A 57671-nucleotide genomic window follows, 5' to 3' on the forward strand; every position below is an offset into this window, starting at 1 on the left:
CCGGTCTCTTTCTTTTTTAGATAGAACTCGCAAAGATGGCGTGAATGCCCCCGGCAATACATGTTGATGATCGCCTTCCAGACGTTGCTCTGCCGATCACCAAACCGATCGTAAAAGGTACATTCATCAATGAATTCGCAGATCGGTGTTTCTTTTGTCATAGTATTTTCGCTAGACTCAAAGTTCGCGTATCAGCAGAAAAGTCAACACGAACGCAGCCAAAAAAAGAATGCCGACCAATAAATAGGCAAAGAGCATGTTCCCCTCCTGTTGTACTCTTTAGTTGCCGACCATAATAACAGTCATTTCTTACATATTTCTTACATTCTGATTAAAAAACATCTCATAATAAAAAAAGTCCGGTCAATCAGACCGGACTTTCTCTCACAGTGTATTTAAGGTGACGTCGCGTCAAACAACAACCAGATCTTCATCAGCTGCGGTAATATACTTCAGCCCATCCTCTGCGACCCAGAAAGTGTTCTCGATACCGATGGCACCGACGCAAGGATAAACCACCTTCGGTTCAAAAGCAAAAACCATATTCCGGAGCAATTCATTATCGTCAAAACCGCGTGCAATAAACGGATATTCATCAAGTTCGATGCCTACGCCATGACCGATAAATGAAACCCGCTCGCCTTCGGCTCCCATGAAATGATTTCCATATCCGAGTTCCGCCGCCATTTCGTAGCACGAATCATAAACTTTTCCCCAGGTCGTACCCGGCACCGCAATTGAAATCGCATGAGCCTGGATCTGTTTCATATCTTCGAACGCACGGACCAGCTCATCCGAAAGGCCGCCGACACAAAACATTCGGGTCTGATCGACAATATAACCATCAAAAACGCCACCGATATCGATAACAATCGGTTCATTGGCCTTGATTGTTTTGTAGCTGGCGCCCTGGGGAAAAGACGGGTTGACGCCCATGCCGCCGAGAGGCGTATCCGAGTAGGTCGGGACGGCACTGTCCGGCCCTGAGAAAATGTGCCCATAAAACAGTTCACTGTTGAATCCGCGCATACGGATCATCCCCTGGTGACCGGCCTTGCGCATTTCGTATTCAAGTTCAGCGGCGACTTCAAAGTCGGTGACCCCTTCACGAATCACCTCCCGGGCACGTCTGTGGGCACGCCCGACGAGCAAGGAGGCATCCTTGAGAATTGAAAGTTCATACTCCGACTTGACGGCTCTGACGGTACGGATCAGGTGCGAAGCATCGACCATCTCGCAACCCGGAAAAACCCTGGCAAAACGGTTATAGGTTGCGACCGGCAAAACATCAAACTCCATACCGGCGCGGGACGGCACCGGATAGTTATGGTCGGCGAGTATACCGGTGATCTCTTTCGGGCTCTTTAACGGAACAACATGCTTCAGCCCAGACTCCATCCGGGCCCGGCCATGGTCTTTACGAACCATGTAAATCGGTTCATTTTCCACCGGGATATAGAGCAGGCCCTGCTGAATTGATCCGGTGAAATAAAAAAGATCAGCATTCTGTATAATCAGGATGGCTTCAACTCCGGTTGACTGCATTTCCTCTTGCAGTTTACTTATCCGTGACGTCAGTTCGGTTGCAGGTGTTATCCTCATCAGAATTTCTCCGTCGGCGAGCACGAATAACGGTCAACATCCGACCATCCATGCTAACTATTTGTTTATTTTATATATTTTTGACTATCACAGGGAAGTTACTGGAGTCAACTCTATTCCTTTTTTCGATTAAGTAAACATGAGAATCTACACATCTTTCATTATCGCCTGAACCATAATCATGAGTGATCAGGTTGTGCTTTTTTTTTAGGCAAGATGATAAAGAGCCCCTTATCAGCAGAAGTTTATCCGGCAAAGTCCAGGTTTTCCACATCTCTTTCCACAGAAAATGTGGACATCAGCGGGACAAAAAAGGCACATCTCCTGGATGTTTCGATGAGACGCACGATATTCAATTCCCGACCCCGCCTGAACAGCAACTCAAACCGTCATCGTCGGCAACAGACAATCCGTGTGACTGGTAAGTTGCCCCTTACAATCGATACTTTTCCTTGTTAGCAATTATCCCTTTTTCTGAAATACAATAGACAGGACCGACCGGGATACTCCCGGCCGGTCCTTTTCCTGCTGACGTATATTTCTACTTCACATCCTGCTGGTACCGATCCTTGTAATACTTCTTCATTTCCTGGACGCGTTTCGGATCAAACCCTTTAACAAACCACTCATGCTCCTTGCGCCCTTCAATGTAGGTCTTGATAATCCTGTCGTAAACTTCCGGCTTGCCAGCTTCCTTGCAGACCTTCTTCGCCTCCGGCAAGAGACCGGTATAGAAATGCTTGGCAACATCATAAATCCCGTGCCACCAGGCGTAGTCGGGTCCACTCATCGCCGCACCGTGACGGGCGCGTCGACCTTCGTGATGCCACAGTTCCCAATAGATCCAGTCGATCTTGTCGTCGAAATTGTCGGTGCTGATCACTCCCTCGTCCATCAGGATCTGACGAATCTCCCTGGCCGGGATAGCGAACTTGTCATTGTAGAGACCGACAAAGCTGTCGAGCTGCTTGTAGAAACCATCAACGAAAGGCTGACCATGGCAGGCCGAGCAGACGTCCTGCATGTCGGCCAGCTTCTTCTCCCAGTCAGCTGTCCGCTTCGAGACCGGGGCCCGCAGGTTCCAGGAGACGCGGGTTCCGACATCATGAGTGGTCGGCTGGTTTTCGGTAGCGCTCATATGGCAGGTCGCGCAGGTCGGAGCATCGTAATAATCGACACCGGCAATCCACTTCGGCTGATCCATATTAAGTTCATCCTTGAAGGCATGATAAAGAATGCCGTGTTTCGACTCTTCGTAGACCTCCTTCTGCGGATGATCGGGTCCGATATGACACTTGCCGCAGGTTTCCGGCTGACGCGCCTGCTCCTTGCTGAAACGATGCCGCGTATGGCAGGCCGAACAGGTTCCCTTGGAGCCATCCGGATTAACACGACCGATGCCGGTATTCGGCCAGGTGTTGGTATCAAGCGTTCCATCGTCGTTGACCTTGACGATCGAGCCATGACATTGACGGCAACCGACCGCAACGGCCGGCTCACCACCGATGGTCTGGCCGAGAATTCCGTCCTTGGTGTTGAGGATGTCACCCGCCTTGGCATGGTGGCTGGCCTCCTGTTCAGCTGACTCGCGCGGGTGGCAGGTCGCGCAGTCTTTCGGCGATACGATAATGGCGATCGTGTAACCATTATGCTTCATCGCATCCTTGTCTTTTTTGTTTGCCTTGTGGCACTCATAGCAGCCGACTCCGGCATTCCAGTGCGCACTGTCTTCCCACTGTTTGACCAGACCACGCATATCGGTATGACATTCGATACACTCCCGGGTCTCCTTGGAAAACCGCGGATCGGATGCCGACGCTGTCAGCGGCAGAACAATCAGGCCGATAACCAGCGCCAACAAAACAAATACCCTCTTCCTCATGATTTGCCTCCTCTTTCCTATATGACCGTCTCGGTCGTTGTCGTGTGGCAGGGTGCCGGGTAGAAACCACCCCTTATTTATTCAAGAACATGAATACAGAGATAAAAATATTGAATGAAGATTTTTCCAGATTTAACCAGAAAAAGGAGGAAAGACAATTGACGTAAGTCAAATTCGAAATAAAAAAACCTCCAGAGTTGGAGGTTTGGAATGGACGCCTCTTTTGCTAAGCTGCTAACCGTAAACCGGAAACGCAATAATGATATTGGTATACTCTCCTTCTTCACTCTCAACTTTTATCTGGCCATCATGAATCTTGACGATGCTTTCGATGATGCTCAAACCAAGTCCGGTCCCGACCCCGGCCTCCTTGGTGGTGTAAAATGCTCCGAAAATTTCTGGCAGAACATCGGCAGGGATTCCTTCGCCGTAATCTTTTACCGCCAACGAGATATATGGCTTGCCTTTTTCCATCAATGTATCGACATTGATTTCAATAATTTTCTCCGGCGAAGGAGATGGATACTTCTTGTTCAATGCATATTGGGCGTTATTGATCAAATTGAGCAGAACCTGTTCCATCTGCTGGGCATTACAATGCAGCACAGGGACATCGTTCGCGATAGAGACATTGACTGTTATTCCGTCCTGTTCAAGTTTTTTACTCAAAAGCGAAAGAGGGATATCGATAATTGACCGTATGTCATGCGGTTGATGCTCACCCTCTTCCTTTCGGGAGAAGGAAAGCAGCTTGCTGACGATGTTTGCGATCCTTTCCCCTTCATTGATAATCCGATTCGACAGATCTTCTTCCCGGGTTCCCTGATCTGCTTTATTGAGAATCATTTGTGCATAGTTGATAACGCCGCTGATCGGATTGTTGATTTCATGGGCGACACCGGCGGAGAGTTCCCCGAGCGTTGCCAGTTGTGATGCCCTGATCGTCTGTGCTTCCATCTGCTTGCGATCCGCTTCGGCCTGGATACGATCGGAGATATCGACAAAGACACAGTTGGTATTCTTGAACGTACCATCAGGATGACTGCTTATACACCCGCCAAGGGAGATATCAATATAGTGTCCGTCCTTGTGCCTGATCTTGAAATGGACATCATGAACCCTGCCCGACTCCTTGAAAACCGGGAACTTTTCTGCGAAAACCGGCTGCCAGTCGGGATGGAGAAAATCGCCATAATTTTTACCGATGACTTCATCTTCATCGTAACCGAGGAGCTTCAACCAGGCGGGATTGACTTCAATGAAACGGCCTTCAGCATCAAGGGAGTGATAAGGCAGGGGAGACTCATCATACAGGGTACGGAATTTCTCCTCGCTGGCGATGATCTGAGCTTCAATTTCCTTACGTTGCGTTATATCCTGGGTCAAGCCGACAGCGCCTTCAATATTGCCATCATTATCATAGATAAAATCGGCTTTTTCCCGAACCCATTTCACTTCGTCATCGATGAGCAGCCGATGTTCAATATCGTACGGAACGCCGTCAAGTGCCTTTTTCCATTCCCGGTCAACTAACGCCCGGTCATCAGGGTGGACTTTCTCGAGAAACTTTTGATAATCGACTACAGTTCCTGGCGCGACGCCAAAAATGCGGCAGTTTTCATCGGACCACTCGAGGACATTGTTTTTAAGATCAAGTTCCCAGCCACCTATTTGACCGAGTTCCTGGACCTTCTAGAATCCGAGCTTCTTCCTCGAGAGTTCGGATTCTGTATATAATTATTGTTGCAGTGCCCTTTCGGTCTGTTTGAATTGACGATTGATCGTTAAACGGGCCAGAAAAATTCCGAAGAGACCGAGGGCCCAGACTCCGGAATGATAAACAACCTGGTTTTCAACATCTTTATTATGGATTGCCAGGTAGGGTTCTATCGGCACGGAAACCGAAATTCCACCCCGCAGATCACCAACCTCGTACCCCTGGGATCGGTGACACTTCAGGCAGGTGGGCTCAACCCACATCGGATACATCGTGCGGAGATGCTTTTCTCCTTCGAGCAAAGCAACAGTTTCAATCGATTTTTTACCATTTTGCAGAGACTGGAGCGCCGTGGTTTCCCAGGGGTCGGCCTTGTTATACGGGGCGATCGGATTGAGGCTGGTGATATGCCCCCTTACACCATATTGCTCTTTACCAAGAGCATACACCTGGCGGGTCATATAGGCAGGATTGATCAAGGTGAGGAGCCGGCCCGAAGGGGTTTCAATATCGCGTTCGGGGATGTCTTTCAGAAATGGATTTGGCGGGGTTTTTTCGGTAGCCGGGGCATATACGCCGCCGTGGCCGGCAGCCCAACGTCTATAGACAAGATCCTTGTTATAACTGGATCGGGCTTCGATCCGGGCATGTTCAATAACCGCGCTGTAATTGCTGGCTATTTCATACCAGGCATATCCGCCAACGATCACGGTCCAGAACACTCCGGCGAAAAGCCATAAAAGATTATTCCGTTTAGCCATAAAGCTCACGATTCATGATGCGGGTATGTATGTTGCGGATGAACCTCCTGAACACAATTCCAAGGGAAAAAAGTAAAATATTCGGAAACTTACAGGTCAATCTACGTCAAGCTATTAATTTAGTCAAATACATTAATAAAACCGTACCTTGTAGACCTGCTTCAGGGACATGAAGTCCCTGACCAGTTTATTCCGCACATCAGGACCGGACTGGGCAATGACAAAATTGTAGACGATTTCGCCTTCCTTGCGATCTTTCTCGAAACCGAAGTTAACAATTCGCAGTCTCCGCTCTTCGAGAAACTGTTCAAGAACCGGCAGGCATTTTTCATCGTATGCGCAGTGGACCCGCAAGGACCGATAGCGTTCTTTTCTGATCTTTTTTTCTACCCGCTTGAGCAGCAACAAGCTGAACAGGGCAATACCGGTGACCACAAGAGCCGGGAAATAAAAGCCGGCGCCGACCGCCATGCCAATTCCGGCCGATACCCAGAGGCAGGCGGCAGTGGTCAGGCCGCGAACCGCATGGCCTTCCTTGATGATTGCGCCAGCGCCGAGAAAGCCGATTCCGGATACGATCTGGGCAGCAATACGGGCCGGATCAAGACGGAGAACGGAATCACTCGCGAGATTGGCATATTTGAAATAATAGACTTCCGATACGATAATCATCAGGCAGGCGCCGAGGGTTACCAGCAGGTGGGTTCTGAAGCCGGCCGGCCGGCCATGCACTTCACGTTCAAAACCGATCAGGCCGCCAAGCAGAGCTGCGAGCAGCAGCTTGAAGGCAATCGCCAACTCGCTATAATCAGTGTAGAACGGATCGAGCCATTCCATGAGCTATCCTCCGCAGTCTTCGGTCTCCCCACGCAGGGTCTTCAGGGCATGCGGCAAGGCCGGAAGAATCGCTTCAAGATTTTCTCGGGCAGCCTTCTCACTGCCCGGCAGATTAACAATCAACGTTTGTCCGATAATTCCGGCCACCCCGCGCGACAGCATGGCGTGTACTGTTTTTGCCATCCCCGCTGCCCGCATCGCCTCGGCGATACCCGGCGTCTCTTTTTCGATGACATCGAGCGTCGCCTCTGGCGTGACATCCCGCGGCGCAAACCCGGTGCCGCCAGTCGTCAGGATCAGGTCGAGCCCCTGCTTCGACCATTGGCGGAGAGCCTCGCTGATTTTACCGCGCTCATCCGGCAATATCTGATATTCGACCACCTCACCAACATCGGCAATCAGCTGGCGAATCACCTGGCTGCTGGTATCGATCCGTTCGCCAACCGAGCCCTTGTCGGAAAGGGTTAAAATTCCGACCTTATACTTCACACATTCGTCCATTCTACCTTCCGCCGGAACTCATGTCACAATCCGGACCACATCACCTGTTACAACCTCACCACCCTGCCGGACAACGGCGAATATCCCTTCACGCGGCATCACACAGTCACCCGCCTGAAAGTAGATTTCACAACGTTGATGGCAGACCTTGCCAATCCTGGTGATTTCGAGATCGATGGATGATCCGACCAGCAGATGGGTCCCCACCGGAAGAGAACAGAGATCGAGCCCCTCGACAGCGAGGTTTTCCGCAAAGTCGCCCGGGCCGACATCAAGACCGGCCGCCCTCATTTTATCGATGCTTTCAAGGGCCAGCAGCGAAATCTGGCGATCACCGGGGCCGGCGTGAGCATCCCCCTCGATTCCGTGATCTTCGAGCAGACGGGCCTGTCCAACGTCCCGCTTTTTCATCCCTTTACTCATGCTGACGCAAACGGCAACAACCCGACCTGTTACCGACATGGCCTAACCACCCTTCTTCTCTTTGACCATGACCATGCGCCGGGCATTATTGACGATAGCGGCAGGCAGGTCCTTACTCTTGGCAATAGCCTTGATATCCTTATCGTTGAAAACGCTCATCAGGCGCAATGCCTTGTTCAGAGGAGTCCGTGGATGCATTGCCAATGCTTTTTTCATTTCGTAGGATTTAAGCCAATCCTTATTCAATAAAATAATCCGAATCAATTCATCACTGGTTGTTTTCTGCTTCGCCAGGGCCAGAACTTCACCATCGGTAATTCTCGGGTTATTCAGTGCTGCCGACGAAACCAGTTTATTTGGGTCCCGCAGAAAAATGGTGCGCCATTCCTTGTCACCGGTCAGCGCCATCTTTATTTTTTCCGAGACACCCAGTTCGAGCGCCTGTTGATACTTGGAGAGCCGCTCTTCCTCGACCTCTTCAATTTCGCCTGGGGTTTCGGTATCGGCTTTATCGGCTTGCACAGTTGTTTCGTCTGGGACAAGCGCCTCCGGCTCCTCGTCAATCAGGGCCGGAGCCTCTTCTTCGACCCAGCCGAACCGGAACTTGAGGGCCTTGTCAGCGTGGGGATTTTTCAGGATCGCATCAACAATTTTAGGTTCTTCAGAGATTCTCCGGGCATTGTTCGCGATCATCGACAACATCGGCTCGCGACAGCGCGCCGCACAGAACACAAGCGTCTCGTTTGCCATTGCCGGATTCTGCAGTAGCGCTTCGAGAATATCGTTGCTCTTGTAACGTTCACGCGTAATAAAATGAAGCAGATGCGGATGGGTTGAGCTGTTTGAAACAACCGGCCCGAGAACCGAGACCGGAAGCTCTTTAAGGGTTGCAACGGCGAGGCTCTTCAATTCGGAGTCCTTGCCGTTGGCAAAAAAGAACAGCACGGTGACCAGATCATTAGCAGCAAGCGGCAAAGCTCCCTTTGCTGCCGACATCTGCATATCGCGGGGAGCTTCCTTGCCAACAATACGCGCGGCCTGGGCTGAGACCTTGACCCGCACGGTGGTAGAACTACTGCTCATAATCAATCCTGCAGAAAAAAGAGTTACCGATTCTTGTAAAGTTGTGCTTCAACGCCCCTGGTCGCGACCTGCCGTGCAGCAGCCGTCGCCTCATCAGCGTTGGCAAAGGAACCGAATGTCACTCGTTGCAGGGTTTTCGTCACTTCAACCGGCTCTTCGGTAACCGTAATTCCATTCCGGTAGAGCTTATCGGCAAAACGGCGAGCCTGGTCGAGAACCAGGTACGACCCGACATACACCGTTTCCATATTGCCCTTACGGATGCTGAACACATCCGAAGCGTGGCGGCGCACCTCTGCCATTTTGCTTGCGGCCATCGATTCGGTAAAAGTTCCAAGCTTGAGACGGGTCATTTTCACCTTCCGCTTCACCGGTGTCAACTCCGGTTCATAGCCGAGGGCCCTGATTTTTTTACTCACACTCCTGACACTTGATTCGAGCAGGAAGGTTCCGGCCGTCAGACTGTAAGCCCCGCCGACTGAAGCAACTTTCGGCTTCGGCATATCCGGTTTCTGAAAAACCTTCTCATGTGCTGGTGGGACCTTGGCCGGTTCTTCTTTGGCCTGATCCTTGGATGGCACGTCCTGCTGGGCCGTCTCAACCGGCTTGGCCACAGGTTTTTTCTCGGATTTGACCGGCTCCTTGACAGCGACCTCCGCCGGTGCCGGTTCCGCTGCCGATTCAGCTTTGGCCGGTTTCTTCACCGGTATCGCAGCCGGCTGCTTGATCGGCTTGGGCGGCAATGAGACCGCTTTCTTCTTGAGCTTGACCACCTCTTTCGATGGTGCCGCCGGACCATCATCGACAGGCATCATCAGGTAATAATAGGCGCCGCCGGCAATAGCGACCAGCAGAAGCAGCAAAACCAGCAGACGACTGCGGGAACCGCCCCGGCCTTTTTTCTTCGGCTCTTCCTCTTCATACCACTCCTCGGAATCGCTATCCTGTTCATCAAATGTGAAATCATCCTGGTCAGCCATAGATCACCATTTCTTATAGTTTTGATTAAATTTATTCTTCCTTGTTCAATTCGGCAAGAATTTTATCAACCATGTGCGCTGGAACTTCAGCATAATGATAGAATCCCATCGTAAACATGCCGCGGTCAGACGTCATTGACCTGAGTTCGGGTGCATATTTCAAAACCTCGGACATCGGGACCTTGACATTAACCACCTGAGTCGCCCCCTGAGGGTCCATGCCGAGGACTTTCCCCCGACGTGAATTCATATCACCGATAACATCGCCGACACATTCATCCGGTACCGTTATCTCCATATGCATAACCGGCTCAAGCAATACCGGCGAAGCCTGCTCCATGGCCCGCTTGAAACCCATTGATCCGGCAATTTTGAATGCCATCTCGTTTGAGTCAACAGCATGATGTTGGCCATCGTAAAGGGTGACCCGAACATCCTGAACCGGGAAGCCGGCGAGGATACCCTTCTGCATCGACTCCTGGATCCCTTTATCAACAGCAGGAATAAACTGTCGCGGAACAACACCACCGACAATCTTGTCAACAAACTCGTAACCTTCGCCACGCGGCAACGGCTCTATCTCGAGATGGACATCGGCAAATTGCCCCTTGCCGCCTGACTGCTTCTTGTGGCGGTAGTGTTGCTGGACCTTTTTACGGAGCGCTTCACGGTAGGGGACTTTCGGCTCATTAAGGATGACCTCAACCCCGAATTTCTGCTTGAGCTTGGCAATAGTGACCTCGACATGGACCTGCCCCATACCGGAGATGATCATTTCCTTGGTCTCTTCGTCACGGACAACCTTGATGCAGGGGTCCTCTTCCATCAGCCGCTTCAATGAGCTGTGGATTTTGTCTTCATCGCCCTTGCTCTTTGCTTCAAGAGCAAAGGAAATTACCGGCTCAGGGTTCGGCGGGGCTTCAAAAACAACCGGCTTGCCGGAATCGCAGAGGGTATCACCCGTGACCGTCTCTTTCAGCTTGGCAACGGCGACAACATCACCGACACTCGCCTCACTGACCGGCTTCTGCTTTTTCCCTTCAAGCTTGAGAATCTGGCCAAACTTCTCATTGGTTTCCTTGTTGGCGTTATAAAAGCTGTCGCCTTTGAGGGTCCCTGATACAACGCGGAAAACGGTCAGTTTGCCGGTGTAGGGATCGGCGATGGTTTTGAATACAATCGCTGAAAACGGGTCGTCGGCCACAGGCTTGCGCTCGATTTCTTCGCCGGTCTTCGGATCGGTCCCGATCTTGACCGCCCGCTCGGCTGGCGACGGAAGACAGGAAATGATCGTATCGAGCAGCAAGTGGGTGCCGCAGTTGGCGGTTGCGCTGCCGCAAATAACCGGCGTAAAGATGCCTTCTTTGGTCCCCTGGTGCAGCCCATCAAAGATATCCTCATCAGTGAGGCTGTCTTCCTCGAGGTACTTCTCCATCAGCTCATCATTGGCCTCAGCCACCGCTTCGACCATCTGGAAACGCATTTCTTGCGCTTCCTCCATGAGATCATCCGGGATTTCAGCTTCCTCGAAGGTACCCTTGCCGTCAAAAGAGAAGAGCCGTGCTTTCATCCGGACCAGGTCGATGATCCCCTTGAAGTTCTCTTCGCTGCCGATCGGCATGCTGAGTACAGCAGCGCGGGTCCCGAGAGTCTCCTCCATTTCGCTGATCGCTTTGGCAAAATCAGCCCGTTCGCGGTCCATCTTGTTGACAAATGCGATCCGTGGCACATGAAACTCTTCGGCCCATTTCCAGATCATGCTCGACTGGGCCTTGACACCTTCGACCGCCGAGACAACCAGAACCATACCACCCATCGCCGCCATGCAAAGACGGGTATCATGCAGAAAATTCGTATATCCGGGGGTATCGATCAGGGTAATGCCGTGATTCTTCCACTCAGCATGGTGCAGGCTGGAGCTGATCGTAATCTTGCGTTTGCTTTCTTCTTCATCATAGTCGAAGTTCGAATTGCCTTCGTCTACACTGCCGAGACGTTCGGTCATTCCCGAGGAGAACAGAACTGCTTCAGCCAGCGAAGTCTTACCTGCATCGCCCTGGCCGACAAACCCTACATTACGAAGATTAACGGTATCGATCTTTCCCATTGTTGCTCCTTTCGATTACATCCGTATTTTATTGGTCGACGCATATTTGTCGACATGTAAATTGAAGGAAATCAGGGGCTCAATAAACATTGAAAAAGGTTCAGTATTTTATCATCACGCTCGAGGACTGTCAAAGCTCAGTCTCGGTTGCGGGCATGAATTATTCGCAACCCCTCCAGCGTCAGATTCGGCTCAACCCGGTCAATTGTTTCCGACTCTCCGGCCAGCACCGGGGCGAGGCCGCCGGTCGCGACAACCCGGGGAGATCCGGATCTCTCTTCGCGCATCCGGCCGACGATGCCATCGACCAGTCCGACATATCCGTAAAAAAGGCCGGCCTGGATGCTGTTAACCGTATTTTTTGCGACAACCTGCGGCGGACAGGTCAATTCGACCCGCGGCAGCTTACTGGCGCGATCAAAAAGGGCTTCGGCCGAAACCGAAAGACCCGGAGCAATCGCCCCGCCGAGGTATTCCCCTTTTTCGGAAACATAGTCAAAAGTCGTCGCCGTTCCGAAGTCAACCACGATCAGACTCGATTTAATCATCTCGAAAGCGGCGACGGAATTAACGATCCGGTCGGCACCAACCTCTTTCGGATTATCGTAGAGTATCGGCATTCCGGTCTTGGTACCGGGACCGACAATCAGCGGCTTCTGCTTGAAGTAGCAGGCACAAAGGCCCTCGAAGGTGTTGATCATCGGCGGCACGACGCAAGATATGATTACGCCATCAATATCGGTAAAGTGCAACTGCGACAGTCCGAACAGTTCGTGAATCAACATGGCATATTCATCAACCGTACGATTTTCATCGGTGTTGAGCCGCCAGTCGCGCCTTAGCGTTTCCCCCTGATATAGCCCGAGAACGGTGTTGGTATTGCCGACATCGATAACCAGTAGCATATTTGCTTAATCCTTATCCATCAGTTTGACATCACCGGCCAGAACCCGCTCCTGGCTGCCGCTCGCCAGCCGCAGCAGCAGGGCGCCAGTTTCATCGAGCCCGGTGACCGTACCGGAGACCCGGCTATGCTGATAATCAACTTCGACCTTGCGCCCGATCATCTGGCACCGCCCTTCCCAGGCAGCGAGAATCGGACTGAATCCCGATTCCAGGTAAAGACGATAAAGCCGATCGGTGCTGCGCAACAGAGAGCGAGTAAAATCAAGACGTGAAATCACACGCACCCCTTCAATCAGCAGCGACGTTGCCGGTGTTCTTAAATCCGTCGGAAACAGTTCCGGCGGCATATTCAGATTAACGCCGATTCCGAGAATCATGAAGTGAATCTGTTCGGTCTCGGCGTTCAGTTCGTTAAGCAGGCCGGCCACCTTTTTGCCGTTGAGCAGGACATCATTCGGCCACTTCAGCTGCGGCTGGAAATCTGCGCACGTCTCGATCGCCTCGGCCACTGCTACGGCCGTCAGAAAGGTGAGCTGCGTGGCCTGGGGTAACTCGATCGAAGGACGCAGAATAATCGACAGGTACAGATTAATACCGGCCGGTGAAACCCAGAACCGACCCAACCGCCCTTTTCCACTGGTCTGCTGATCGGCAATAACGACCGTGCCCTGCTCCGCACCCTGTTCGGCCAGAACCCGGGCCTGCAGATTGGTCGAGTCGGTCTTCTCCAGGAAAATTACATCCAGACCAACGATGTCGGTACCCAGACCGGTTTTGACTTCAGAGGGGATCAACGTATCGGGGGTCGCACGCAGGGCATACCCCTTTGAGGGAACGGCTTCAATGTCGTAACCGAGTTCGCGCAACTGACCTATCTGTTTCCAGACAGCGGTTCGCGAGATCCCGAGATCACGACAGATCTCTTCTCCCGACAGATAACCGTCGGAACGGCTACGGAACAGTTCCAGTATGCGGACCCGACTCGAAGACATCTCAGGAATCGAACAACATTGAAATATCAACGGCCGGGCTGGAATGAGTCAGGGCACCGACCGAAATCAGGTCAACACCGGTTTCGGCAATCGCCCGCACGGTGTCAAGATTGATCCCGCCGGATGCCTCGGCCAGGGCCCGGCCATCAATCAGGGCGATCGCCTCTTCCATCTGCCTGAGCCCCATATTATAGAGCATGATGATATCGGCCCCGGCATCAAGGGCCTCGGCAACCTCATCCCGGCTCGTCGTTTCAATTTCAATCTTCAGAGTATGGGGAATTTGTCGCCGGGCGCTGGTAATCGCGGCGGTGATTCCGCCAGCGGCACGAATATGATTCTCCTTGATCAGAACACCGTCATAGAGGGCGGTGCGATGATTGGTGCCGCCACCGGTTCTGACTGAATACTTGTCCAGCACCCGCAGACCGGGCATCGTTTTCCGGGTATCGACAATGCTTGCCCCCGTCCCTTCAATTTCGGCAACGAACTTCGATGTCAGAGTCGCGATTCCGCTCATTCGCTGCAGCAGATTGAGTGCCACCCGCTCGCCCTGAAGCAGGGCCGTCGATGCTCCCTTGATCCAGGCAAGCACATCTCCCCGCTTGACCATCTGTCCGTCTTCAACCAGAGCCTCAAATGAAACGTCCGGATCAATGGTCCTGAAAACTTCAGCGGCGACATCGATGCCGGCCAGAACGAAGTCTTCTTTGGCAACAAGTTCAGCACGGCTTGACGAAGAGGGGGCTATTGTCGCCCGCGTCGTGACATCGCCAATTCCGATATCTTCCTGCAGAGCTGTCCGGATAATCCGTTGTATTTCAAAATCCATTTTATCTCCCTGAAGTCATGAAATAAAAACAAAAACAGAGCAAATTTATACCATGTATACTGATCCTTCAGCAACCTGAAACCCCTTGACAAATCACCGTACAATAATAGAGTAGAAAATGATGTGCGAACCTGCCGGACGGCTATCAATCAACTTCACTTACAACAGGAGGAAAGCGTGAGATATCTGGTGATTCTTGTACTGACTGCGGCACTGACCGTTTCAGGGTGCGTCGGCAAGGCCAAATACGAAGAGAAAGTCAGCGAAGCATCCCAACTTTCGGAAGCGCTGAGGTCGTTGCAGGATGACCATGCTGCCCTGCAGGCGAGACATGCCGTCCTGCAGGAAGATTATAACAATCTGCAAATCAGCAACAAGGCCCTGCAGGAAGACCTGGAGCGCGCCCAGAAAGATATTGCGAGACTTGAGCAGGTCCTTTCCGAAAGAAGTATCGAAGCGGGGGCCGCCATGGCCGAAATGCGCCAGGAGATCGACCGGCTAAAAACCGAAAATCGCAAACTGGAAGCGGCTGTCGAAAGTGAGCGGATTGCGCGTCAGGCCCGTATCGCCAAGATGCAAAGCACTTACAACGAGCTGCTTGACAAGATGGAGGCTGAAATCGAGCGGGGTGAAATAACCATCTCCGAACTCCAGGGAAAGCTGACGGTCAACATGGTCGAAAAGATTCTCTTCCCATCCGGCAGTGCCACAATCAAAAAAGCCGGGCTGAAGGTCCTGGAAAAAGTCGGTGATATCGTCAAAAACGTTGAGGACAAGGATATCCAGGTCGAAGGACACACCGACAATGTGCCGATCAGCAGCCGCCTCCGCGAGATATTCCCGACCAACTGGGAGCTGTCAACTGCCCGGGCGGCAACGGTTGTCCGATTTCTGCGTGACCTCGGAATACCGGGCGAACGCCTTGCGGCGGTCGGATACGGACCCTTCCAGCCGGTTGCGAGCAACGATAACGCCGAAGGAAGAGCCCAGAACCGGCGGATCCAGATTGTCCTGGTCCCCCCGCGTAACCGGGTTGAAAAATCACTTGAATAGAGATTCCGATCAACACTCACCAGGGCGGCCGAAACGGTCGCCTTTTTCATTTAAATAATGACAGAATTTGAATCTTATAATACCCTCAATCACTTGCGAATCGTCGATTCTGTGCGATAGTTGCAAACAGGTTCAGAAAAAACCTTTTATCTAATTAAATCAAGCCCTTTATCCACAAAGAATCATCATTGCGAACCGGAGAGTTAATTGTGCCAACCGGAATACTCATAAGTTTTTTTCAGAATCGCTCCGATGCACGCAAGTGCCTTTGGGCTCTCAATAAAAAGGGCTTTCGTCGAGCCGCTGTTCTGCATCGCTCGAGCGGCGGCAACATCGACATCCTTGACTGCTTCAAGTGGACCCGGATCATCGGGCTTCTGGCCCTCACCTTAGGTTCCGGACTGGTAGCGCTTTTTACCGATATCGGCAAACTTGATCTGCGCTTATTCGGTGAAGACTTGCCACTTCATACACTGATTGTCAGCGGTTCAATAATCGGAATCACCCTTGGACTTGCCTGGCTTAAACGGTCACGTTTCGGTATTGCGACCCGTATTATCGATCAATACGTTCATTCCCTGATGCCGGATGAGGCTGCATTGATCTTACAGGCACCGGTCGATGCGATGAAATCACCGATGGCAATAATTCGCGATAAGAGCGAGACCCTTCCGACAATTTTCATCCTTCATCCAGGTCGCGAACACCGGGGGGCCTCGCGCGATCTCGCCGGCCCTCTCAGCGATGACGAGGTCAGCCGCCGAGCCCGCTTCCAGGGGATTGAACACCAACTACAAAACAAGGATTCCGGTAAATCAGAACTGCTGCATCGGCTGAAAAAAGAAGGTCAATGGTTTCAGGAAATCTGTACCGATCTTACGGAGGCCTGCCGCCTCGAACAGGGTGCTTCACCGGTTGCTGAATGGATCATCGATAACGAATTCCTGGTTGCCAAGGCTGTTCGAGATATTCTCGTCAACCTGCCTAAAAGCTACTACCGTGAACTGCCGGTCCTGACCAGTCACAAACACTGGACCGGCTTTCCCTGCGTTTATGAGCTGGCCAAGGAAATGGTTTTCGACAATGAATCGCGGCTCAATCGTGAAAACATTATTTCCTTCATCAGTTCCTACCAGACACTCAAAAAACTTTCGATTGCCGAACTCTGGGCGGTTCCACAAATGCTCAGAATCGCCCTGATCGAGAGCATTCTCGATCTGGCAATCCGGGTTCACAATGACATGCGCGAGCGCCAGCTCGCAGCCTTCTGGGCAAACCGTTTCATTGCCGCCAACCGGCGCGATTCATCGCAAATATTTTCGATCCTGGCAGAGCTTGATGATCGCCATCCGGAACCAAGCCTTTATTTCGGTTCACAGCTGATCAGCCTGCTCTATGATCAGGCAGCCACCCTGGCACCAGTAGAAAGCTGGCTCGAGCGTAAACTTGGAAAATCTGCCAATGATATCAACTTCAGCGAACAGAACCGCCAGGCCCATGACCAACTGCTGATCGAGGCCGCATTCACCAGTATCCGCCAACTCGTCCAGATCGACTGGCGCGACATCTTCGAAGAATTGAGCTGGGTCGAAAAAATCATGACCACCGATCCGGCTGGTATTTATCCAGCGATGGACTTTCAGACCCGCGACAAATACCGGCAGGTCATCAAACACTATGCACAACGCAGCGGCCGAACCGAAGATGATGTCGCGCGTACGGCCATAGAGCTCGCCCGCTCAACAGAAAGTCACGTCGGAACCCTGCTATTCGGTCCGGGCAAAGCTCGCCTCGATGCGAAACTGGACTGTCGGGAGAACCGGAGCAAACGATTCCGGGCTTTCCTGAGGGCCAACCACTGCGCAGTTTATCTGGGCGGCCTTGGAGCTATCTTCCTGGGCATCTATCTTTTCATGTTCAATATTGCATTGACCAATGAATCGATAGCAGCCCGGTTCGGGTTCGCTATCTTATTGACGATTCCGGTCAGTCAATTGGCTCTCGAAATCCTCAATTACTTCCTGACGCGATTGGTCAGGCCCCGACCGCTCTCGAAAATGGATTTTGAAAAAACAGGGATTCCGGATGAATTCCGGACACTTGTCGTTGTGCCGACCCTTTTGACAAGTGACGGAGCCATCAGAGAAGAAATTGAAAAACTCGAAATCCGCTTCATGGCCAACCGCGACACGAATCTTCGCTTCGGGCTTTTTACCGACTACACAGATTCGACCCTTGAACATAATGAAGAAGATGAAGCACTACTGCAACTCGCACAAAAGAGTATCAATGGATTGAACAGGCGCTACGACACTGACACTTTTTTCCTGTTTCACCGCGAACGCACCTGGAGTAATACGGAGCAAAAATTTATCGGCTGGGAGAGAAAGCGGGGCAAGCTGGAAGAGTTGAATCAGCTGCTCGACGGCAGCAGCCCGGACAGTGCAAACAAGCTCGTCTATGCCGGGAACCCGGAACAACTTGACGGCATCCGTTTTATTATCACCCTGGACAGTGACACCCAGTTGCCGCACGGCACCGCCCGGCGGATGATCGAAACCCTGGCCCATCCACTCAATCAGCCGCAGATTGATGAGTCTGGACAGATCAAACGTGGGACCTACACGATTCTTCAGCCCCGTGTCACCCCGTCGCTGCAAAGCACGAGCAAATCTCCATTCAGCCAGATTTACGCCGATGCCGTCGGCGTCGACCCTTATACACGGGTGGTCTCGGATGTCTACCAGGACCTGAGTGGTGAAGGTTCATACCACGGCAAGGGGATCTATGATGTCAGAGCCTTCAGCCGGATTCTCTCGAATAATTTCCCCGATGAACTGGTCCTGAGTCACGATCTGATTGAAGGCGCACACGTCCGGACGGCACTGGTCAGTGATATCGAACTGTTCGACGACTTCCCCCAGGATTACCTTGGTTTTATTACCAGGCTTCGACGCTGGATTCGCGGAGACTGGCAAATATTCCCCTGGATCTTTCCCTGGGTCCCGAAAAAAGGTGGCGGTTTCAGAAAGAACCCGATTTCGATCTTCAACCGCTGGAAAGTTCTGGACAACCTCAGGCGCAGCCTCCTGCCAACCTTCAACCTTGCCCTGCTGATTGCCGCATGGTTGACATCACAGCAGGCAGCCATGGCCGTTATGATGATGATCGGCCTGCAAATCTTCTTCAACCCCGTATCCCAGATCCTGTCTGCCGTGACAACCCGGAAAGGCATCAGAGGCTTCTCGGTTTCCCTGCACCTCAACCATCTGCAGCGGGCTCTCGCAGAAATAGCTATGCTGCCCCATCAGGCGTGGGTAACATTTGCCGCGATTTTACAAGCCTGGTACCGCCTTTTCATCTCTCATCGCAAACTCCTCGAATGGACAACCGCGTACGCTGCCCAGACAACGGTTCAACGCCGCCGCCGCCTTTTCGCTGCTTCCCTGCTCCTCGCCTCAGCTTCTGCCGTGGCAATCAGTCTGCTCCTGTCTGAGCAGCAACCGGACAACCTTGTACAGGCCAGCCCATGGCTGCTCCTCTGGTTTTTCTCGCCTTTTTTCGGGTGGCTCCTGACAGCCCGGCCAATCGAAAAAAACCAACGCGAGCTTTTACCGGCGAAAGAAATTCTGTTTCTGCGCCGAATCAATCGCCTGACCTGGCGTTTTTTCGCCGACTTTGTTAACGCCGAGACCTCATGGCTGCCGCCTGACAATTACCAGGTGTCGCATCAGGATCAGCTGGCTCTGCGGACCAGCCCGACCAATATCGGTTTTGCCATGCTCAGCACCGTCGCGGCTTGCGACAGCGGATATATCACTCAGGTCGGGACCCTCGATAAACTCGAATCGACCATGCAGTCAATCGAAAAGCTGGAACGCTTCGAAGGCCATCTGTTGAACTGGTATGACATCGGCAACCTCACGCCGCTGGAACCCCGTTATGTATCGACTGTCGACAGCGGCAACTTCCTCGGTGCGCTCTGGACCCTGCAACAGGGGCTCAAAGATCAATTCACCGGTGAAATTATCAGTCGTTCAACTTTTGACGGTCTGCATGATACCGGCCGCATTTTGCTGAGGCGGATTCGTGACGATAATACTCTCAAGCCGATTCGCAGAGACTTGACCGCACTGCTTGAACAACTCGATCGGCCACCACGCAAGACTGTCGACCAGCTGAAACTACTACGTCAGTCGGCCGATGCCGGCAAGAATATCACCAATTCAATACTCGAAATCTATCCTGAGCCGTGTGAGGTCAGTTACTGGTGCAAAGCGCTGGTCACTGAATTCGCAAACTGGTCAGAGATGGCCGATCAGTATCTTTCGTGGATTGAGCTGCTTGGCCAGCAGCAGAGCAAGCTCGCCGAAACCGCGATCAGGAATCTTTCCGAGATCAACGAAGACCTGAGCCAGGCGCCATCGATAAGAAATCTCGCCCGGGGGGAATCGGCTTCGGGCGCTCTGCTGAACATTATCCGTGAAAATGCCCACACCGAATCTCCGTCCCTTGCCAAATGGGCGGGAGAAGTCCTTGATCGTTTTGCTGTCGCCCAACGTCACGCCAGCGCATTCAGACAACGGCATGAAGATCTTCTGTCCAGCATCCGTAACCTGGCGGGCGGCATGAACCTCAAGTTTCTCTATCATCCGGAGAGGAAGCTGTTTTCAATCGGCTACAATGTTTCATCAGGCGAGATGGACAAATCCTATTACGATTTGCTGGCGAGTGAAGCCCGCTTCGGTGGTTTTGTTGCGATCGCCCGCGGCGACATCCCGATGGAACACTGGTTCACCATGGGGCGTCCGCACACTCTGGTCGGTCGACACCGCGTTCTGCTCAGTTGGACCGGAACCATGTTTGAGTACCTGATGCCACAAATATTTCTCCGCTCCTATCGCTACTCCCTGCTCGACAAGGCGATACACAATGCGGTTGACACCCAGATCGAATATGGCAGAAAGAACGGTATCCCCTGGGGCATATCCGAATCCGCATTCGGCGACCTAGATTTCAATAAAACTTACCAGTACAAGGCTTTCGGCGTTCCAAAGCTCGGTTTGAAGCGGGTTCTCGAGGACCAACTCGTTGTTTCACCCTATTCAACCCTGATGGCCGTCGGAATCATGCCGAAGGAAACGGTTCAGAATCTAAGAGACCTTGACCAACTCGGTATGCTCGATAAATACGGCTACTTTGAAGCGATAGATTTCCGCCGCAAACCGGAACGGGATGGCCAGAGGGGTGTCAAAATCCAGGCTTATATGGCTCATCACCAGGGGATGGGATTTCTTGCCCTGACAAACTTCCTGCACAACAATCTCTTCCAGCGCCGCTTTCATGCCGATCCGAGGGCCCGGGCTTTCGAACCGTTGCTGCAGGAGAGGATTCCGACCTTGCCTCCACTTCAGCTGACGGCAACTCGTGAGCGGACCACTTCTCTGGTCGAAAGCAGTTCGGACATCCCGGCATCCGGAACCTTTGAAACTCCGCACACATCAATGCCGAAAACCCAGATCCTCTGCAACGGCCACTACGACCTGATGATTACCCATACCGGTGGCGGATACAGCAAATGGAAAGGACAGGAGATCAGCCGCTGGCGCGCTGATCGAACAAACGACTGCTGGGGAGTCTACTGCTATCTTAATGATCTGGCAGAACGAAAAACCTGGTCTGCAACCTATCACCCGATTGGCGGAGAGCCAGACTATTACAATGCAGAACTCGCCCTCGACCGGGCAATCTTCCGCCGACTCGAAAATGACGTCCAGCTTGAAACAGAGGTTCTGGTTGCCCCGGAAGATGACGTCGAGATCCGGCGAATGACGCTGATCAATCGGTCATCCCACGCCAAGCGGCTCAACCTGACCAGTTACATTGAACTTTCGATGACACCTCACGCCGCTGACCGGGCGCATCCGGCTTTCAATAAACTTTTCATCCAGACGGAGGCCGTCGAGGAGAAAAGAACCCTTCTTGCCTATCGGCGCTACCGGAGCGAAGAGGCTGAGCCGTTCTTTGTCGCGCACCGTTTCGTCAATGACCAGGAACAGAAGCACTGGCGTTTCGAGACCGATCGCAGCCAATTCATCGGCCGGGGGCAGAATCTGGCAACGGCCCGTGGAGCCAGCAGCAGCCTCGGCAATAATGACGGCTTCGTCCTTGATCCGGTTCTTTGTCTGCGCGAAACCGTATCGCTCGAACCGAGCGAACGGGTTTCTGTTGCAATGATCATTGCCGCCGGTGATTCACGACAAAAGGTCCTTGATCTCGCTGAAAAATACAACACCATGCAGGCCGTAAACCGGGCGATGGATTTTGCCTGGCGTTCAGCCCAGATTGAGCTTCGCCAGCTCCACATCCTGCCGGACGAGGCCAGACGCTTTCAACAACTGGCCGATCATCTCATCTTCCCGAACAATCTGTTGCGCGCACCGGCTGAAACACTTGAAGAGAACCGAAAAGGCCAATCCGGACTCTGGCCCTACGCAATCTCTGGAGATCTGCCAATTCTGCTTGTCTCAATCGACGAAACCCGTGACATCGGCCTGGTTCGCCAACTTCTTCAGGCTCATACCTATTGGCGTCGCCACGGCTTTCTCGCTGACCTCGTCATCCTTAACGAGGAATCGGAAAGTTATGAGCAACCCTTGCGCGAGCGGCTGGTCCATCTGATTCAGGCCCACTCAATGTTTGCCGGCCGCGATCAACCAAGCGGCATATACCTGCGCAGCGCTGAACAAATGCCGGATGAGGACCTCAGACTGCTCAAAGCTGCGGCGTCGGTCTTTCTGGTTGCAGCCCGCGGGTCGCTCTCACAACAGCTGGGGGTGCCACGGCCAACTCCCGTACTGCCACCATTGTTTAAAAAGTCAGGCAACTTTGACAGCCCGTCACCACCTTTGCCGGACATTGAGCTTCTGCACCACAATGGTTATGGCGGCTTCACTCCCGACGGAAAAGAATATGTGATCGAGCTGAAGCCGGGTGTCAGTACACCGGCGCCATGGGTTAACGTCATGGCCAATCCCGACTTTGGCGCCCTGGTCAGCGAAACAGGAGCCGGCTTCTCCTGGTATGGCAACAGCCAGCGCAACCGGATCAACAGCTGGTCAAACGACCCGGTCATCGACCCTCCGTCGGAAGCAATCTATCTCCGTGATGAAGTAACGGGGGACTTCTGGACTGCAACCTCGGCACCGATTCGCAATGACTCGCCATATCGCTGTCGACACGGCGCCGGCTATACGATATTTGAACACAATCATGCCGGCACTGAATCCGAACTGACGATGTTCGTTCCGGTTGACAGCAACAACAGCCCGGTCAGAATTCAGCGATTGAGGCTTAAAAACAAAGCCCGTCGTAAACGAACCATCAGTGTTACCTGGTATACGGAACTGACGCTCGGCGAGCATCGTGAAGTTTCCCAGATGCATGCGATGACTCATTGGGACAGCGAATCACGGATTCTGCTCGCCCGCAACTGCTATCACCCCGAATACGGCAATCGCGTAACCTTCTTCGCGATGACGCCAAAACCGGACTCATGGGCGGGTGACCGGACTGCCTTTATCGGCCGCAATCGTACAATGACAGCTCCACAGGCAATGTTGCTCGAAAATCTCAACAACCACGGCGGTGCCGGCTGCGACCCCTGTGCCGCCCTGCAAACAACGATTGAGCTTGCCCCGGACGAAACTGAAGAGGTCCTCTGTATCACCGGGCAGGCAGAGTCGGTCGAGCAGGCACGGCTTTTCTCGCGAACCTTCCGTGATCATAGTATTGTTGAATCGTCGTTGACTGCAACATGCGAATGGTGGGACCGGTTACTCGGCACAATCAGGGTCACAACCCCCGAACCTGCAGCCGACATCCTGATCAACCGTTGGCTCCTTTATCAATCACTCAGTTGTCGGATCTGGGGCAGGTCGGCTTTTTACCAGTCCGGGGGTGCGTTCGGTTATCGTGATCAGTTGCAGGATGTAATGGCTTTTCTGTTCACCCGCCCCGAACTGGCAAGAGAGCAGATATTGCTTGCGGCCAGTCGCCAGTTCCGTGAAGGTGATGTTCAGCACTGGTGGCACCCGCCGACCGGTGCCGGTATCCGCTCGAGGATTTCCGATGATCTGCTCTGGCTTCCATTCGTCACCAGCCAATATGTCCGTTCAACGGGTGATGCTGACATTCTCAACATCGACGTTCCATATCTCAGCGCACCATTGCTGGAACCGGGTCAACACGAAGTTTTCAGTGCCCCTGAGATCACATTCGAACAGGGTACTATCTTTGAACACTGCCAGCGGGCAGTCCGAAAAGGCCTGACATCCGGCCCGAACGGTCTCCCTCTGATCGGCACCGGCGACTGGAACGACGGGATGAACCTGGTCGGAGCCGATGGCCGGGGCGAATCGGTCTGGCTGGGCTGGTTTCTCTTCGAAATACTGGCCGGCATGGCATATCTGGCAGACCGCCTTGGCAAACCGGAACTCGAACAGGAATATCGTCAGAAACGGAATGATCTGGTTCAGCAGATCGAGAAAGTTGCCTGGGATGGGGCCTGGTATCAACGCGGCACGTTCGATGACGGATCGCCACTCGGTTCGTCGCGGTGCGATGAAGCGAAGATAGATTCGCTCCCGCAATCATGGGCCTGGCTGACCGGAGCCGGCAACCGCGAACGGGCCGAACAGGCCATAGAATCGGCGTGGGAGCACCTGATCCTGGAGGATGAACGGCTGGTTCTGCTGTTCGAGCCGCCTTTTAATCATTCAGAACAAAATCCCGGCTATATCAAAGGCTACCCGCCGGGAGTCAGGGAGAACGGTGGTCAGTACACCCATGCGGCACTCTGGTTTGCCATGGCTCTGGCGCGCAAAGGAGATGGCAACCGCGCGGTCAAGCTTCTCAACATGATGAGCCCGATGGAACATACCCGGGACCGCGAGGCAGCTGCCCACTACGGGCTTGAGCCCTACGCGATCGCCGCAGACATATACCGACTTCCCGGCCGCGTCGGTCGTGGCGGCTGGTCATGGTATACTGGTTCAGCCGCCTGGACGTACCGCGCCTGGGTTGAAGAGATCTTCGGACTCAAACAGATTGAGAATACGCTCCACATCCACCCGGTGATTCCGCAGGAATGGGAGAGCTTCTGTGTTGAGTATCGACATGGTGACGCCCACTATCGAATTGACGTTGAAAACCCCGAGCATGTCATGAGCGGCATCGCAAGTGTCGAACTTGATGGGAGGTATCTGGAGAACAAGGTTATCCCGTTAACAAAGGAACCCGGCAACTACCATGTCCGCGTCCGGCTGGGAGGAGACAAACCCTGAAGAAGAAAACCGGAAAAAAAAGCCAAGTGCCGAACATGAGCAGAACCAGGGCTATCTATGATCGCCAGTTGCCCAACCTGGAAGGGGCGTTGCATTCGCTTTACCAGGAGATCAGGCGCCTTCTTGAACGACACGATTTCACCCCGACGATCAAGTACCGGGTCAAGCGCTTTGATGCCTATTTCGACAAGTTGAGAAAAAATCGTCTGCGCGGCACCGGTCGCGGCAATCGATCACTCGGGGATTTTTTCGCCCTGCGCATCATTTGCCCGTTTCTCGAAGACATCGAAACAGTCGAGCGGATTCTCATCGCCAATTATGACGTGATTGAAACTGAGCGGAAATCGACTCAACACTCATTTCGTGAATTCGGTTATGACTCGGTTCATTTGATGATCAAACCGAAACAGCAGATGATCAAGGCTAAACTGCCCGGAGTACGCAACGTCTGCGAAGTCCAGCTCCGGACCATCCTGCAGGATGCCTGGGCTGAAGTCGAGCATGAGCTGGTTTACAAATCGGACATCTCCCTGCCAAAGGAATCGATCCGGCGCAAGCTGGCCTCACTGAATGCTACGCTGAATCTGTCCGATCTGATCTTTCAGGAGATCCGGGATTACCAGAATGAAATCCGTCAGCATGGACGTATGCGCCGGAGTTCGGTCCTTGAAGAGACGTTGAATCTCGATCTGATCAATATTGATCCGCCATTACAGAACGGACCCAAGCCGATCGCGTCGACCCTTAAAAGCCGCCTTGAAAAGACCATGTTGCGCGCCCTTGAAGCCCACAGCAGTAACGACTTCGATACGGCGATCGAGCTTTATGGAGCTATTCTCGGTATGCGGATCGAGACACCGATCAGGGCTCTGGTCTACAACCATCGCGGCATGGCCTTTTTTGCCCAGGGCAATCATTCGCGGGCGTTACGCGATTTCAACCAGGCGATCCGGTATGACCCGACGAGTTCACGAAGTTTATGCAATCGCGGGTTGTGCAACCGGATACTTAAACGTTATGACAAGGCACTGGAGGATTTTGAAACGGCCCTCGAAATCGATCCGGTCAACGCCGATTGTTATTTCGGCCGCGCCCAGACCTACCTTGATACAGGGCAACCGGAACTGGCCAAAAACGACTGCCGTAAAGTGCTGGAGATCAACCCGGAGCATCAGGCGGCCCACGACCTGCTCAACCGAGCCGAACCCCCTGATTTATCATAACAAAAAAGGGGCAGAGTTTCCTCTGCCCCCAATTAACGCCTTTCCAAACCGATCAGCGCAGAAGCTTTGCCAGGTACAGGAAGGTGCCGCCAACCGAGAGTCCGGCCAGAACGTTGCCAATCTCCTTGCAGTAGATCGACAGGGTGTAACGGCCGAGATACTCGCCCTGGGCTGCGAGGGCATCCAGACTGTAGACATTGATATAAAGTTCCGAGCCCTTCCACAGGAAGATGAAAGCGAAGACAAAGATAAAAGCAGCAAATCCCTTACTGATCGGGCTGTCCTGGATATTGACATATATCTTGCGAATAAGGTCGATATTGATCAGCGAGAGAAAGACCCAGTTTGTATTCTCAACGATGTTAATAACTTCAAGAGTCCGCTCATTCGGAGTAATATTGATCCAGATAAAAACCGCCGAAGCGACGATAACTCCGATCGTGGCCAGATAAACAAAGGCTTTGTTTCCTTCCAGTTCGAGCGTGCGCGAAAAAACATAATACTCCTGAAAGCCGTGACTCATGATCAGGATTGCCATGGTCCCGACAATCGATGTCATTGCCTGAATTTCGGGGATTTCCAGGCCGGGGAGGAAGTCAATCGCGGTCGGCAGAATCTCGGCGACCAGTATCAGGAAAAAGCCGACAGCAATACTGGTCCAGACCCGGGCATTCCCGAGACTGAAATAGAACGAGACGATACCTGCCAGAACCCAGAGAGGGAGAGTGATAATTGTCCAATCCATACCCATAACATTACCTCCAACCTGTTAAGATCAATAAAAACAAAGCCCCCTCCTACGAAATGGAGCGGGCAATTTTCTGCATATCTTCAATCATCGATTTAATAGCCGAAGGACCGGCAACCATTTTGGCAGCCCGGGAAAGATCGTCAAGCAGTTGACTGAACATGGCATCAGTCCATTCGCCATTTTCAGGAATGTGCTTTTCCATCTCCTTGTCGACCAGTTGGATACCGATCTTGCCAATATGCTTCTCGGCGGCACTGCGCAGCATCGATTGTAAACGGATGCGACGATTTTTCTGTTCCATTTCCTTGTCGCGATTCTGTTCCTGTTGCTGGTTTTTCTTGTTCTTGGCAATCATTTCGTGAGCTTTTTTCCAGAGCGCCGACAGGTCAGCCGATGCCATCAGGTCAGCCAGGTCAATCTCATCAGCGCCGCCGGAGCTCAGAACATCGACTTTGGCTCCCGGCAATTTGGCCACCGACATCGAATCGTCGGCCTTGGTCTCGATATCGGTCGAGCCGTCATGGAAAAAGCCGAGCGGATTACCATCCTTGTAGAAAATCAGAGCGATCTTTTCGTCGTTGTAGATCCGCAGGCAGCCGCTCATCTTGTCTTGCTTGAGCTTGCCGAGCAGCGCCTTGATATCAATCAACTTAAGCTCCTGACCTTTATACAGGATGTTTCCGTGCAACAGGGCATGGATACTCATGGCGAGTTCTGTCGACAGCTTGTAGATATCGAGAATCAACAATCCGGAGAGGGAGAGTTCAAAAATGCGGGCGATCGCGTCGTAAGCAATCAGACGATCGTTGGTCTCCTCGTACAGTGCACTGATCAATTTACCGGAGCTGAAGATAATAACCCCGGTGCCGGCGGCAGCCTCAAACCGGAGATAACCGGTAAAGCCACTCTTCTGCAGTTTGCCGAGAGCGTCAGGCATATTGATTTTTCCGGGGTTGACTTTTTCCCGGACAGGATTTCCGCGGGGCAAGAGAATCATAGCGTCACTTCTTTAGTATTCCAGTCTTAGAGGTCATAAATACCAGTAAACATTAGATTATTATATGAAACACAGAATCGTGTCAATCGCTTTATTGCGGTGGCACCGCAATTCCTTCACGGTTTTCTGCCGCTAACAACAGCGGTATCATCACTGACATTCAGGACAGCGATATCGACAAATCCTGCGGCCTTCATCCATGCCCCGATTTCTGCGCCGCTATAGGTTCGCCCCCCTTCAGTCATGACCAGCATATGAACGGCAAAGATCGAGGCCATCACCGGCGAAGCCTTGTCGTCGTCAAGCAGGAATTCATGCACCATCAATTTACCACCGCGGTCAAGTGCGGCATACAACTTCCTGATCAGCTCCTGGCAGCCGCTTTCATTTTGTGAATGCAGGACCTGGGACAACCAGATCGCATCGGCACCGCCGGGAATCGGGTCGATCTCGAAATTTCCGGGATAAAATCTGACCTTGCTGGCCGACTCCAGATCTTCCAGTCGTTTGCGGCCGAGGGCCAGGGCGTCGGGCAGATCAAAAATACGGATTTCCGAAAGCTCGGGCCAGAACTGTTGGAATGCGGCCGCGTAAGTACCGGGCCCACCGCCGACATCAATCAGCACTTCCGCCCGCTCGAGATCGAGCTGCGGCACGACCTGGGGTGCGAGGTCACGGGTGACATCATTCATCCCCTCGATAAAATCACGGGTCCATTCATCATTCTCGCCAAGGGCGTTTGCTTCGGCAGCAAAATCGGGTTTGCCGGTTTGGACAACACCGGGTAGCCGGCTCCAGGAATCCCAGCAGTGATGGATATGCCGAAAAATTGCTCCGCGATAGGTAGCAGGATTGCCAAGATGTTCGTAAACGACCGGATGGTTGCGGTACCCGTGATCACCTTTTTCAAGCATATTGAGAGCGGTCAGGGCATTTAGCAGCAACCTGAGAGCGCGGCGGTCAACCGAAAGAGCTGCGGCCAGTTCGCCAGGACTCTTTTCAGCAGCGCCAATCTCGAGAAACAGTCCGAGATCATTTGCTGTCAGAAAAATCTTGGCGGCCTGAAAGCCGCCGGCCAGGCGTTGCATGTCACGAAAGGATTTAAACAATTTGACCTCCCGGAGAAAAATTATTCAAAACTGATCCTTGGCCCGCAAATCGGTCATAACATGCCGGCGGAGTTGAGCGAAACGCCCCGCGCCCTCATCCTCGAGGAAGTGAATGGGCGGATCAGGGTCAATTGCGACAAGGATCATCTCGCGAAACATTTCCGAATCGTCCCGATCGGTTGCGGCATTCATCATTTTTATGATTTTTTCGGCGGCGGCCTGCGGTACCAGTTCAGTAACAACCTCTTCACCATCTTCATCATAGAGCGCAAGGGTGACATCCCCCCCTTCACCGGTCAACCCGGTATCGGGGAGATGAAACAGTAGCCCGCCGCGCTCCGGGAAGAGTGCCTGCAACTCCGAGTTGGCCAACAGCAGATCAACACAGCTGCTATGGAAAAAGCCGGTCTGATGATGACGCAGATCCTGGAAAAAATACCCATCCTGCCCGGTTACACGGCGACCACAGTTCGGGCATTCTCCGGTCAGGTGACTGGCCCGTCCCGGCGGCATTTCATCAACGGCGGCGAGAACCCGGGCCGGCGGTTTGCCTGACAGCCTGTTCTCGACATTGTACTGCTTGCCGACAAAGGCCGCCAGATCCTTGAACTGCTTATGAACCGAGGTACCCCTGGCATGTGTCAGCACCGGATAGATCCGGCTGCTGAAGCTGGTCGTCAGACTTTCAACTTTTGGACTCTTCGACATGTAAGTATCGACAACCTGAAAATCACGTTCCTCGGCTGAGTAGACGAGAAAATCACGCATGCCTACGGTTCTCTCCTTGAGGCGGGTGCGGCCATCGATCAGGCTCGGCACCAGCCAGAGGCTTTCCGGGTCACTGCCGGCATCAAGCATCGCCTGACGCAGAGCCGAAGCGTTGACCAACGATGGCCGATCTTTCACCGGCACCAGTACGAGGTCGGCTGCCAGCAATGCACTATGGGTGAAATAATCGAGAATCGGCCTCGTATCGATCACCAGGATGCCGGAGAGATCGCCCCGGGCGAGAACCTTGCTCAGATGAGAGATATCATCATCGGGCGGATTCAGTTGGCGCTCGGACACCATAAATTGAACACCGTATTCGCCAAGTTGCACCATTTCGTCGAGCGGCTTTCCGGAAAAGATCCCGGCGACCGAGTACCCCCGGTGTTCACCAATGGCAAACATATTGTCGACACTGAAGTGATTATCAAAAGAGATGACCGTTACCGGCAGGTCTTCACAGAGCGCTTTCAGATAGACAGCGAGATTGGTGGCGATGGTCGTTTTTCCGACCCCCCCTTTTTCGCTCGCCACAGTAACAACAAACAGTCCGGTATCGTCCATCACAACCCCCGTTTCAGGCAGATTCCGCCAGGCTCAGTTTTTCCCAGCGGATATAAAGAGCATCAAGCTTATCTTTCAGCTGTTGGTGCTCTAACGACACGTCTTTCCAGCGTTCGGCGTTCTGATAAAGCTCCGGATCAGCCATTTCGGTTTCAAGTTCGGCTAATTTTTCTTCCAGTATCGCAACCTCTGACTCGACCGCTGCCAGTTCCTTTAGCCGTTTTTTTTCAACCCGCTGTTTCTCCTTGCGCTCAGCGTGAGACTGTACCCGTTCCGCCTTGTCGACTACAGCGTTCGCCTTGTCCTGTTGCTGCTCAACCCGGTCATGGCTGTGACTGCTGTCGCCCTGCCGCTCCTTGGCGCGCAGAAAATCTCCGTAGTTGCCGAACCAGGAGACAACCTGGCGGTTGCCGACCTCGAGCACACGGGTTGCCAGTTCATCAACAAAATACCGGTCATGCGAAACAAACACAACAGTCCCGTTATATTTTTTCAGCGAATCGAGAAGAACCTGTTTCGAATGAATATCGAGATGGTTGGTCGGTTCGTCAAGCAGCAACAGGTTGGCCGGACGCAACAGCAGCTTGGCGAGCGCCAACCGGTTGCGCTCGCCACCCGAAAGGACCGACACCTTTTTTTCGACATCGTCACCGGAAAAAAGAAAAGCGCCGAGGATATTGCGTAGTTTCGGCACCATGGCGAACGGTGCATCGGCACTGATTTCGGCAAGCACATCGTTATCCCGGTTGAGCTCTTCCGCCTGGTCCTGGGCAAAATAGGCCTGATGCAGATTGTGCCCTTCCTTCCGCTCACCCCGATCCGGTGCCTCAATTCCCGCGAGTAGCCGCATCAGGGTTGACTTGCCGGCGCCGTTCGGTCCGACCAGAGCGACCCGCTCGTTCTGCTCAATCAGAACATCGACATCTTCAAGAACCTGCAGATCGCCGTAGCGCTGCCCGGCCTTACTCAGCTCGACCGCCATACGGCCGCCCTTGGGCGGCGGCGGGAAATCGAATGCGATCCTTTTGCGCTCTGGCGGCAGCTCGATCCGCTCGATCTTCTCCAGCTTCTTGACCCGACTCTGAACCAAAGATGCCTTGTTGGCCTGGTAGCGGAAGCGGTTGATGAACGCCTCGGTTTTGGCGATCTCGTCGTCCTGTTGCTTCTTGGCGTCGCGCAACGCCCTGATCCGTTCATCGCGGGCAGTCAGGTAGCGGCTGTAGTTACCGGGATATTCGGTCAGAGTACCGTTCCAGACCTCAACGATCCGGCCGACCACTTTGTCGAGAAAGAAGCGATCATGTGACACCAGAACCACCGCGTGCGGATAGGCGAGAAGGTAATCCTCGAGCCAGTCACGGGCCGGAAGATCGAGATGATTGGTCGGTTCATCGAGCAACAACAGGTTTGGCCGCTGTAAAAGCAGCTTCGCCAGGGCGATCCGCATCTGCCAGCCGCCGGAAAATTGTTCACACGGCTTTTCGAAATCGGCGGAAGAGAACCCGAGACCGGTGAGCACCTTGCCGACCTCCGATTCCATGGTGTAGCCGCCCCTCTTTTCGAAGATCTCCTGCAACTCGGCATAGCGTTCAAGATCGTCCTTGTCATTGCGTTCGGAGATGGCCGTTTCTAGATGACGCAGCTCCTGCTGAATCGACAACAGCTCGCTCAAGGCGGAGTGCGCCTCAGAAAAAAGGCTTTGACCTTTGTGGAGCAGCCCCTCCTGCGGCAGGTAGCCGAAGGTTGTTCCCTTCGCCACCTGCACCATTCCGCCATCAGTATCGACCCGCCCGCACAGTAGCTTGAGCAGGGTTGACTTGCCGGCGCCGTTATCACCGCACAGACCGATCCGGTCATGTGGCCGGATGTGCCAGTCGATGCCGGCAAAGATTCGACGATCGGCGAAGTCCTTTATGATTCCTCTGAGTTGAAGCATGGCTCCTTTTATATCACAGCTCTGCTTCCCGGAAAACGCTAAACGAGAAAAAAGCTTGAAATTTCGACCAGATAGCTATAATATTGATAATATTAAACATCTTGACAGGTCGCCTCCGACCATTTCCCGATCGTTGAGGCATAACATCCGGTCATCTACAATTCGACTCGCGCGGCCATAACAAACCGTTATGGATCGTTTGGCAGTTAAAGAAGCTGCCAGCATAAATTTATGGGGTGTGCCGAGGTTCACCCGGAAAGTACAACTGAATATGAGCAAGAAAATGTTGATTAACGCCACCCACTCAGAGGAGAACCGGGTTGCTATCGTCGAGGACGGCGTTCTGACCGAACTCGACATCGAAACTGCAGGCAGTACAGAAAACAAGGGTGATATTTACAAGGCGACCGTGGTCCGGGTTGAATCGGGGCTGCAGGCCGCTTTCGTTGATTATGGGGCCAACCGTCTCGGCTTTCTGCAGATCGGCGAACTCCATCCGTCCCTTTTCCCGAAAAAAACCCAGGAATCCGGCCAGCGCCCCCGCATCACTGAAATTCTCAAACGGGGTCAGGAGTTGCTTGTCCAGATTATCCGGGAAGAGCGTGGCACCAAGGGTGCCGCCCTGACCACTAACCTCTCCCTTCCGGGCCGCTACATGGTCCTGATGCCGGACAGCACAACCAAGGGGATATCACGCAAGGTCGAAGACGACACCACCCGCAAGAAACTGAAAGAGGCGATGGCGACTTTAAAAATTCCGGACAATATGGGCTACATCGTTCGCACCGCCGGGATCGGCCAGAAAGTCACCGAACTCAAACGCGACTACAAGTACCTCTCCGGCATCTATAAAAAAATCCAACAGGCCAACAAAAAGGAGAAGGCACCGGCCCTCCTTTTCCAGGAATCGAATGTCGTCATCCGTTCGATCCGCGAGCATTTCAGCACCGACATGGATGAAATCCTGATTGATGATCCTGACGTATTCAATGAAGCAAAAGATTTCTTCAAGGCGATCATGCCGGCCCAGGTCAAGATCCTCAAGCAACACCTTGAACGGCGGCCGATCTTTTCACGCTACCAGGTCGAGGAGCAGATTGAAACGATCACCAGCAACAAGGTGCCACTGCCCTCCGGCGGCTCAATCGTACTCGACCAGACCGAAGCACTGGTCGCCATCGATGTCAACTCGGGACGGATGGCCGGTGAGCACGGGATCGAAGCGACCGCATACAAATCGAACATGGAAGCCGCTGCCGAAATCGGCCGGCAGCTTCGCCTGCGCGACCTCGGTGGCCTGATTGTTATCGATTTTATCGACATGCGCGATCGCAAAAACAATCGCGAGGTTGAAAAAACGCTGAAAAATTCCCTCAAGAACGACAAGGCGAAACTTTCGGTCGGCAAGATCAGCCAGTTCGGCCTTTTGGAGATGAGCCGCCAGCGGCTCCGTCCGACTCTGGCTGAAGGCTCTTACCAACCCTGCCCCAACTGCGGCGGCAGCGGCCGGGTCAAAAACGCCGAAGCCCAGGCGGTTGCCGTCCTCCGCCAGCTGCACACAACCTGCGCCAAGGGCAAGATCGGAAAAGCGATCGTAACCGTTCCGGAAGAAGTCGGTCATTACCTTCTTAATGTTCGCCGTGAAGAAATCCTGGAGATGGAAAAGAAACTTAATATTTCGATCCATATTATCGGCAATCATGACTTCCATGATGAACGGGTTGAACTCGACATCGTCAAACTGGACAAAGATGCCGACAACACTGAGAGCGAGACGCCGTCCCATCCGAAACCGGATACTGAGCCGAAAAAGTCGGGAGACCAGAACAAAAACAAGCCTGAATCGAACGGTGGCAAGAAGGACGACGAGAAAAAGGATCAACAACCAAGACGGCGCCGGCCGCCGCGGCGCAAACCGTCCGCTGCAAAAAATGAGGCAGCACAGGACGATGCGCCGACAGAACAGCAAGAAAAGACACCCGTGACCATACCCGAAGCAGCTGCCGAGAAAAAGGATCATCCGCCGCGGCGCCGACGGCCGCCCCGGCGTCGGCCAAATAAAGACAAGCCGGCGGAGGAGAATAAAACAGATGCCAAGAAAGACGGCAATGAGCCGGAAAAAGAAAAAATAGTAGAGAAAGAGACCCCGGCGGAGGAAGTTAAATCGAAACCAAAACGATCATTCCTTGAGTCCTTTATGGAGCCACTTTTGCCCAAGGGCAATGAGAACAATAAATAGAACAAAGGCCGGAGCATCTGCTCCGGCCTCTTCAGTCAACTTTCAGAAAAACGATAATCGCCCCCGCACCGCCCTGCTTCGGCGGAGCCTGCACCCATTCGATAACATAAGTTCGGCCCGGGCCATTCAGGTAAGCTTCAACCAGTGGTCGCAGCACCGGCCCAGTATCGGAGTGGTTTCCCTTGCCGGTAATGATCCGGACGGCTTCAAAGCCATAGAACTTTGAGTTTTCGAGAAACCAGCCAACTTTCTGCTGCACCGCATCAGTCTTGACGCCGTGCAAATCCAGTTCGGCCTGCGGTTCGAGATCGCCGCGCCGTAGCAGTTTGTCGCGTCTTGGGCGGGCCACTCTACCACCAGTCTGAACCCGTTCTTTTTTACCGTAGAAACTTGCTTCAGCTTCAGTTTCGGCCGAAAGACGCACCGGATCGGGCTTTTCGAGGCTATCCCGGTCGATCTTGCGCACCCCGAGACCTGACATCTCAGAGAAGAAATCTGCGTCAGCTTCTATTTGCGGCAATTTCGGTTCAGGTTGGCTGACCGGTTTCGGCTCGGGTTTCTTTTCCGGTTTCTTGTCGGCGGAAACAGATAACCCCTTCAGCGCACTGAAAGGGTTATTGAATTGTGCATTATCTTTTTTCTTGCCCATAATCGAATCAACGCCGCACAATCGTCTTCTTCCGGCCGGTCATCGCCTTGGTCTGCTGCTTGATAATGGCTCCGGTCTTCTCGAGATGGAACTGGTACCAGAGATCACCATACGGCTTCATCTTCTGCTTCTTCCCTTCCTTGATCAGCTGCAGATTGCTTTCCATCTGCTCGTGACCACCGACCTTCTTGATCCCCTTTTCAAGGATCTCGATCGCCTTGTCATGTTCACCGATCTTCTCGAGACAGAACGCATAGAGTTCCCAGATAACCGGTTCTTTTTTATTGACCATGACCGCCTTGTCAAAGGTCTTCATCATCTCGCCCGGTTTGTTCTTCTTCATATAACAGACCGCCAGCATACCCATGCCGGCCCAATGCTTGCTGAAGGCGTTGGCAAGGTAATCGAAAGCTGTCTTGAAATCACGGCGCAGGTAATAAATGGCGCCGATCTGGGCGGCAATCTGGCCCTTGAGATAAAGCTGCCACGGAGCAAATTTCTGCAGAGCCTCTAGCGTCTTGATCGCTTTTTCCGGACGATTCGCCTGCATATCACGCTGAACGATCTCCATGCCGGCGGTTACCTTCTTGGTGACGACCCGGAAGATAATCATGAACACAATCGCGGTGACGATCAGTCCGGTAAAAACCGACCAGCCGACAGCCAGCTTTGCACCAAGGGTTAAAGCAACAGCGACTGCAGTGCCGCTGAGAAGTGAAACGAGTATTCCTAACATCTTGTTATTAATTCCTTTCGATCAAATTGAGCGCAGAGTTTAGCAACCCACCCTCTAAAAGTCAAAGGCATTCAGCGGGGCAGGACAACATGCTCAACCGTCCGATCGACACCGCTTTCCGCGAGATTTCCGGGCAGGATATCGTTGCGCAGAAACTGGCTGTTACCCGCCTGAAACAAAGGAATCGGCGTTTCCGGCGTTGTCAGCTTCATCACTTCGCCGCACCCCCCCGAACAGGGGCCGGTCCGGCCTGGTTCGCGTAATGGGCAGTTCCGGCTAGAGGCGACCATTGCCCAGGGAAAATGCAGGGTCCCTTTGAGCTGCTTTGGTAGCGGCGCGATACCCTGCAACAGGTTGTCGAGTTCGACCCGACTGACGGCGTGCTCCGCGAGAAAAGCGGCTGCTTCATCTTGATACCAGCTACCACGCTGAAAGTATGCGGCTTCGCTTGGCTTCAGATCGAGACCAAGAATCCGTGGACCCCGTTTCTGCCCGGAGAGAACCCGTCCAATAACCCGGGTCGTTTCAGCACCGAGTTGGTCGAGCAATCTGAGTGTTCCGAGGTCGGAAAGGATCACTTCATCCTCAGCCTGCAACTGCGGCAGTACCTGTTCGAGAGTGGTACGCAAAATCGGGATAAACGGCTCGCTGAGCACCGGTGTCACCAGTGAGAAATGACGATTCGTTTTACGGGCAACGGCAAGCGCTTTTTCAATGTGGGAAGAATCGGGGAAAGTCCAGCAACAGAACTCGGAACCGAAATAGATGCGCGACCAGTCGCCAACCGGTATCGCATCGGGATCAACGATAAAAAGCGCCTGTTCCACGTCAGCTGCTCTTGCGGGTTCGAACGATCAGGGTCAGCTTGTCACCCGGTTGCAGGACATGGTTCTGATTGAGATTGTTCCAGTTGCGGATCTGGCTGGTCTCGACGGCAAACTTGCGGCCGATACCCCAGAGGGTGTCGCCGGAGCGGACCTTGTAGATGATTTGGCGTGGTGGGCCGTCGGCCTTGACCGCTTTGCGTACTTTTCGTTGGGCTGCCTTCGCCGATACGACGAGGCGTTGACCGGGGCGAATCACGTTGCTCCAGCCGAGCCGGTTCCAGACCCGGAGCTGATGCTCACTGACTCCGAACTTGCGTGAAATCGACCAGAGCGAATCACCGGAGCGGACGGTATAGACCTGGCGGCGGGTCTTGATGTAGTCGTCACGCAGCTCTTTGACCGGCCGACTGCTATAACCTTTCTTGAGCGGCAATACCAGGTTGGTGCCGATACTGATCGCCCGCGGGTTGCGGATATTATTCAACGCGATGATATCGTTGAGGCGCACATTATACCGGCGCGACAGGGCACCGAGGGTGTCACCCTTCTTGATCTTGTAGCGCATGTAGTTGGCGCGATCAGAAGGTGAAAGCTTGGCGTATTGCTCGCTGAAGGTGGCGGTTGAACCGAGCGGAATCCGGAGCTGGTAATCAGTCTCGCCCGGTGGCGTGCACCAGCGTTTCAGTTCGGGGTTGAGCTGCTTGATCTCCTCGTAGGTGGTGCCGCTCATTCTGGCAACGATCTCGAGATCGGTAACGCTCGGAATCGATACCGTTTCATACTGTAGCGGTTCCTGAAAATCGAGGTCCGTGAATCCGTATTTCTCGGGATCCTTGGCCAGAGTCAACGCCGCCATCAGCTTGGGAACGTAGTTTTTGGTTTCAGCCCGCAGATATCTGCCACGGCTCATCTCCCAAAAATCGCGGGTCTTGTACTTGCGGATCGCCGTCCGGATCTTGCCCGGCCCGGCATTGTAAGAGGCAACTGCGAGATACCATTCGCCATCGAACTGGTCACGCAGATCGGACAGAAAACGGGCCGCTGCCCGGGTTGACTTTTCAAAATCACGCCGTTCGTCACGGTACCAGTCCTGCTTGAGATCATACATCCGACCGGTGCCCCTGATGAACTGCCATGGACCGACCGCGTGTGCCCAGCTGTAGGCCCGGGTATTAAAGCCCGATTCGACCATGGCGAGATATGCAAGATCCTTCGGCAGGCCATGCTCGGCAAAGATTTCCCGCATCATCGGCAGGTAGCGCGACGAACGCTCAAGCCAGCGGGTAAAAACCTTGTGCCCGCGGCCGGTGTAGTAGTCGATGAAATACTGAACCTTGGCGTTATGCACGACCGGAAAATCGTCGGAGACCCCGACCAGAAGAGTCGTCTTGCCCTCGTCCTCGGGTGCATCCTCACCGCTGACGGCAAGCAGCGAGTTGTCGGCAAGGGTTTCCGGGTCGGTGGCATTCAGAAGCAGCCTGGTTTCGACCCGCCAGGGGTTATCCTCGCCGCTGAGCATCGAATAAGCTGGTATCGGCTCGCCGAGTGAGAGGTCGAGCAGCGAAAGCCGTTCGACGTTTTCTCCAGTCGCGAGCAGCGGTTTGAACGTGAGCATTTCCGGAGGTTCCTCCGGAGCGTTCCTTGTCTCGACAGCAGAAAGACCGGACAGGCATCCGGCCAGTATCGGCAAAAGCAGAAATGCAATAAAGCGCATTAAAATATTCCCTTCTTCAGGCTTCAGAGGCTAAACGAAAAAACCTTATTCGTCAAGGGGTTCCATCTCTTCCGGCCAGAATCGATCCGCCATTTCATGCATCAGCGGTTCAAAGGTTTTGCGGTCGAGAGCCGACACCGGAACCGCCTCGAAACGCCGACAATACGGGGCAATCTCTTCCGACGGAATCCGGTCTGTTTTATTAAACACGAGCAATCGCGGAATCATGCCGAGATCGAGATCTGACAGAATCTGCTCAACCGATGCAATCTGCTGCTCGAAGCGCGGATTCGAGATATCGACGACGTGCAGCAGCAGGTCGGCATCCTCGAGCTCTTCGAGAGTCGCGGTAAAGGCTCCGAACAGGCTCTTCGGCAACTGCCGGATAAAGCCGACGGTATCGGTAATGATGACCTCGCGCTCCATCGGGAACCGGAGCCGCCGGGTCGCCGTATCGAGGGTTGCGAAAAGCAGGTCCTCAGTCAGCACCTTGCTCTGGGTCAGGGCGTTAAGCAAGGTCGACTTTCCGGCATTGGTGTAACCGACGATCGAAACAATCGGCAGGTCGCTCCGGCCTCTTTTCCGGCGTCGTTGCTTACGCCCCTTCGAAAGGTTCTTCAGCTGTTTTTCGAGGCGGGCAATCCGATCCCGGATACGGCGTCGATCAACCTCGAGCTTGGTCTCTCCCGGACCGCGCCCGCCGATACCGCCGGCGAGACGCGACATTGCGGTGCCTCGTCCGGTCAGTCGCGGCAGGATATATTTGAGTTGGGCGAGTTCAACCTGGACCTTGCCATCAAGGGTATGAGCCCGCCGGGCAAAGATATCGAGAATCAGCTGGCTGCGGTCGATAACCTTGATCTCGGTGATCGCGCTGATATTGCTCGCCTGCATCGGCGAAAGGTTCTGATCAAAAACCAGAAGGGTCGCTCCCTGCTGCATCGCCGAAATCACGACCTCCTTGATTTTCCCTTCGCCCATCAGATACTTCGGATTGAGTTTGCGCGGCCGTTGAATCACCCGGTCGAGCACAACAACATCAGCCGTACGCGCCAGCTCGGTCAACTCATCGAGCGAATCTTCGGTTTCAGCCCGTGAACTTTGACTCACCGAAATCAGTATCGCCTTCTCCCGGGTGTCGGAGAGGTCAACCGTTTCTGAGACCTTGCGCTCGATCTCAACGTCGAGAGAACGGAGAAACTGTTCAAAGTTGAGATCGAGGGTGTGGATCGACGCTGCCCGCAGAACCTCGACGGACTTATTCTCCGGATTCGGCGGCAACAGATGCGCATAATGAACTGTTCCGGGAAGACCGTTTTCTTCAACCGCCAGAGCGACCATCATATCGAGACGCAACAGCGCGAGGTCGGTCAGGTCATCCTGCGACAACTGTTCACCCCTGAGATGGGTATGAATACAACGCAGGCCGCGCAGGCCGGCGCCGGTAATCCTGAACCGGGAAAGTTCCGGAATATAGATTTCACGGTCGTCGCCGATAATGACATGTGAAATCGCTCCCTGGCGATCGACCAGGATGCCGATCTGGCGCCGAATATCATACGAGAGTTCGGTCAGAAAGCGGGCCAGATCCGGGGTCACCAGGCTGTCGGGCGGGATGCGGCGGGAGTAAATCCGCTCCAGCGCCTTGACCTGGCTCGATTTCAGTCCGGCTATATTTCCGTGAAGTGTCGGCAAATCAAAACCTCGAAATTATTCTGACACGAAGAAAACCAGAATCTTTTGTTGTTTTAACGCAAAGGCGTCAAGAAAATCTAAAACAGAACCAAATGAACTTTTTGGTTAGCTTGAATGCAAACTGTAAAGCATTTTAACCACTTAGAAAATTCACATGTCTTTCTTCGTGTCTTGGTGTCTTCGTGGCAAAAGCTCTGCATGTCAAACACAAAAGGCCCCATGCGGGGCCTTGAGTTCAGTTATGACAACAGTCGATCATTCGGCCGAGATATTGAATCCGGCATCGACGTAATGGATTTCACCCGTGACCCCGGAAGCGAGGTCGGAGAGCAGGTAGAGGGAAGCCTTGCCGACCTCTTCCTGGGTGATGACCCGGCGCATCGGGCTCCGCTGCTCCATGACCCGGAGTTTTTCCTTGAAATTACCGACCCCGGACGCCGCCAGGGTTTTGATCGGACCGGCGGAAACGGCGTTGACCCGGATATTCTGCTCACCCAACTCGGCGGCGAGATAGCGGACGGTTGATTCAAGTGCTGCCTTGGCGACGCCCATGACATTGTATCCCGGCACAGCCATCACAGACCCGAGATAAGTCATGGTGATAATCGAACCGCCATCATTCATCAGCGGCAAAGCTGAGCGGGTCATGGCGACCAGTGAATAGGCGCTGATATCCATCGCCAGGGAGAAGCCGTCGCGGCTGGTCTGGGTAAAGGGCCGTTTCAGATCGTCACGGTTGGCAAAAGCGACCGCGTGCACGACAAAATCAATGGTCCCCCACTGCTTCTCCAGTTCGTCAAAAACGGATTGAATCTCTTCATCGGAAGCAACGTCGCAGGGAAGGATGATGTTCGAGTCGAGACTCTCGGCGAGCGGTCGAACTCTTTTTTCAAGTGACTCATTGAGATAAGTGAAGGCGAGCTCGGCGCCGGCAGCCCTCAGCTGCTGGGCAACACCCCAGGCAATACTTTTATCGTTGGCGACCCCGAAAATAATGCCGCGCTTCCCATCCATCAAACCCATCAAATTATTCCTCCCTCTCAACTTGTAAAATGATCTGATTTTTTATCAGATAAAAGACTTTGAGGCAAGCGATTTGCCCTTATTTTTCTCCACTGGCAGCGGCATGGGCGATTTCTGTCAACATTTCAGCTTGCTTGTAGCCGGGATCAACGAAACCATTCGGGTAGACCAGGGTCGGCGTCGAACGGAGACCGAGTTCGGCGGCGATTGCCATCGTCTTTTCAATCACGCCGGTCTCACAACTTGCCGGCTGCGCGGCGAGTAGCTTAAGCTGTTTGTCATTGCCGATCGCCGCAAAACTGGCAGCGAGCAGGTTCATATCCTTGTTGCAGATGACATTCTTCGCAATCGGATAGGCGTTCTTGTGCATCGGCAACGGCAGCATCTTGATCAGGTAGGCAATATCAGCGTTCTCCTCGACTACTTTCTCCAGTTCGGCATGCAGGCGTCCGCAATACGGGCACTCGGGGTCGGTCAGGACAATGACTTTGGTTTTCGCGTCCTTTTTGCCGAGCAACAAGGCATCGTCGACCGGAATTTTGCTGACATCGACAAAGAGATCTTTTTTCGGCTGCTGTGCGATCCGCTCCTGGGTGATGTTCTTGCCATCCGCCAGACGGATGATGTTGCCACTGACAACGTACTGCTTTGAAAAATCAATAAAGATCGGAAACGTCTGACCACTCTTTTCGACATCGACGACAAACAGGCCCGGCATTTCGGCGAACTCGACTTTATGCACCTTGTCGATACCCCGCCCCAGGATCTCGTTTGCTTCCTTGATATCCATGCTGTGACAGTCACGGCAATCACCGGCGCCGCAGCCATCTCCACTACCACCGAAAGCGAAAATCGGGGTTGAACTCAGAAGAACGAAAAGCATTAAGAAAACGAACCGCATTGAACAACCTCTCAGCCAGATTAGTGAGCGTTATTTACCATACAAGTAATCATGATACTCCCTGACAATCCTTTATGGCAAGACCTTATCCACCAGACAATATAACCATTGAATAAAATATGCGCAAGTTGCCCCTGCCCCTAATCGCAGTTGATGCTGTTGACATAAGAGTGTCCGAGCGGCAATATCAAATCGAAGCCTACTGAACCGGACAAAAAACATGAACTTTCTAACCCTTTTTGGAATTGCCGTCGCACTGGCGATGGATGCTTTTGCCGTCGCTCTTAGCGTAGGGGTCGCGGTCTCCCCTCTGACCGGCCGTCATTTTTTCCGCCTCGGCTTTCACTTCGGATTATTCCAGGCGCTGATGCCGGTGATCGGCTGGCTGGTCGGCCGGACCGTCCAATCCTACATTATCGACTTCGACCACTGGATCGCCTTCGCCTTGCTCGTCTTTGTCGGCGGACATATGATCCATGAAGCACTCCACCCGGAAAAAGAGGAGCGCCAACCGGGTGACCCGACACGTGGCATGTCGCTTGTTTTTCTTTCGATCGCGACCAGCATTGACGCCCTCGCCGTCGGTTTGTCGCTCGGCATGCTCAAGATCACGGTCTGGCTGCCGGCACTGATTATCGGCCTGGTTGCCGGAATTTTCACGATCATCGGAATGCAGATTGGTCGCAAGGTTGGGAACAAATGGGGCGGCAATGTCGAAATTTTCGGCGGAATTGTATTAATTCTGATCGGGATCAAGATCGTGCTGGAGCACACGCTGGGCATTTAACAAAATCAAACCCTTCGCCACGGAGCCACCAAGTAAACCTTAAAACCTCCGGGGCAAACAAAAAAGGTTTAAAATCGTTGTTTTTTTTGCGACTTCGTCTAAGGGCGTCTGCTACTGATGTCATATAATAACAGGATTTGATTTTCTTGGTGTCTTGGTGGCTAACTGATTTGAGTTTTTTAACCGGCCAACCACAATGACAGGCTCGGCCAATAGGTGATGATCAGCACCGAGAGCAGCAGGACAATAAAAAACGGAATGGTTGACCGGTAGATCGTTGTGATCGGCTTTTCAAAACGATATCCGGCGATAAAAAGGTTGAGACCGACCGGAGGGGTCAGATAACCGAGCTGCATATTGGCAAGGAAGATAATCCCGAGATGCAACGGATCGATCTGGTAGCCGATGGCAACCGGGAGAATCAGCGGCACCACCAGGACCAGTGCCGAGAAGATATCGAGGATGGCCCCGAGAACCAGAAGAAACAGGTTGAGCAACAATAGAAAACCGAGCCGGCTCGATACGTGGTCGTGAACAAACGCAAACAGCTTTTCCGGCACCCCGGCATCAATCATGTAGGTCGTTGACGCCAGCGACAATCCGAGAATCACCATAATGCCGCCCACCAGCGCCATTGATTTGCGAATGATCCCGGGCAAAGCTCTGAATTCGATTTCACGAAGAATCAGCACTTCGACGACAAGAACGTAGACTGCCGTGACCGATGCCGCTTCGGAGACTGCAAAAAAACCGCTGTAAATTCCACCGAGAACAATAAACGGCAGCGGAAGATCCCAGATCGACTCGCGCAGAGCGCCGGCCAGTCCGGAAAGCGAAAAAGATGCGAGCGGTCGGCGCAGGCTGCGGTTGCTCCAGATCGTCCAAGCACTAAGCAGGGCGACCATCAGGATACCCGGAAACAGACCGGCCAGGAAAAGCCGATCGATCGAAACGGTGACGCCGGTTGCCGTCTGTTGGGCGACGATACCGTAAAGAATCAGTGGCAGCGACGGGGCAAAAAGCAATCCGAGGCTCCCCGAGGTCGTGACCAGGCCGAGACTGAACTGTTCATCGTAGCCATCTTCAATCAGGGCCGGAAAAAGAAGGGCACCAAGAGCAATAATTGTGACCCCTGAAGCACCGGTGAATGCCGTAAACAGGGCACAGGCGGTAAGTGCAACAACGGCCAATCCGCCCGGCATCCATCCGATCAGAGAGCGGGTCACCCGGACCAGGCGGCTCGGAGCGTCGCTTTCACTGAGCAGGTACCCGGCGAAAGTAAAAAGCGGGATTGCCAGCAGGATCGGCATCTCGGCAATCCGATAGACCTCTATCGTCATCACCGAGAGATCAATATCCTGACGATAAAAACCCCACATGGCGCTGGCGGCAATGATCGTAAAGAGCGGCGCTCCGCAGACAGCGAGGATAAAAAGTCCGAGACCGACGAGAATCATGCCTCACCCTGCCAGTTTTTTAGCTGCTGAAGTCGGTGCAAAAAGAACACGGCATAACGATAGGCGATCAGGCCGAAAGCGAGCGGTATAATCAGCTCGAATATCCAGGCCGGCTGTCCGGACAGAACGGTTGAACCGAACTCCTGCTCCATGCGGACAAAACCAACACCATGCCAGGCGAGAACCGCACAGACAAAAACGGTAAACAAATCGAGCAGCAACCGTAGAAACAGGTTCTTTTTTTCCGGAAGAAAGCGGGAGAGGATATCAATGCTGATGTGCCGGTCATCGCGACTTGCCGCGACTGCCCCGAGCAGACCGAGCCAGAGAACCAGCAACCGCAGCAACTCATCCGACCAGAAGAAGGAGCTATCGAAAAAGTTACGCTGAACAATTTGCATGGCGCCAAGCACGATCATCAGGCCAAGAAAAAGGCACAGCAGGCTGTTTTCAAGCGTCCGGCCGTATTGGTCTAAGCGCTCCAGCAGCCGGTTCTTGCCGGAGTTCATCAATTATCGCCCCGGGAGACTTTGCCGTTGCGATATTCTTCAAGCCGGGAAGCAAGTTTCCGGTAGAGGGGGAGTGAAAACTCACCCTCATCTCCAAGCTCTTCAATCAATGTGTCGGCTGCGTTTTGCCAACGTTCTTTTTCGGCCGGCGGGGTATTAACAAATTCAATCCCCTGATCGGTCATCGCCTTGATCGCCTCTTGATTATTCTTGCGGTTGATCAGGTTGAGCTTGGTATAAACACGCCCCATGACTTCGCGCACCAGCAACTGATCCGGCTCGGAAAGTTTACTGAAAAACCGGTTATCGATCACCAGGGTGCCATATATGTAAGAAAGCGGTGTATCGGTCACATACTTGATCCGGGTATGCCATTGAAACGCCAGGGCTCCGATCGGAGAGGCCGCAACAACCTCGATCAGCCTGGCCTGCAAACCGGTCATAACATCGGTGATCGGCAGGCTGACCGGAGCCAGTCCGAAGGACTTCATAATCCGGTAGCTGATCTGATCCCCTTCCGGCACCCAGACCTTGAGCCCGCTGACATCGGAAATTGACCGGATTGGTGCCGGCGACATGATGTAGGCGAAGCCCCCTTCGGCAAAACCGAAGCAGGCAAAACCTCCCGCTTCGAGTTCGCTCTTGAGATCGTCGTCAATCACTTTGCGGACGTAGTCAACCTCTTCGTAGGAACGGAAGATCATCGGCAAACTCATGATATTGACATTATTGGAAACCGCCTCTAGGCTGCCGGCAATAAAGGCACCGCCATGCAGCTGACCGATACGGATCTTGCGCATCACACTCTTGTCGTTGCCCATGACCCCGCCGGCAAAAAACTTGATCCGGACCCGTCCCTTGCTGCGCAGACCGATTTCCTCGGCCCCGGCCCGCATATCCTGCATCCAGACCGAACCTTCCGGTGCCGCGGTTGCGATCTTGAGCGTGACGGCACCGACCGGTTGACAAAAGGTTAACAACAGAACAAATAGAATACTAATTCGAACAGACATTATCTTGCCCCCGGGTGTGAATTAAAAGTAATCATCAGCGGAATCCAGAAGTTCCCGGGCCCGCTCCTTGGCCAGCGCGTTCTGCAGAGTCAATCCTTCGGCTTCAACCGGTGCATCGAGAATCTCCTGCAGAACCCGGTCATGCAGTTCACGATCGTAAACCATCCGGGCATATGAGTTAGCCAGTTCAAACTTGGCCGAAAGGTTGCGCCCCTCGCTCAACTCAATCGCCCGTTCAAAATAAAATCGTCCTTCATCCGGCTTGCCGCCGAGGGACGGCGGGCGCAGACTCTTCAGCATGCCGAGATAAACCAGAGCGGCCCCCTGCCGATAATATTCATCAGTCGCAACAATATGCTCCAGCGCGGCCTCGTATTTCGGCAGGCCGGCAATCACCGACCAGTCAGTGCTGTTGAACTGGGCCCAGGCGAGCCAGCTAACAATATTGGCAAAAAGTGCCGGGAACTTATTCTCTTCAATCCTGTTCAGAATCGAACGAAACTGATCAAAATCGGCATGTTCGAGATCGCAGGCAAAATCGGCATCAAGGCAAAGGGCCCTTGCTCCATAAGACCTGGCCCGGTCAACCAGGCGCCGTCCCCGGTCCGGCTCGTTGACAAACAGAACGGCATAGGCGCTATAGAGTTCGGCCCCGGCTTGCAGCCGTTCCGGATTGTCCGGAGCACCGGCAATCAGGGCATCGGTCGCGACCAGGAAGGTCGGCATCGCTTGCCGGATCGTATCCGGATCCGGGTTATCCATCATCGCATCGGACAGCGTCTGCTGGAATCGGGAGAGTCCGCAACCGGATAACAGCAGCAATATTCCGCAGCTTATCAACAGGCAATAAAAATTTTGCTTCATGATCTTCAGCATCCCGGTCCTTCCTGCAGCTCCGGCAAGAGACCTGAGTTATTCATGCGGTATTAACTTTACTCGTCTTTATATGATTCCTCAAGCTCGACATTAACCATCGCTTCTGCTTCGATAAAAACCTTTTTGACCTCCGGCTGAGCCGTCCTGATCTGGCGATCAATTTCGGCAACCAGCTTTTCAAGCTGATTCGAGGTCAAACTGTCATCAAAATTGATGCTGATATTTGCCAGGATATAATCCGGCCCCATGTGCAGGGTCAGTATTTCGTTGACGTTGCCAACTCCGTCATTCCGATAGATCAACTCCCTGATCTCCCGGACTACCCTGATTTGCGCCCGCTCACCAATCAGCAACCCCTTGGTTTCATACGCCAGCCAGGCGGCCGTTCCGAACAGCAGCAGCCCGATCAGGACCGACGCCAGAGCGTCATAAACCGGGTCCCCGGTCAAATCCGCCAGCAGCACGCCGAAAAAAGCAACAGCCAGACCGAGCAACGCCGCCGAATCTTCAAACAGGACCACAAAAAGGGTCGGATCCTTGCCACGCTGCACGGCTTCGATGTAGCCCCACTTCCCCTTGGCTCTCGAGAATTCGGTCAACGCGAAAAAGAGCGCCGCCCCTTCGAACAGCATGGCCAGGCCGAGGACAAAATAGCTGACCAGGCTTTTTTCAACCGGCTGCGGATGCAGCAGTCGCCCGACCCCCTCGTACATCGAAATACCGCCGCCGAGACCGAAGATCAGGATGGCAACAACGAAACTCCAGAAATAGACCTCCTTGCCGTGGCCGAAGGGATAGAGTTCATCAGCCGGCTTTTTTGCCTGCTTCAAACCATAGAGGAGGAGCACCTGGTTGCCGGTATCAACAACCGAATGGATACCTTCGGCCAACATCGCCGCACTGCCGGTGATGACAGCTGCGATGAATTTGGTAATCGCAACCAGCGTATTGCCGATCAGGGCAGCGTAAATAACCTTTTTTGATCCGCTGGCCATTACCTCTCCTCGCCGTCAATCAGGACCCGGTCGACAAAGTTGCGAACCAGGCCGTTCGAGTCCGGTGTCTCGACCGCCGATGCAAGAACCTCGTCGAGATGACCGTCACCATCGGTATATTTTTCTTTATAGAAAGTCAGCCGTTCGACCAGCCGCGCCTTGTCAACCTCGGGATGAAACTGGAAAGCCCAGAACGGCTTTCCGATGACTTTGAACGAATGACAACATTCAGCGGTATAGGCGAGTTCAACACAGCCCTCCGGCGGCAGCATTGTCTTTTCCTGATGTACCGAGACAGCCGGAAAACCCTCCGGAACGCCACGGAAGACCGGGTCATTATGCGCAATCTCGCGCAGAGAGATCGGCACTGTTCCCATTTCAAAGTTTTCCGTATCGCGCGTGATGATGCCGCCGAGAGCCGTCACGACCAGTTGGAATCCGAAACAGGAAGCGAATACCGGCAGGCCAGTATCGATACAGGAACGCAACAGCTTCTCGCCGTACGGGACAAAGGTGTAGACCTCCGGTTCAAGCACCGAGGCATCACTGGCACCGCCAACGAAGAGGGCATCGTAGCCATCAACAATGTCGGGTTCGAATCGCGGGTTATCGAATACGTTATGGATATCGATCTGATCCGGAGCCAGGCCACTGTAATCGGAGAAGCTCTCGTGCTCTTCACGCCGGACCTGAGGGTCGCGACGGATCTGCAACAGTAAAACCTTTAACGTTTCCTTCTTTTTCACCAAACAGTCTCCGGCAATCAAAATAAGAACCTGATTTTTATAGCATAAAGCTCAGGAACCTGCATCGGTTTAACTCTTAGTTCTTGTCATTTTCTTTATCAACCCTGCATTCAGTCGGGCCCGCTCCGGGTCCGGGTCCGGTTGCGTCGGTACCTGTGAAAGCATGCCGAGATATGAATCCGGGAAAAAATTGTACCGGGCGCCGATCAGCACCAGGTCGCGGTACCAGTCGAACGGCACCATCGCCGGGTCCTGCCGCTCCGGTTTTGCCAGATATGTCATGGCCGTAAGGCTTTCACCGGCAAAAACGACGTCAAACGGTTCACAACTGTACCCCGGGCCTTCCGCTTCATCGAGAGCCGGTTTATCGACCTGGTACATCGTAAAAAGAACGCCCCAGGCCTTATCGTTCAGGCAACCGGTTCCAAGGAGGTCGCATTTGCCGGAATCATCCATACCGATCTTGTGAAAAACGAGACGATAACCGGGCAGCGCAACCGGCCCAACCCATTTGGCACTCGGTACCCGCTGTTGCAGGCGGAGCGGGTGCAGGTTGGAACCATAAGCGAGATAGACGATCTCGACCATATCAGGTCGCTCCCGGCCGTTTCAGTAAAAAACAGTAGTGAATTTTCGGGTTCCGCTGAAAATCCTCCGGAATGGTTTGCGCCGAGATGTCCCTGACTTCGAGCTGCGGAAAAGCATCGACATCGAACTTGAACCGCCGGAAGTTGGTCGAGAAAATGATCGTGCCGTTGTTCGCCAGCAGCTTGAGTGCCGCTTGCAGCAGTGCGCCATGATCGCGCTGGATCTCGAACGTATCATCCATCCGCTTGGAATTGGAAAAGGTCGGAGGATCGATGAAGACCAGGTCGTACTCCCCTTCGGCCTGGCCGAGCCACTCGGTACAGTCGGCCTGAATCGTCCGGTGGGCGTCGGCGCTGAAGCCGTTCAACTCAAGGTTGCGGCGGGCCCAGTCGAGATAGGTATTCGACATGTCGACGCTGGTCGTTTCGCTGGCACCGCCGAGGGCAGCATGAACCGAGGCGGCACCGGTATAGGCAAACAGGTTAAGGAACCGTTGCCCTTCGACCATTTCTCCGATCATCCTCCGGACCGGCCGATGATCGAGAAAAAGCCCGGTATCGAGGTAGTCGGTCAGGTTGACGAGCAGTCGGGCCCGCCCCTCGCCAACTTCGAGGAATTCACCCTCCTGTCCCTGACGACGGTATTGCGAACTCCCCTTCTGACGTTGCCTGACCTTGACGATCACCCGTTCCCGCCTGACCGAGAGAACATCAGGCAGAACCTCGATGATATCATCAAGCCGTCGACGTGCCGCTTCTTCGTCGATTGAAGCGGGCGGCGCATATTCCTGCAGGTGGACCCAGTCGCCGTACAGATCAACGGCAACGGCATATTCCGGCATATCGGCATCATAAAGGCGATAACAGCTGATGCCATTTTTACGGGCCCATTTGCCGAGCCGCTTCAGGTTCTTGCGCAAGCGGTTGGCAAACATCTCGGCACCGGCGGTTGACGCCGACTCGGCGGAAGCAGAAGTCTCCTTGTCAGATGCAGGCAGAACCTTCGCACCATCAGCCGGAACCAGGTAATGGAGCAACTGGCATTCAATGGCGCCGTTGTAAACCGTCTCACTCTTTTCCGGACGCAGACCGATGGCATAGGCGAGCTGCTGGTCGCTGGTCAATACGGCTGCCTGCCAGCCGCCAAAGTCGGACTGCAACCGCTCACCGAGACGGGTATAGAGTCCACGCAGCCTCTTGCGCTCTCCGAGACGCTCGCCATAGGGTGGATTCACCAGCAAAAGCCCCTGTTTCCCTTCAGGAAAATATTCCTCGCGTGTTTCGAGCGCCCGTTTTTCGATATGAACTATTTTTTCCAGACCTGCGGCGGCGACATTGGCCAGGGCATGCCGCACCACTTTGCCATCGGCATCGTAACCAACGATCCGGGGTAGCCGCTGACACCCGGCGTCACGACGTTGCTCCGCCTCGGCAACCAGCGTCGCCCAGAGATCCGGTTGGTGCTGTTTCCACCCGATAAAACCAAAGTAATTACGCAAAAGTCCGGGGGCGATATCGGCGGCGATCAGCGCCGCCTCGATCGGCAGGGTTCCGGAACCACACATCGGGTCGCAGAAGGCGCCACCCGCCGCCGCGATCTCCGGCCAGTCGGCCTGCAACAATAACGCCGCCGCCAGGTTCTCTTTGAGCGGCGCTTCGCCGGCGTCCTGGCGGTAACCCCGCCGGTGCAGGCTGTCGCCGGAAAGGTCGAGCGCCAGACTCCCTTCTTGCTTGCGCAGATGAAAATTGAAGCGGACATCCGGGTTGCGAACATCGACCGATGGCCGCTCGCCGGTCCGGTCACGGAAACGATCGACAATGGCGTCCTTGATTCGCAGGGCGGCGTAATGTGAGTGGTTGAGCGGTGCAGCGACCAGAGTGACATCGATCGCGAAGGTCTGGTCGACTGAGAAATGCTCTTCCCAGGGAAAATCGTTGCATAAACGATAAAGATCTTCTTCGCCGGCGATCGTCATCGACTGCAGCTTCAGCAGCACCCGGCTTGCCAGCCGTGACCAGAGGCAGCTGCGATAGGCGGTCGCCAGATCACCCGTGTAAGAGACGCCAGCCCGGATTTTGCGAATTTTACCGGCGCCCGACGCTTTCAGTTCCTTGAGCAGCAGTGATTCGAGACCCTTCGGAACCGTGGCAAAAAGATCGAATTTTGTCATCCGGCCTGCCCTGCCCTTTTTGCTACCGCCCGGCCAATCTCTTCGACACAGCTGTACGGGATCTTCAGGTTGCCACGACCACTACCGATCCGGATATCCCCTTTTGATTCACCATGAAAATCGGAACCACCGGTAATAATCAGATCGCGCCGCCGCGCTTCGGTAATCGCCCATTCAATATCGTCGTTCGATCCGCCCGAATTATACGCTTCGACACCGTCGAGCCCGAGTTCGACAAAGGCATCGAGGAGATCCGATATCACCCGGCGCTCCGGCGAAATAAACGGTGGATGAGCAAGAACGGCAATACCACCGGCCCGATGCAGAAGGTTGATCGCTTCGTTGACCGGAAAATACCGTTTTTCAACATTGCAGTGAACAAGGTAACGCCGGAAGGCATCATCGGAATCGGCAACATGCCCTTGTTCGACCAGCTCCATGGCAATGTGCGGCCGGCCGATTGCGCCGGCGGCTCGGGCCTGGACCGCATCGAGCAATAGCTGAGTTTTACCCTCCGCTGCGAGCTTTTCATTGACCCGTTCAACAATCATGATGTTCCGGTTTTTACGAAAATCGCGAAATCCCTGCAGAGCCGAGTTCAGACCGGAATGATGATGATCAAAGCCATAACCGAGCAGATGGATATCCTGGTAGCTTTCCCAGGCGACCGACAGTTCAACACCGACCAGGACCTCAACGTCGTATTCAAGGCCGGCCTGTAACGCTTCGTCGGTGCCATCAACCATATCGTGGTCGCAGATCGAGGCCGCTCTCAGGCCGGCTTCGGCAACCCGGCGAATCACTTCGGACGGAGGATAGGACCCGTCTGAACAGTGGCTGTGCAGATGCAAATCAACAAATGATTTCATAGAACAAAAACTCCGAAATTTTAGTGACATATCACCGTATCTTAACATGCGAAGCGACGGCTTGACCATGATACACTTTTACGTGTAGATTGAATCGCATTAAAAGTGTCAGGGATCCCGTGGAGACGATATTGAATGCCCCCGTTACTTGAAGTTCGTGATCTTAAAACCAGCTTCTTCACCGAAAAAGGGATTATCCGTGCGGTTGACGGCATCTCGTTCACCCTGCACCGTGGCAAGACCCTGGCCATGGTTGGAGAGTCGGGCTGCGGCAAGTCAATGACGGCGCTCTCTCTGCTCCGCCTGATTCCCGAGCCGGGGAGAATCACCGGTGGCGAAATACTTCTGGACGGCGAAAACCTGCTTGCCCTGTCGGAAGACGAGATGCGGTCGATGCGCGGCCAACATCTCGCCATGGTTTTCCAGGAACCGATGACGGCGCTGAATCCGGTGCTCAAAATCGGTGACCAGATCGCCGAAGTTTTGCAGCTGCATGAACGGCTGTCGTATCAAAAGGCACTCCGCAAGGCAGTTTCCCTGCTCGAGCAGGTCGGCGTACCCGACCCGCAGCAGCGACTGGACAACTATCCGCACCAGCTCTCCGGCGGTTTGCGCCAACGCGTCATCATCGCAATGGCGCTGGCTTGCGATCCGCAAATCCTGATTGCCGACGAGCCGACTACGGCGCTCGATGTTACTATCCAGGCCCAGATTATGGAGTTGCTGCGTCAACTTCAGGATCGCCACCAAATGGCGATCCTGCTAATCACCCACGATCTCGGAATCGTCGCCGAATCAGCGGATGACGTTGTTATCATGTACGCCGGTCTGATTGTCGAGCAGACCGACGTTAAATCACTATTCAAAAATCCGTCCCACCCCTATACCCGTGGATTGCTCGCCTCTCTCCCCCGAACTGACGATAAGCGGGGGAGACTGACCCCGATCAAGGGTCAGGTGCCGCCGGCCCTCGACCGACCGACCGGCTGTCCCTTTCGCAATCGTTGTCCGGAAGCTATTGCAAAGTGCGCAGCGGCCTGCCCCGAGCTCAAGCCGATCGAGACCGGTCATGCCGTACGCTGCTGGAGGCGAGAATGAAGCCGCTGCTTGAAATCCACAATCTTTCAAAATCGTTCCAGCTGACAACAAATACCCCCGGTGCCCGCAAACAGTTACTGCGGGCAGTCGACAATATCTCGTTTGCTCTCTTTCCCGGGGAAACTTTCGGACTGGTCGGTGAATCGGGTTGCGGCAAATCGACGACCGGTAAACTGATTCTCAGGCTGCTTGATGCCGATTCGGGCGAAATTATTTTCAACGGACAGAACCTGCGCAAGATCCCACCTGACCGACTGCGCAATCTGCGCCGCAATATGCAGATGATATTCCAGGATCCTTTTTCCTCGCTGAATCCACGCATGCGGATCGGCCAGATCATTGCCGAGCCGCTCAAAATTCATGGTCTCACCGGAAACGGAGATCTTAAGGAGTCGGTCTCCAGGCTGCTCGAGACGGTTGGACTCGACCAATCACTAATCGATCGCTTTCCGCATGAGTTTTCCGGAGGGCAGCGTCAGCGTATCGGTATCGCCCGGGCCCTGGCGGTCAAACCGCAACTGATCGTCGCCGATGAACCGGTCTCCGCCCTCGACGTTTCAATCCAGGCCCAGGTTATCAATCTGATGCGGGACGTGCAAAAGGAATTCGGACTGACCTATCTTTTCATTGCCCACGATCTCGCCGTTATCAGACATATTTGCGACCGGGTTGCGGTCATGTATCTTGGCCGTATTGTTGAACTCGGGCCGGCCGCGGCACTTTACACTTCGCCACGGCATCCCTATACCGAAGCGTTACTCGCTTCAGTACCGGTTCCCGACCCCGAAGCAAAGAAAACATTCAGCGCCTTGCCGGGAGAGGTTCCCTCACCGGTCAACCCGCCGAACGGCTGTCACTTTCATCCCCGCTGCCGTTATGCACGCGATATCTGCAAAATAAAAGCACCCGAATTGCTGAACATTGAAGAGGATCGGGAGGTCGCCTGCCACTTCAGCGACCAGGTCGGCCGAATCAAATCCGAATGACTGATGATTCAACCAAAGTGGCGATTTTCCACCACTCAATGCAAATTGCCCTACTCATTTTCGCCAGAGATTGTGTCACCTGACCAGCAATTTCCGACATTTTTGCTAAAAAACGCCTTTTCACCAAAAACCAGCCAGTCTGAAAACAATTCACATGGTCAGACCAATTAGAGGTAAACCATTGTTCTCCCAACCTTTTCTATAATATTTACAACAAATCGATTCATAATTACCAGATTTGGCACAGGCATTGCTTCTAATGAAAGGTATGTTCGGGGATTTTACGCATCCTGATCAATCGGAAAGCATCCCCTTTTACGCCGCCACGGGTACTCTCTCCCCCGGGCGGCGTTTTTTTATTCGACTCACAATGCCTATTTCGACTATTATGCTAACTTAATGTCATGATATATTTTTAAAGTTCAATTCTATCTGTTTTTTTCCTCGGGGGAATCCAATGGTTGCCAAACAATCAAATAAAGGATTCGGTGTCGCGACACTGGAGGATATCTCCGCTCTGATTCTGCAATCGCACGACCTCGACGAAACCCTGCGCAATATTGCCAACCTCGTCGCCAAACGGATGCGGACCGATGTCTGCTCGATCTATCTGCTCGACACGGATGACGAAACGCTGCGACTCCGGGCGACCAAAGGCCTCTCCAAGCGCGCTATCGGCAAAGTCACGATGAAAATCGGCGAAGGCCTTACCGGGATGGCCGCCCAGGAGCGCCGATCGATTGCTATCCAGGACCCTGAGAATCATCCCAAGTACCGCTACTTTAAAGAAACCGGAGAAGAAAAGTTCCATTCTTTTCTCGGCATACCGCTGTTCGACCGCAAAGCTCCACTTGGCGTTATCGTACTCCAGACCAAGGTGACACGCCAGTTCAGTGATGAAGAAATCAGCACCCTGACCACGATCGCTTTTCAGGTGACATCGATTGTTATCAATGCGCGGCTTCTCGACCGCATCCAGCAAAAGGAACACGAAGCGACCCGGGTCACCCGCGAGCTTGCACAGGCCAAAAGAAGTCTCACTGAAGATAAAGATGATCAAGATGAAGATGTTCCGTTCAGTACCGTAATTCGCGGCAATGTCGCATACCCCGGTGTCGCGATGGGCCAGGCCAACATCCTGGAAGAACGTCTCGGTTTTTCCGATATTCTTGATGAAGAAGCTGTTGATGAGACAGAAGAGCTTGAACGTCTCGATGACGCCCTCGAAAAAACACGTATCCAGACCATTTTCCTCGAAAAACGGGTAGCGGAAAGGCTCTCCGAAAGTGACGCCTCGATTTTCCACACCCACCAGATGATTCTCGAGGACCGCTCCTTCATCAAAAAATTACAGGATCAAATCAAGAATGGTCATGGCGCACCTTATGCTCTCGAAAAGGTTGTCAGTGATTATATTGCAGCCTTTGAAAAAATGGAGGATTCATATCTTCGTGAACGGGCCGCTGACATGGAAGACATCGGTCGCCGCCTGCTGGCTAACCTGATCGGTGAAGAGAACCACATGCTTCACCTCAAACATTCCGGCATCCTGGTCGCTCGGCAAATCCTTCCATCTGATATGGCCGCTCTTGATCATGAACAGATTACCGGGATTGTCACCGAAGCGGGAGAGAAAAACTCGCATGCGGTGATCATGGCCAAATCGCTCGGCATACCGGCACTGGTCGGAGTTAAAAAAATTCTGAGCCGCATCGCTCCCGATGATGATTTGATTCTTGATGCCAATTCCGGAACCCTCTATGTAAATCCGAATGAGGCAATTGTTGAAGAATATACCCGTCTTGAAGAAGATCAGAACCGTGAGCGGAGCCGACTCGATGCATTCCGCGACAAGCCGGCGGTCACGGCCGACGGAGAAAAAATTACCTTGCGCGCAAACATCGGACTGGTCAGCGATGTTCCGGTTGCTCTTCGCAACGGCGCCGAGGGCGTCGGTCTTTACCGGACTGAATTCCCCTATATGACCCGGGCCGATTTCCCGGATCGGCAGGATCAGTACATGCTTTATCGAAAAGTCATCGAAGGTTTTAACGACAAACCGGTCACCATCCGGACTCTCGATATCGGTGGCGACAAAGCGCTCCCCTACTTCTCGCCACCGGATGAAGACAACCCGTTCATGGGATGGCGCTCGGTCCGCGTTTCTCTTGACAACAGGGATATTTTCCAGACCCAGATCGAAGCAATCCTGATGGCCGGCATGCACGGTCCGGTCAAATTGCTCTTTCCGATGATTTCAAGCATGGATGAATTGATGGCCTGCAAGGAGGTTGTAGCCGAAGCGAGGGAAAACCTGCTGGCGGAAGGAGTCCTTTTTACCGATGAAGTCCCGCTTGGAATCATGATCTAGGTGCCGGCGGCTGTCCGTCTGGTCAAGCGCTTTGCCAATGAAGTCGACTTCTTTGCCCTCGGCACCAATGACCTGATTCAGTACCTGCTTGCCGCCGATCGCAACAATCCCCTGGTCAGCAAATATTACGATCCGCTCCATCCTGCAGTCCTGCAGGTTTTGAATGAAGTCAAAACGACCGCTGCCAATCTCGGCAAGGGCGTTTGCGTTTGCGGTGAGCTGTCATCAGATCCGATCAACCTGATTCCACTTATCGGCATGGGTATCCGTGAGTTCTCGATGCCGGCACCATTCATCCCCCGCACCAAGGCCTTTCTTGAAAAATTACCGGCGGATGTGGCCCGCAGGGCGGCCTGGGAGATCCTTGACATGGGAACCAGCAAAGAGATCCGGGAACATCTGGAGTCCGTACTCGAAGAGCTGAACAGCGAACCGGCCTGAAGATCTTTTCGGCACCCGGCGACACAGATCAGCAAGCTCCCGACCAGGGGATGCCCGGCAGACGAATCGTTTGCCGTCAAACAGCCGCGACACCCTGTTCAATCGGGGTTGCTTTCCTTTAGGTTGCGCAATTGATGATCGTGAATTTTCCCGAGGAAAACCAGGGCCGCAATCGCTCCGACCAACGCCAGAAACATATCGGACTGGGTATCCCAGACATATCCCTGGGTTCCGAGAAATGATTCGGCGGCCTGCTCCGAAAGAAGGGCAACCCACCACTCAATCAGTTCATAAAATGCGCTGAAACCGAGGCAGAAGCAGACTATGAAAAAGTTGCGCCAGGCGCGACTGTTGAAAACAGTGCGGCGGATGACAATTTCCCGGGCAATCAGTGCCGGGATGAACCCCTGGGCAAAGTGGCCGAGCTTGTCGTAGTTGTTACGGTTTTGCCCAAAGGTGTCTCGAATCCAATCGAACAGCGGGACTTCGGCATAGGTATAATGACCGCCAACCATCAGGATGACACAGTGGATCAGAATCAAAAAATAAGCCAAAGACGTGAGTGGAAAGGTCTTGCGGGTTGAGGCAAGAAGCACAAAGGCTATGATTGCCG

Annotated in this window: 44 protein-coding genes and 1 pseudogene (2 of these 45 cut by a window edge); 9 read left to right on the forward strand and 36 right to left on the reverse strand. The window is 53.5% G+C overall.

Features of this window, described 5'->3' with window-relative positions:
• The 4 genes from C0623_00275 to C0623_00290 all read right to left on the reverse strand — a co-directional run.
• Positions 1–161 carry the 5' portion of a hypothetical protein gene (locus C0623_00275; protein ID PLY03821.1) on the reverse strand. Its footprint begins 70 nt before the window's first position, so only the first 161 of its 231 coding nucleotides appear in the window; it begins with the start codon at positions 159–161; the stop codon falls past the left edge of the window.
• A 250-nt stretch (positions 162–411) separates the two neighbouring features.
• A complete protein-coding gene (locus C0623_00280; GenBank protein PLY03822.1) occupies positions 412–1602 on the reverse strand; it encodes an aminopeptidase P family protein in 1191 nt (396 codons plus the stop codon).
• 541 nt (positions 1603–2143) lie between these two features.
• Positions 2144–3484 (reverse strand): cytochrome C552, encoded by a 1341-nt coding sequence (locus C0623_00285; protein ID PLY03823.1) that lies wholly within the window; start codon positions 3482–3484, stop codon positions 2144–2146.
• Positions 3485–3718: 234 nt separating this feature from the next.
• Positions 3719–4939 carry a hypothetical protein gene (locus tag C0623_00290; protein PLY03824.1) on the reverse strand — a complete coding sequence of 407 codons (1221 nt, stop codon included), beginning with the start codon at positions 4937–4939 and terminating at the stop codon, positions 3719–3721.
• Positions 4940–5032: 93 nt separating this feature from the next.
• Between C0623_00290 and C0623_00295 the strand changes: the two genes are divergently transcribed.
• A complete protein-coding gene (locus C0623_00295; GenBank protein PLY03825.1) occupies positions 5033–5221 on the forward strand; it encodes a hypothetical protein in 189 nt (62 codons plus the stop codon).
• On the opposite strand, the gene C0623_00300 is transcribed toward C0623_00295, so the two are convergent.
• From C0623_00300 to nadC, 10 genes are all read right to left on the reverse strand, one after another.
• On the reverse strand, positions 5222–5962 hold the full coding sequence (locus tag C0623_00300) for a hypothetical protein (GenBank protein ID PLY03826.1): 741 nt from the start codon (positions 5960–5962) through the stop codon (positions 5222–5224). It abuts the gene before it with no gap.
• Positions 5963–6094: 132 nt separating this feature from the next.
• On the reverse strand, positions 6095–6799 hold the full coding sequence (locus C0623_00305) for a magnesium transporter MgtC (protein ID PLY03827.1): 705 nt from the start codon (positions 6797–6799) through the stop codon (positions 6095–6097).
• Positions 6800–6802: 3 nt separating this feature from the next.
• On the reverse strand, positions 6803–7300 hold the full coding sequence (locus tag C0623_00310; GenBank protein ID PLY03828.1) for a molybdenum cofactor biosynthesis protein: 498 nt from the start codon (positions 7298–7300) through the stop codon (positions 6803–6805).
• An 18-nt stretch (positions 7301–7318) separates the two neighbouring features.
• Positions 7319–7762: an MOSC domain-containing protein gene (locus tag C0623_00315; GenBank protein ID PLY03829.1), complete on the reverse strand. Its 444-nt coding sequence runs from the start codon at positions 7760–7762 to the stop codon at positions 7319–7321.
• 3 nt (positions 7763–7765) lie between these two features.
• The gene (locus C0623_00320) at positions 7766–8806 is read right to left on the reverse strand and encodes a hypothetical protein (protein PLY03830.1); all 1041 of its coding nucleotides are present in this window, start codon (positions 8804–8806) and stop codon (positions 7766–7768) included.
• A 23-nt stretch (positions 8807–8829) separates the two neighbouring features.
• Positions 8830–9786: a hypothetical protein gene (locus tag C0623_00325; protein PLY03831.1), complete on the reverse strand. Its 957-nt coding sequence runs from the start codon at positions 9784–9786 to the stop codon at positions 8830–8832.
• Between the two features lie 31 nt (positions 9787–9817).
• Complete coding sequence (gene fusA, locus C0623_00330; GenBank protein ID PLY03832.1) at positions 9818–11893, reverse strand: elongation factor G; 2076 nt, start codon at positions 11891–11893, stop codon at positions 9818–9820.
• A 137-nt stretch (positions 11894–12030) separates the two neighbouring features.
• Positions 12031–12798 (reverse strand): pantothenate kinase, encoded by a 768-nt coding sequence (locus C0623_00335; GenBank protein PLY03833.1) that lies wholly within the window; start codon positions 12796–12798, stop codon positions 12031–12033.
• A gap of 6 nt (positions 12799–12804) precedes the next feature.
• Positions 12805–13791 (reverse strand): biotin--[acetyl-CoA-carboxylase] ligase, encoded by a 987-nt coding sequence (locus C0623_00340; protein ID PLY03834.1) that lies wholly within the window; start codon positions 13789–13791, stop codon positions 12805–12807.
• Between the two features lies 1 nt (position 13792).
• Positions 13793–14623, reverse strand: coding sequence for a nicotinate-nucleotide diphosphorylase (carboxylating) (gene nadC, locus C0623_00345; protein ID PLY03835.1), 831 nt, complete (start codon positions 14621–14623; stop codon positions 13793–13795).
• Positions 14624–14800: 177 nt separating this feature from the next.
• Here nadC and C0623_00350 point away from each other — a divergent pair, with 177 nt between their 5' ends.
• The 3 genes from C0623_00350 (at position 14801) to C0623_00360 (ending at position 26243) form a co-directional block, all read left to right on the forward strand.
• Positions 14801–15676 carry a chemotaxis protein MotB gene (locus tag C0623_00350; protein ID PLY03836.1) on the forward strand — a complete coding sequence of 292 codons (876 nt, stop codon included), beginning with the start codon at positions 14801–14803 and terminating at the stop codon, positions 15674–15676.
• A gap of 221 nt (positions 15677–15897) precedes the next feature.
• Positions 15898–25020: a glycosyl transferase gene (locus tag C0623_00355; GenBank protein ID PLY03881.1), complete on the forward strand. Its 9123-nt coding sequence runs from the start codon at positions 15898–15900 to the stop codon at positions 25018–25020.
• Between the two features lie 35 nt (positions 25021–25055).
• On the forward strand, positions 25056–26243 hold the full coding sequence (locus C0623_00360; protein PLY03837.1) for a (p)ppGpp synthetase: 1188 nt from the start codon (positions 25056–25058) through the stop codon (positions 26241–26243).
• 52 nt (positions 26244–26295) lie between these two features.
• Here C0623_00360 and C0623_00365 read toward each other — a convergent pair whose 3' ends face one another.
• The 5 genes from C0623_00365 to C0623_00385 all read right to left on the reverse strand — a co-directional run bounded on the left by C0623_00365 (position 26296) and on the right by C0623_00385 (position 32368).
• Positions 26296–26994 carry a hypothetical protein gene (locus tag C0623_00365; GenBank protein ID PLY03838.1) on the reverse strand — a complete coding sequence of 233 codons (699 nt, stop codon included), beginning with the start codon at positions 26992–26994 and terminating at the stop codon, positions 26296–26298.
• 46 nt (positions 26995–27040) lie between these two features.
• Positions 27041–27991: a GTPase-activating protein gene (locus C0623_00370; protein PLY03839.1), complete on the reverse strand. Its 951-nt coding sequence runs from the start codon at positions 27989–27991 to the stop codon at positions 27041–27043.
• Between the two features lie 116 nt (positions 27992–28107).
• Positions 28108–29079 (reverse strand): hypothetical protein, encoded by a 972-nt coding sequence (locus C0623_00375; GenBank protein ID PLY03840.1) that lies wholly within the window; start codon positions 29077–29079, stop codon positions 28108–28110.
• Positions 29080–29124: 45 nt separating this feature from the next.
• Positions 29125–30432 (reverse strand): hypothetical protein, encoded by a 1308-nt coding sequence (locus tag C0623_00380; GenBank protein ID PLY03841.1) that lies wholly within the window; start codon positions 30430–30432, stop codon positions 29125–29127.
• Between the two features lie 13 nt (positions 30433–30445).
• Complete coding sequence (locus C0623_00385; protein ID PLY03842.1) at positions 30446–32368, reverse strand: ABC transporter ATP-binding protein; 1923 nt, start codon at positions 32366–32368, stop codon at positions 30446–30448.
• Between the two features lie 190 nt (positions 32369–32558).
• Between C0623_00385 and C0623_00390 the strand changes: the two genes are divergently transcribed.
• Positions 32559–34607, forward strand: a complete 2049-nt coding sequence (locus C0623_00390) for a ribonuclease E (GenBank protein PLY03843.1) — start codon at positions 32559–32561, stop codon at positions 34605–34607.
• A 31-nt stretch (positions 34608–34638) separates the two neighbouring features.
• Here the strand turns inward: C0623_00390 and C0623_00395 are convergent, their stop codons facing one another.
• The 7 genes from C0623_00395 to C0623_00425 form a co-directional block, all read right to left on the reverse strand.
• Positions 34639–35277: a hypothetical protein gene (locus C0623_00395; protein PLY03844.1), complete on the reverse strand. Its 639-nt coding sequence runs from the start codon at positions 35275–35277 to the stop codon at positions 34639–34641.
• Positions 35264–35992 carry a hypothetical protein gene (locus tag C0623_00400; GenBank protein PLY03845.1) on the reverse strand — a complete coding sequence of 243 codons (729 nt, stop codon included), beginning with the start codon at positions 35990–35992 and terminating at the stop codon, positions 35264–35266. The genes C0623_00395 and C0623_00400 overlap by 14 nt, the downstream gene beginning before the upstream one ends.
• 71 nt (positions 35993–36063) lie before the next feature.
• Complete coding sequence (locus C0623_00405; protein ID PLY03846.1) at positions 36064–36819, reverse strand: hypothetical protein; 756 nt, start codon at positions 36817–36819, stop codon at positions 36064–36066.
• A gap of 1 nt (position 36820) precedes the next feature.
• On the reverse strand, positions 36821–38533 hold the full coding sequence (locus C0623_00410) for a lytic transglycosylase (protein ID PLY03847.1): 1713 nt from the start codon (positions 38531–38533) through the stop codon (positions 36821–36823).
• A 45-nt stretch (positions 38534–38578) separates the two neighbouring features.
• Positions 38579–40198, reverse strand: a complete 1620-nt coding sequence (hflX, locus tag C0623_00415; protein PLY03882.1) for a GTPase HflX — start codon at positions 40196–40198, stop codon at positions 38579–38581.
• A gap of 285 nt (positions 40199–40483) precedes the next feature.
• Positions 40484–41251, reverse strand: coding sequence for an enoyl-[acyl-carrier-protein] reductase FabI (locus C0623_00420; protein PLY03848.1), 768 nt, complete (start codon positions 41249–41251; stop codon positions 40484–40486).
• A gap of 79 nt (positions 41252–41330) precedes the next feature.
• Positions 41331–42152: a hypothetical protein gene (locus C0623_00425; GenBank protein PLY03849.1), complete on the reverse strand. Its 822-nt coding sequence runs from the start codon at positions 42150–42152 to the stop codon at positions 41331–41333.
• Positions 42153–42372: 220 nt separating this feature from the next.
• Between C0623_00425 and C0623_00430 the strand changes: the two genes are divergently transcribed.
• Complete coding sequence (locus C0623_00430) at positions 42373–42939, forward strand: hypothetical protein (GenBank protein ID PLY03850.1); 567 nt, start codon at positions 42373–42375, stop codon at positions 42937–42939.
• A gap of 179 nt (positions 42940–43118) precedes the next feature.
• Here C0623_00430 and C0623_00435 read toward each other — a convergent pair whose 3' ends face one another.
• The 9 genes from C0623_00435 to C0623_00475 all read right to left on the reverse strand — a co-directional run bounded on the left by C0623_00435 (position 43119) and on the right by C0623_00475 (position 52162).
• Positions 43119–44396 (reverse strand): C4-dicarboxylate ABC transporter, encoded by a 1278-nt coding sequence (locus C0623_00435; GenBank protein ID PLY03851.1) that lies wholly within the window; start codon positions 44394–44396, stop codon positions 43119–43121.
• The gene (locus tag C0623_00440; GenBank protein ID PLY03852.1) at positions 44393–44905 is read right to left on the reverse strand and encodes a TRAP transporter small permease; all 513 of its coding nucleotides are present in this window, start codon (positions 44903–44905) and stop codon (positions 44393–44395) included. Before C0623_00440 ends, C0623_00435 begins: the two co-directional genes overlap by 4 nt.
• Positions 44905–45918, reverse strand: a complete 1014-nt coding sequence (locus C0623_00445) for a C4-dicarboxylate ABC transporter (GenBank protein ID PLY03853.1) — start codon at positions 45916–45918, stop codon at positions 44905–44907. The genes C0623_00440 and C0623_00445 overlap by 1 nt, the downstream gene beginning before the upstream one ends.
• A 21-nt stretch (positions 45919–45939) precedes the next feature.
• Positions 45940–46794 carry a hypothetical protein gene (locus C0623_00450; GenBank protein ID PLY03854.1) on the reverse strand — a complete coding sequence of 285 codons (855 nt, stop codon included), beginning with the start codon at positions 46792–46794 and terminating at the stop codon, positions 45940–45942.
• 56 nt (positions 46795–46850) lie between these two features.
• Entirely contained in the window at positions 46851–47789 is a 939-nt protein-coding gene (locus C0623_00455; protein ID PLY03855.1) for a cation transporter, read from the reverse strand.
• Positions 47789–48538, reverse strand: coding sequence for an aminotransferase (locus tag C0623_00460; GenBank protein ID PLY03856.1), 750 nt, complete (start codon positions 48536–48538; stop codon positions 47789–47791). Before C0623_00460 ends, C0623_00455 begins: the two co-directional genes overlap by 1 nt.
• A 66-nt stretch (positions 48539–48604) precedes the next feature.
• Entirely contained in the window at positions 48605–49123 is a 519-nt protein-coding gene (locus C0623_00465; GenBank protein ID PLY03857.1) for a gamma-glutamylcyclotransferase, read from the reverse strand.
• Between the two features lies 1 nt (position 49124).
• Positions 49125–51293: a bifunctional 23S rRNA (guanine(2069)-N(7))-methyltransferase RlmK/23S rRNA (guanine(2445)-N(2))-methyltransferase RlmL gene (locus C0623_00470; protein ID PLY03858.1), complete on the reverse strand. Its 2169-nt coding sequence runs from the start codon at positions 51291–51293 to the stop codon at positions 49125–49127.
• Positions 51290–52162, reverse strand: coding sequence for a phosphatase (locus tag C0623_00475; GenBank protein PLY03859.1), 873 nt, complete (start codon positions 52160–52162; stop codon positions 51290–51292). Before C0623_00475 ends, C0623_00470 begins: the two co-directional genes overlap by 4 nt.
• Before the next feature lie 135 nt (positions 52163–52297).
• Here C0623_00475 and C0623_00480 point away from each other — a divergent pair, with 135 nt between their 5' ends.
• The 3 genes and pseudogenes from C0623_00480 to C0623_00490 all read left to right on the forward strand — a co-directional run bounded on the left by C0623_00480 (position 52298) and on the right by C0623_00490 (position 57058).
• Positions 52298–53260 carry a peptide ABC transporter ATP-binding protein gene (locus C0623_00480; protein ID PLY03860.1) on the forward strand — a complete coding sequence of 321 codons (963 nt, stop codon included), beginning with the start codon at positions 52298–52300 and terminating at the stop codon, positions 53258–53260.
• A complete protein-coding gene (locus C0623_00485; GenBank protein ID PLY03861.1) occupies positions 53257–54246 on the forward strand; it encodes a peptide ABC transporter ATP-binding protein in 990 nt (329 codons plus the stop codon). The genes C0623_00480 and C0623_00485 overlap by 4 nt, the downstream gene beginning before the upstream one ends.
• A 457-nt stretch (positions 54247–54703) precedes the next feature.
• Positions 54704–57058 (forward strand): annotated as a pseudogene (locus C0623_00490) (diguanylate phosphodiesterase).
• A gap of 98 nt (positions 57059–57156) precedes the next feature.
• Here the strand turns inward: C0623_00490 and C0623_00495 are convergent.
• On the reverse strand, positions 57157–57671 hold the 3' portion of the coding sequence (locus C0623_00495) for a DUF2238 domain-containing protein (protein PLY03862.1). It continues 100 nt past the right edge of the window; only the last 515 of its 615 coding nucleotides appear in the window; its start codon lies beyond the right edge, outside the window; it ends in the stop codon at positions 57157–57159.

The sequence above is a fragment of the Desulfuromonas sp. genome (assembly GCA_002869615.1).
GTDB lineage: Bacteria > Desulfobacterota > Desulfuromonadia > Desulfuromonadales > UBA2294 > BM707.

Coding starts and splice junctions, on each gene's coding strand:
- C0623_00465 (PLY03857.1), bottom strand. CDS start 49,123: ATGGTCGAGATCGTCTATCTCGCTTATGGTTCCAACCTGCACCCGCTC.
- C0623_00480 (PLY03860.1), top strand. CDS start 52,298: ATGCCCCCGTTACTTGAAGTTCGTGATCTTAAAACCAGCTTCTTCACC.
- C0623_00380 (PLY03841.1), bottom strand. CDS start 30,432: ATGGACGATACCGGACTGTTTGTTGTTACTGTGGCGAGCGAAAAAGGG.
- C0623_00315 (PLY03829.1), bottom strand. CDS start 7,762: ATGTCGGTAACAGGTCGGGTTGTTGCCGTTTGCGTCAGCATGAGTAAA.
- C0623_00340 (PLY03834.1), bottom strand. CDS start 13,791: ATGTCTTCGAGTCGGGTCCGCATACTGGAACTGTTCCGTAGCCGTTCC.
- C0623_00310 (PLY03828.1), bottom strand. CDS start 7,300: ATGGACGAATGTGTGAAGTATAAGGTCGGAATTTTAACCCTTTCCGAC.
- C0623_00420 (PLY03848.1), bottom strand. CDS start 41,251: ATGGGTTTGATGGATGGGAAGCGCGGCATTATTTTCGGGGTCGCCAAC.
- C0623_00280 (PLY03822.1), bottom strand. CDS start 1,602: ATGAGGATAACACCTGCAACCGAACTGACGTCACGGATAAGTAAACTG.
- C0623_00435 (PLY03851.1), bottom strand. CDS start 44,396: ATGATTCTCGTCGGTCTCGGACTTTTTATCCTCGCTGTCTGCGGAGCG.
- C0623_00470 (PLY03858.1), bottom strand. CDS start 51,293: ATGACAAAATTCGATCTTTTTGCCACGGTTCCGAAGGGTCTCGAATCA.
- C0623_00400 (PLY03845.1), bottom strand. CDS start 35,992: ATGTTAGGAATACTCGTTTCACTTCTCAGCGGCACTGCAGTCGCTGTT.
- fusA (PLY03832.1), bottom strand. CDS start 11,893: ATGGGAAAGATCGATACCGTTAATCTTCGTAATGTAGGGTTTGTCGGC.
- C0623_00450 (PLY03854.1), bottom strand. CDS start 46,794: ATGCTGAAGATCATGAAGCAAAATTTTTATTGCCTGTTGATAAGCTGC.
- C0623_00335 (PLY03833.1), bottom strand. CDS start 12,798: ATGCTACTGGTTATCGATGTCGGCAATACCAACACCGTTCTCGGGCTA.
- C0623_00485 (PLY03861.1), top strand. CDS start 53,257: ATGAAGCCGCTGCTTGAAATCCACAATCTTTCAAAATCGTTCCAGCTG.
- C0623_00430 (PLY03850.1), top strand. CDS start 42,373: ATGAACTTTCTAACCCTTTTTGGAATTGCCGTCGCACTGGCGATGGAT.
- C0623_00325 (PLY03831.1), bottom strand. CDS start 9,786: ATGGCTGACCAGGATGATTTCACATTTGATGAACAGGATAGCGATTCC.
- C0623_00365 (PLY03838.1), bottom strand. CDS start 26,994: ATGGGTATGGATTGGACAATTATCACTCTCCCTCTCTGGGTTCTGGCA.
- C0623_00475 (PLY03859.1), bottom strand. CDS start 52,162: ATGAAATCATTTGTTGATTTGCATCTGCACAGCCACTGTTCAGACGGG.
- C0623_00385 (PLY03842.1), bottom strand. CDS start 32,368: ATGCTTCAACTCAGAGGAATCATAAAGGACTTCGCCGATCGTCGAATC.
- C0623_00300 (PLY03826.1), bottom strand. CDS start 5,962: ATGGCTAAACGGAATAATCTTTTATGGCTTTTCGCCGGAGTGTTCTGG.
- C0623_00305 (PLY03827.1), bottom strand. CDS start 6,799: ATGGAATGGCTCGATCCGTTCTACACTGATTATAGCGAGTTGGCGATT.
- C0623_00370 (PLY03839.1), bottom strand. CDS start 27,991: ATGATTCTCTTGCCCCGCGGAAATCCTGTCCGGGAAAAAGTCAACCCC.
- C0623_00445 (PLY03853.1), bottom strand. CDS start 45,918: ATGTCTGTTCGAATTAGTATTCTATTTGTTCTGTTGTTAACCTTTTGT.
- C0623_00390 (PLY03843.1), top strand. CDS start 32,559: ATGGATCGTTTGGCAGTTAAAGAAGCTGCCAGCATAAATTTATGGGGT.
- C0623_00320 (PLY03830.1), bottom strand. CDS start 8,806: ATGAGCAGTAGTTCTACCACCGTGCGGGTCAAGGTCTCAGCCCAGGCC.
- C0623_00375 (PLY03840.1), bottom strand. CDS start 29,079: ATGCAACGCCTGGCCGGCGGCTTTCAGGCCGCCAAGATTTTTCTGACA.
- C0623_00455 (PLY03855.1), bottom strand. CDS start 47,789: ATGGCCAGCGGATCAAAAAAGGTTATTTACGCTGCCCTGATCGGCAAT.
- C0623_00425 (PLY03849.1), bottom strand. CDS start 42,152: ATGCGGTTCGTTTTCTTAATGCTTTTCGTTCTTCTGAGTTCAACCCCG.
- C0623_00360 (PLY03837.1), top strand. CDS start 25,056: ATGAGCAGAACCAGGGCTATCTATGATCGCCAGTTGCCCAACCTGGAA.
- C0623_00285 (PLY03823.1), bottom strand. CDS start 3,484: ATGAGGAAGAGGGTATTTGTTTTGTTGGCGCTGGTTATCGGCCTGATT.
- C0623_00410 (PLY03847.1), bottom strand. CDS start 38,533: ATGCGCTTTATTGCATTTCTGCTTTTGCCGATACTGGCCGGATGCCTG.
- C0623_00440 (PLY03852.1), bottom strand. CDS start 44,905: ATGAACTCCGGCAAGAACCGGCTGCTGGAGCGCTTAGACCAATACGGC.
- nadC (PLY03835.1), bottom strand. CDS start 14,623: ATGGATTTTGAAATACAACGGATTATCCGGACAGCTCTGCAGGAAGAT.